Source organism: Vibrio sp. Vb339 (genome assembly GCF_902751245.1).
Taxonomy (GTDB): Bacteria; Pseudomonadota; Gammaproteobacteria; order Enterobacterales; family Vibrionaceae; genus Vibrio; species Vibrio coralliirubri.
Window position 1 is genome coordinate 172,607 of record NZ_CADDIS010000004.1, and the last position, 57,671, is coordinate 230,277.

The window sequence follows — 57,671 nt, forward strand, 5'->3', positions numbered from 1 at the left end:
AATAGCGCTGGAAGATCCGATGAATAACCCGGGCCACCTGCTGTCATTGCGGTCACAAGGTCGAAGCTCTTAATCGCAATGTGTGACGTGATGATCACCGCGCTGAAAACCACAGGGCGCAAGCAAGGCAGAATGATTTTGAGATAGATAGTGGGTAAGCTTGCCCCATCGATTTGCGCAGCTTTAATGATCGAAGAATCGATACCACGCAAACCCGCTAAGAACATCGCCATCACGAAGCCCGATGATTGCCAAAGTGCTGCGATGACCAAGGTATATACCGACATTTCGGAGTCGACTAGCCAATCAAATTTGAAGTCAGTAAATCCCCAGTCTTGCATCAACTTTTCAATGCCAAGACCTGGGTTAAGGATCCACTTCCACGCCGTACCTGTCACGATGAATGACAGCGCCATTGGGTAGAGATAGATAGTGCGAATCGCCCCTTCTTGACGGATATTCTGGTCAAGCAATACAGCTAAACCGACACCAAGCAAGATAGCAATCGCCATAAATAGAAAACCAAATACGCCGAGGTTGGTGATTGAAGTGATCCAGCGATCGTTGTCCATCAGCTTTTCATATTGGGTTAAACCAACGAAGTTGAAGCTCGGTAGAAATCGAGAGTTAGTGAACGACAACGCTGCCGTCCAAAAAATGTAGCCGTAGATACACACCACGGTCACTAACGCGGTCGGCGCTAGCACAATCTTAGGTAGCCAATGTTGCAACCTGTCAGCAAAACTCGGTTTCGGTGCAGGCTGGCTCCTTGTGGGTTTTGGAGTCGACTCAGTCAAAACATGCTCCATAACTTATCCTTATTGCACAATCGAGCCAATGGCTTACCTCTCGGCACCACATCAGCATCACGCATATCAGAATTGGGAGTGAAGAGTAGATAGGCTCCCTACGAGCCTACCCACCCTGGGGGTTCGATAAAGCAACACAACCCGTCACTCATGTGCGTTGTGTGTCACTTATCAAGTTAGATTAGATAGCCGCTTTCACTGCTTTTGCTAACTTAGCTGCCGCTTGTTTAGGATCGGCATCTTTCTCGTTGAAGAAGTTGGTTACCACGTCGTAAATTGCGCCTTGCGCGTAACTTGTCGTCGCTAGGCCGTGAGCCATACTCGGAACAAGGTCGCCAGATTCCGCACTCGCTTTGAAGGTTGCCATAGAGTCCAACGCACATTGGTCGAACTTAGACATATCCATATCGAGACGTACAGGGATAGAACCTTTGTTTAGGTTAAAGACTTCTTGGAAATCTTTAGTAAGAATGGTTTTTGCTAGGTCTTGTTGCGCTTTTTGGTTCTCTTTGTCACTTAGTTCAAAGAACGCAAAGCTATCGATGTTGAAAGTGAATTGGCCATCAGTACCCGGAGCCGGTGCACAGATGTAGTCTTTACCCGGTACTTTACCTGCTGCAGTAAACTCACCTTTCGCCCAGTCACCCATGATCTGCATCGCTGCTTCACCATTGATAACCATTGAAGTTGCGACGTTCCAATCACGACCCGGAGAGTTGCTGTCGATGTAGTCACGCATCTTTTTAAACTTGGTGAATACTTCCACCATTTTGTCGCCAGATAGAACGTCCATATCAAGATCAACGAACGCTTTGTTGTAGTCTTCACTGCCTAGTACATCAAGCGCAACCGCTTCGAAGACTGTCGCGTCTTGCCAAGGTTGACCACCGTGAGCCAGTGGAATGAAGCCAGCCGCTTTGATCTTATCTGCCGCCAAGAAGAACTCATCTAATGTGGTTGGAACCGTAACGCCTGATTTTTCTAAAACAACAGGATTCGCCCAAAGCCAGTTAACACGGTGAACGTTGACAGGAACCGCCACATATTCGCCGTCCCACTTCATCACTTTGGTCACAACCTCTGGCAGTAACTCATCCCACTGTTCTTGTTTTGCTGTTGCATCGAGAGACGTCAGAAAACCTAAACCACCCCACTCTTGAATATCATGACCTTTGATCTGCGCAGCAGATGGTGGGTTACCTGATACTGCTCGCGTTTTCAAAACGGTCATCGCACTTTCACCGCCGCCACCAGCAACAGCGAAATCTTTCCAAGTATGACCTTGTTCTTCAATCATCTCTTTCAGTACCGCAGCGGATTTTGCTTCACCACCGGCAGTCCACCAGTGAAGCACTTCCACTTCACCAGCTTGAGAAAATGTTGAAGCAGCAAGAAGAGATAGACTAAGTAGGGTTTTATTGATTTTCATTATTATCTTCCATGTTTAGCGGACTCGACGTCCGGTTCAATACAGAGTCTACTTATTCTGATTTGTAAGATTGAAACAAAAGGTAAGCCCAATGTAACAAAATTGTTACATTACACTTCTAGGCCTCTAGGGATATAGACTTTGGCTTCTAAGCCGCCTTGAGGGGAGTTACGAATAATGAGATCTCCGCCGTGTCCGTGTAGGATATTTCGGCAGATCCCGAGCCCTAAACCGTGCCCTTGGTCGTCGGTAGCAAGCCTAAAGTAAGGTTCAAACACCAACTCTAACTTGTCTTCAGGGATACCTTTTCCGTGGTCTTGAATCGTCACGATAACCCACACCGAATCACTGTTGATACCAACCTCAGCTGATGTTCCATATTTCACAGCGTTGTCGATAAGGTTGGTTAGCACACGTTTAATGGCTAATGGTTTGGCGACTAGCGGTTCAACCACAGTGGGCTCAAACTCAACCAAGGTTTGATGTTGGTTGTGCAATTCAATCACAGAGAGCATCATCTCATTGAGGTCGATAATAGCGTTGTTTTCGTGAAGGTCAGTATCTCTTACCGCTTGTAATGCACCTTTGACCATCATCTCCAGCTCATCCAAGTCTTTATTGAATTTGTCTTTCTTTACTTCACTCTCCAACAATTCAGCCCGCAATCTAAGACGTGTTATTGGTGTCTTTAAATCATGAGAAATAGCAGAGAAAAGGTGCTCACGGTCGGCAACATAACGGCGAATCCGCTGCTGCATGCGGTTGAATGCTCGGGTTGCGGTAACCAGTTCTGTCGCCCCCTCTTCGTTAAGTGGAGGCTGCTGAATATCCATGCTCATTTCGTTGGCTGCCCTTGCTAGCTTTTTAAGCGGGCGAACTTGGCGGCGAATCATTAAGTAGGTCAACACCAATAGAATCAGCGTTGAAGAGAGCAAGAAGATCACCTGTTCACGACCAAGAATGGTGTCATCAAGTTTTACATAGGGAGCTGGTAACAGTGCGGCAATATACACCCATTCGTGACTGGCTAGCTCTATCTGAACGACCAAAATAGGTGGATTAAGAGGTTCTAACGTTAAAGTATGATGTGCCCACGATCGAGGGAGATCGCTTAAATATATGTCATTTTTAAGCAAACGGAGATGTTCAGGGCGAGAGAAATCAACACGGACTGATTCCACTTTATTTAGCTTGCTACTCAAAACACTTTCTATCGCTTCAATCGAGGCGGTTTTTAAGCGGGTATCAGGGATCGGTTCGACAATCAAAGCCTCTTTATTGAAAGAAACAAAGAAGCGCGTACCGCCCATATTGCGGATCTGATCTAATACGATATGACGATATTTGACGGGTAGAGACTGAAAGAAAGTCACCGTCGAGGCAAACATATTGGCCATGCTTTCGGAGGCAGAACGAATCCCTTCCAACTCTTTGTGTTTGGATTCGCTATACCAAATAGACGTTGCGATACCCTGAGCAATCACCACGGCTAACAAGGTCAGTAGCAATGTTCTTGCGACCAAGGAATTGGGTTTTAATCGACTCATCCAGTTCATAGGAAGTACTTCATTGGCAAGGCGTTCATTAACAGCACTTAATTATCAGTGTTCATACTGAACAGGCACAGCGAGGATATAGCCATTGCCGCGCATGGTTTTGATGTAGTGAGGATACTTGCCACTGTCGCCCAATCGGCTTCTCAGGCGACTAAGCTGCACATCAATGCCTCGCTCAAAAGGCAACGCTTCACGGCCTCTGGTAGCGAAAGAGATGGTGTCACGGTCGAGAACTTGGTTAGGACGAGTTAAGAACAACATCAACAGAGAAAAATCACTGCCCGACAAATCCATCTCTTCTGAGTGTTCATTGTGGGAAATTCGATGCGCTAATGTATCAAGCGTCCAGTCCCCAAAAATAATCTGCTTTGGCAATGCATCACTTGGCTTGTCATCCACCACTTGAACGCGGCGCAACAACGCTTTGATACGAGCCATTAACTGACGAGGGCTAAACGGCTTGGCAATGTAATCATCAGCACCAATTTCTAAGCCGATAATCTGGTCGGTTTCATCCGATACGGCAGTAAGCATGATGATAGGCACATTCGATTGCTTACGGACGCGTTGACACAGGGTAAAACCATCGTCACCGGGTAGCATCACATCCAGCAGAATCAGATCTGGATAACCTTGGTTTTGCAGATGAGCTTCTAGTTCAATACCATCTCCCACAGAAGAGACATCGAAACCCGATTTTGTGAGGTACTCTTCCAGCAGCTCGCGGATTTCTTGATCATCATCCACCACGAGAATTCGAGTATTTGTTGGCATCGCCCAAACCTATTAAATTTACAACTTATTCACATAGTGTATAGGCTGGCCGATTGTTTGATTATTGACATGTTTGTAAAGTTAGAAGAACAAACAGATAAAGATCACAACTTAGTGACCTCTACCTGAATCTTTAGGGCTTAATCCGCTATTGGTTGGTTATGAAGAGCAGCTGATCTCCATGGCTTTACCCCACTCAGGAGGTAGAGCCGCAAGGTATTCATAATCCGGGTGTTCCGCATAAGGGTCAGCCAGTACCACCATCAAAGCGTCAATATCGCTGCTATCACCGCGCTCTGCTTTGTCGATAGCTAACTGAGCTAGGTAGTTTCTAAGGATGAATTTAGGGTTTACCTGCCTCATCTTTTCGCAGCGCTCGGCCACTGAGCTCTCTTCCAGTTCGCAACGTTGTAAGTAGTTATCTACCCACAGTTTTGCTGCCTCGCGGTCGATAACCAAATCAATCACTTCTTGTGGCGATAAGGTGTCTAGGTTCGATAGCGTTCTAAAGAACCTTGGGTAGTCGACTTTGTTTTGCGACATCAGCTCGAACATAGATTCAAACAAACGACTGTCGCCTTCTTGTTTCGAAAGTAGCCCTAACTTACGACGCATCATCTGACTAAAGTAACCGTTCATTTGCGGTTCGTACTGCTCTAAAGCCGCCTCTAAGTCGACCTTATCCACCAGCGGAGAAAGTGAGTGAGCCAGTGCAGACAGGTTCCATAAACCTATTCTCGGTTGCTGGTTGAATGCGTAGCGCCCTTGATAATCCGAGTGATTACAGATCAAGCGAGGATCGTACTCGTCAAGAAACGCGAACGGACCGTAATCGAAAGTTTGCCCGATGATCGACATGTTATCGGTGTTCATCACGCCATGAGCAAAACCATTCGCTTGCCACAACGCGACCATTTCCGCAGTGCGATCGACAATCTCATTAAACATGGCAGCGTAAGGCTTTTCTTCATCAAGGCATTCCGGGAAGTGCCATTCGATGACTTTATCAGCCAGTAATTTATGTTCTGCCAACTGATTGGTGTAAAACAGATGTTCAAAGTGACCAAATCGAATGTGGGATTCTGCAGCACGCACCAGTAATGCCCCCCACTCTTGCTTTTCACGATAAACTGGCGTGTCACTGGTCATCATAGCTAATGCACGTGTGGTTGGGATATTGAGCCCTGCCATCGCTTCGCTACATAAGTACTCACGAACCGTTGATCGAATAACAGCACGTCCATCGCCCATACGAGAATATGGCGTTTTACCTGCACCTTTGAGGTGTAAATCAAACGTTTCACCACTTTTCGCGACAACTTGAGTTAATAACAGCCCTCTTCCATCACCTAAATCCGGATTATAAGAACCAAACTGGTGGCCTGCGTATTTCATTGCTACAGGCGAAAACTGCTCAGGTTCAACATTGCCAGATAACGTTTCAAGCAATTCCTCGGAAGCATCATCAAATGACGGAAAGCCGAGTTCATCCGCAAGCTTATGGTTCCATGCGAGCCATTGAACATTGTTTAGCGGTGTAGGTTGAATTGGGGTATAGAACAGTCGAGGTAATGCAGTAAATCGATTGTTAAATGAAATAGAATCCCAGACAGACATGAGAGATACACTGTAGATAAAAGATAACTTAAGATTATCACAGTTTCGTAACAACTTCAGAAGTGCGATGGCGCTTGTTTATAGAGATAAGGTGACAAACCAGTCCACAGGAAGAAAGTGGCGACTAGGAGTAAATGACTAGGGGAAGCTTGCTAGAAGAAGATGACTAAGAAAAAGTTAAGTGGCTAGCCTGATGAGAAAAGCCACATTTATAAGAGAAAGAGTTCTGACTTTGAAGACTTTTTAACAAGTGATTTCATAATAAAAACTAAAACTATAGAGCCATTAAGCTGACTACATTAGAGCAAGAATACCCACTAGAGAAAGGGTAGAGAAAATCCAAGTACGACTGATTACGCCAAAGTTACTGTGTTGAATCATTTCTTGATGCTGCATATGTCTCTCCTTGAGAACGTGATGGTGTAACTACAATATATCGGCTTTTCGCCAAAAGCAGCAAGCATATTAATATTAACCTTTTATGACAGCATCAAGAATATTCTGTAATCATTCACTTCTCAGATAAAACAAAAAGTTATGCTCGACTGGTCGTCGAAAGCAGTGCACCAGCTCCAATAAAGACACCTCCAGTGACACGATTAAAGACCTTAGCTCGGCCTTTCGCAAACAACCAATTTGACGACTTCGCGCCCAAGTAGGCATACACCAGTAACCAAGACAATTCCATCACTGCGAAGGTCAAAGCAAACACGGTAAACTGGGGAACCAGAGCGATCGATGGGTCAATAAATTGAGGGAAAAGTGCGGTAAAAAACAGGATAGCTTTGGGGTTACTTGCGCCAACAATAAAGCCACTTAAGTAATGCTGCGCAGCGCTTTCTTTAACAGATTGAGCACCGCCTTGTTGATTCGATAGCTTGTCATAATCTTGTTGGCTAGAGCGCAGAGATTTCCAGCCGAGGAAGATTAGATAAGCCGCACCAGTCCATTTTATGACATTAAATACCACTTCAGACGAAGCAATAATTACCCCTAGCCCGGTAAACGATAAGGTTAGAATGCCAGTAATCGCAGTTAAGCTGCCCAACGCGGTAAATATCGATAATTTAAAGCCAGATTGCACACCTTTGGTCATGCACAATAAAGAACTTGGGCCTGGTGATGCCGTTAAGATCAGCACCGCTAATAAATAATAAATCCATGTATCAAAGCTCATCGTGAATCCTCCTTAACTCACTAAAACGACTAAATATTAAACACCAATATGTAATAAGCCCTCATATTAATCAACTAAATATTGCGCTGAAATTCTTCGATATAAACGCAAACATCTTTAATCTAGGCAATAAAAAACGCCATGCAGAAATGCATGGCGTTTAAATAAAAACGTTTCAAATCGAACGTCTTACTCAGTTTCAGGTTCTAAGCTTACAGTCCGATAACCGGATCATTCGCTTAATAGCTACAAACTAGTCTTTGTAGATAGAGAACTCATCAGCACAAGCAACAAGCTGCTCACGAGTGATCATGAATACACCATGACCACCGTTAGAGAATTCAATCCAAGTGAATGGAATCTCTGGGTACTGATCCATCATATGAACCATTGAGTTACCTACTTCACAGATAAGAATACCGTCGTCAGTTAGGTAGTCTGGTGCATTAGCTAAGATGCGACGAACCAATTTCAGACCGTCTGTACCCGCTGCTAGGCCAAGTTCTGGCTCGTGAGTGAACTCATCTGGTAGGCTGTTCATATCTTCTTCGTCCACGTAAGGTGGGTTCGATACGATCAGGTTGTATTTCTCTTTTGGCAAATCACGGAAAAGATCTGAACGGATTGGGAACACTTGTTGCTCCATGCCGTGATCTTGAACGTTCTGCTCTGCAACTTGCAATGCGTCTGTAGAGATATCAATCGCATCTACTTCAGCGTCTGGGAATGCGTGAGCACAAGCAATAGCGATACAACCACTACCCGTACACATATCCATGATGCGAGTTGGCTCTTCAGTTAACCAAGGTTGGAATTGAGCTTCGATCAACTCACCAATTGGCGAACGAGGCACAAGAACGCGTTCATCAACGAAGAACTCAAGACCACAGAACCAAGCTTTGTTGGTTAGGTAAGCCGTTGGTGTACGATCATTAATACGCTTGATTACGCGCTCAACAATACGCAGACGTTCGCTGCTCGTTAGACGAGAGTTCATCACATGCGAAGGAACATCAATCGGCAGATAAAGAGTAGGTAAGATAAGTTGTACTGCCTCATCCCACGCGTTATCAGTGCCGTGACCATAAAATAGGCCCGCTGCGTTAAAGCGGCTAACAGTCCAACGAATCACATCTTGAAGCGTGTGTAGTTCTGATACCGCTTCTTCTACAAAAATCTTATCCAAAATTGTCTCCGAAAAGCGCTACAATACTGCTAATTACGTTTCTAATTAGAATTCATAACCTGATGAGCAAAAAAGACACCGACTTCGATGACGATTTCGCCCTGTTCAACGATGCAGTAAAGGGCGTTAAAAAGTTGCAACAGGATACCATAGTCCAGCAGCCAAAAAGAAATGCCAAGCAAAAAGAAATTACTCGAACGGCAAGACAAGCCAGTGATAGCGAGTTTTATTTCTCGGATGAGTTCATTCCGCATCTTAGCGAAGACGGCCCAACACGTTATGCGCGTGATGATGTCTCTAAATATGAGGTCAAGCGCCTACGTCGTGGTGTCTACGTGCCTGACGTGTATCTCGATATGCATGGTATGACTCAACAAGAAGCTAAACGTGAGCTTGGCGCGATGATTGCGCACTGCGTGAAAGAGAGCGTGGCGTGTGCCTGTGTTCAACACGGTATCGGTAAACACATCCTTAAACAGAAGGTGCCTTTGTGGTTAGCACAGCACCCAGATGTGATGGCTTTCCACCAAGCGCCGTTAGAGTTTGGCGGCAATGGCGCGCTGTTAGTCTTGCTTTCGGTTCCTGAGAAATAATTCTGGTTTACTAATTCTCTCTCACCAAAAAACAACAAAGGGCATCCCAATCATATTGAGATGCCCTTTCTAATTGTCTGCAACTTTGTCATCAAACAGAGCTCAACGCGCTTATGGATTGATGTTCCAAAGCAACTCACCTTTTTGTGTCTCAAGGTTGAAGTCGATACACGCTAAGCCCGAAGTGGGAAACATAGGCGGCGCCATGCCTGTTGCAAACTCTGCCGTTAGGTAGCCCACTAGAGGTAAATGAGAAACAAATAAAATGGTCTCTAGTTTTTCTACTTCAGCCATTGCTAAGGTCAAATCAAACACATCGTCGGACATTCCATAAGGCGTAATATCATCACAGGTTTCTACTTTCTTTCCAGAAAACGCCTGAGAGATCTCTAACCACGTTTCTTGTGCCCTTAAATATGGGCTCACCAGCACTTTATCGAATTGACTAATCCCCTGCTCATTTGCAGCTTGTGCCACTGCAAGAGAAGCCATTTTCCCGCGCTTGGTCAACGCTCGTTCTGCATCCGAGTTCGCAAAATGTTCTGCTTCACCGTGGCGCATAATGAATATTTTCATGTTCAATCCTGTCTTCGTAACATGTCGAAAGTCGATATATCCCATATATCAGCGAAACGCTACTTAGGTTTGGCTCTCAATCCAGAGAAACCGCAGTCAATATAAATAATTATATCAAGTCACTTGCCAAAGAGTTCGACTTTCTTAACAATCTTGTTAAAAGAAAATAAATTACTGATAAAAATCGATAAAAGTGATTTAGAAATCGCCAAAAAGCACTTCATATCCCAAAATATGATCACAAGGTTTGCACGCCGAATCATCGGGTACATAATTTAAAAACCACCTTCTCTGGAGATGCTCCTGTGCACTTAAGCCCAAATGATGAACATCAATACCGCTACATAACCTTAAATAACGGGTTACGTGTACTGTTAGTTCAGGATCAAAATGCTCAAAAAGCAGCAGCCGCATTAGCCGTCAATGTGGGGCATTTTGATGACCCTACAGACCGAGAGGGTTTAGCTCACTACTTAGAGCATATGCTATTTTTAGGAACTGAAAAGTATCCAAAGGTCGGAGAGTTCCAAAGTTTTATCAGCCAGCATGGCGGAAGCAACAATGCTTGGACAGGAACAGAGCACACCTGCTTCTTTTTTGATGTTGAATTGAATGCCTTTGAAAACGCACTCGATCGCTTCAGCCAATTTTTCACTGCTCCCCTGTTCAACGAAGAAGCGTTAGACAAAGAACGCCAAGCCGTTGACTCCGAATACAAGATGAAACTCAACGACGACTCACGACGCTTGTATCAAGTTACCAAAGAACTGGTGAATCACAATCACCCATTCTCGAAGTTTTCTGTCGGTAATATCGATACGTTGGGTGACAGAAACGGCGAGACAATTCGACAAGAGATCTTGGCTTTCCACCAGCAACAATACTCTGCTGACTTGATGACACTGACACTGTCTGGCAATCAGTCGTTAGATGAGATGCAAAGCTGGGTTGAGGATCGCTTTAGCTCAATCACCAATCACAACCTACAAGGCAAGAAGGTTGAAGTACCGATTGTCGGCGAGTTAAGCACGGGCGTTCAAGTCCGTGTTGAGCCAATTAAAGAAGTACGTAAACTGATCTTAACCTTCCCGATGCCAAGCATGGACGAACACTACGGCGTTAAGCCATTGTCGTTCTTTGCCCACCTTTTAGGTTACGAAGGTGAAGGCAGTTTGATGATGCAACTCAAAGAGAAAGGCTGGATAACATCCCTCTCTGCAGGTGGTGGCGCTAGTGGCAGCAACTACCGTGATTTCACGGTTAGCTGCTCGTTGACCATTGAAGGTTTAACCAAAACCGATAACATCATCCAAGCGATATTTCAGTACATCAAGTTAGTCGAGCAACAAGGCATCCAGGAGTGGCGCTACCTAGAAAAACGTGCCGTTCTTGAGTCTGCTTTCCGCTTTCAAGAGCCAGCAAGACCGCTTGATGTCGTCAGCCACCTCGTTATCAACATGCAGCACTATCAAGAGCAAGACGTGGTGTATGGCGATTACAAAATGTCGCATTTCGATGACGAATTACAGCGTTCTTTGCTGCCTTACTTAACCGTCGACAACATGCGAGCGACCATTGTTGCTCAGGGATTCGAGTATGACAGGGAAGCGAAGTGGTATTTTACGCCCTATTCGATCACACCTTTTAGCGCTGAACAAGTTCAATGCTTTACGTGCATTAACCCCGGTTGGCAGTTTGAACTCCCATGCAAAAACCCGTTTATTTGCTACGATCTAGACCCGACTGAACTCGAAGGTGACGCTAAGTTCCCACAACTGCTAGAAGAGCTCGATGGCTTTAAGCTATGGCATCTGCAAGACCATCAATTCCGAGTGCCAAAAGGTGTGGTGTATGTTGCTATCGATAGCCCGCACTCGGTCGCTAGCCCAAGAAATATCGTTAAAACACGCTTGTGCGTAGAAATGTTCTTAGACTCGCTGGAAAAAGATACGTATCAGGCTGAAATCGCCGGAATGGGCTACAACATGTACACCCATCAAGGCGGTGTAACACTCACTCTGTCTGGGTTTAGCGAGAAGCAACCACAGCTGCTCAATATGATTCTTGAACGTTTCCAAGCACGCGACTTTAGTCCAACACGCTTCGAAACCATCAAGCATCAACTGCTCAGAAACTGGAATAACGCGTCGCAAGATCGCCCTATTTCGCAGCTGTTTAATGCGATGACAGGGATACTTCAACCAAATAATCCGCCCTATTCTGTGTTAATTGAAGCGCTGGAAACGATAGAGGTCGATGAGCTCTCCTCTTTTGTTCAAGCAATATTGGCGGAACTTCATGTTGAGATGTTCGTGTATGGCGACTGGAAAAAAGCCGATGCACATAAGATGGCTGAAACGCTAAAAGATGCACTGCGTGTTCAAGATCAGGCTTACGAAGAGTCACTGCGTCCGCTCATTATGCTGGGTGAAAACGGCAGCTTCCAACGTGAAGTGGTGTGTAACCAAGATGATTCGGCCATCGTGGTTTACTACCAATGCCCAGATATTTCGCCTAAAAATATTGCGCTGTATTCACTGGCAAACCATTTGATGTCGGCCACTTTCTTCCATGAGATACGAACCAAGCAGCAGCTAGGTTACATGGTCGGTACCGGCAATATGCCGCTCAACCGACACCCTGGAATTGTGTTGTATGTGCAATCACCGAATGCAGCCCCTGCTGACTTGTTAGCCTCGATAGATGAGTTCCTCAATGCCTTTTACATGGTGCTGTTAGAGCTTAACGACTATCAATGGCACAGCAGTAAGCGCGGCCTATGGAATCAGATTTCGACACCAGATACGACTTTGCGAGGGCGTGCTCAGCGCTTATGGGTTGCGATAGGCAATAAGGATGTTGAGTTCAACCAAAGAGAGCGCGTATTAGAAGACCTTAAAGGGTTAACTCGCTCTGACATGATGCGTTTTGTGGTCAGTCAGCTAAAACCACGCACTGCAAATCGTCTGATTATGCATGCTCACGGTAATGCTCATAATGAGGAAGAGAAGCTATCGGCAGGTGTTGAAATTGGCTCTATTGATGAGTTTCAATTACGCCCGAAAGATACTGAGCTTGGCTGATAAAGCTAGAATGAAAATCATAAGGTTGATGTGAAAGCATCAACCTTTTTTATTGGATGCAGCCCAAAAGCAGATCTCCTATTACGCTCCTTCGTCGCTTTAGGAGATGACGGTAGTTTTGATTGACGTGTGTTTGCCCCCCCCCTTCTAGTCAACACAATAGATTAATTTTTATACCTCAATCGTCTTTCTCGAGAAGGAGGAACGACTGAATCAGGAATCTACCACACCAGGCCAACACTACCCGACAGAACACATCAGTCCCCCGTCATTCCCGAGAGGGAGGAACGACTGAGTCGGGAATTTCCTTCCATTTACATGTTTCCATAAAAATAAAGCCCGTATCAATTGCTTGATACGGGCTTCTTAATCAATGAATTAGAGAGTTACTTGTAGAAAGACTCACCCAAACCAGCGCGTGTCAGTAGACCATCACATGGCGCAAAACGATCACCGTACTTCTTAGCGAAGTCGTTCATCATCTCAACCAGTGACTTAATGCCGATTTGATCCATATAACGGAACGGACCACCTAGGAATGGCGGGAAACCGATACCGAAAATCGCACCGATATCACCATCACGAGGGCTGCGGATAATGCCGTCGTCTAGACAACGAACCGCTTCGTTTAGCATAGGTAACACACAGCGCATCGCGATATCGTTATCGCTCAACTTAGGATCTGGTTGCAGCTTAAGCAGCTTGTAAACTGACTTATCCACTTCCTTCTTCTTCCCTTTGTAAGTGTAGAAACCTTTACCACTCTTACGGCCTTTACGATTGTCATTCAAAAGAATATCGAACACATCAGGGCCTTGGAAACGATCGCCAAGCTCATTCACTAAAATCGGAATGATCTTCGCACCGATATCAACACCCACCTCATCTAATAAGGTGATAGGGCCAACCGGGAAACCGAAGTCCAGTAACGTGCTGTCGAGCTTTTCAATCGGCTCGTTCGCTAGCAGTAAATGCGCTGCTTCATTCATGTACGGAGCAAGAATACGGTTCACATAAAAACCAGCTGTGTCTTTGACAACAATCGGGGTTTTGCCTTGCTTCTTAGCTAACGCAACAACCGTCGAGATCGTCTCTTCTGACGTTGTTTCATGAGGAATAACTTCAACCAACGGCATTTTTTCTGCAGGGCTGAAGTAGTGAAGACCGACCACGTTTTCTGGTCTCTGCGCCTTCTCTGCAATCTTATGGATCGGCAGTGAAGAAGTATTCGTCGCGAAGATAGTCTCAGGCTTGGCATTGGCTTCAATGTCCGCAACCATTGACTGCTTAAGGTCGAGGTCTTCAAATACCGCTTCAATCACCACATCGGTGTGATTAAAGCTCGTAAAGTCGATACCACCAGAAAGCTGAAGCATCTTACTTTCAAGGCCCGCTCGGCTCAGAATGCGACGCTTACGCTGCTTATCGAACAACTTGAAGTTGTAGTTAAGCGCGTTCAGCACACCTTCATTGGATACGTCTTTGATACGAACTGGCACTTTCGCCTTAGCAACGCTGACATGGCTGATGCCTGCACCCATAAGACCGCCGCCCAGTACACCAACACGCTTAACCGCTTTTGGCTCTGCGTCTGCGCCGTGTTCTTTTTTCATTTCCGTAGTTGCAAAGAAAATCGAACGAAGGGCTTTAGACTCTGAAGTCATAACCAGTTCTGAGAAACGCTTCGCTTCATACTGAAGACCTTTATCAAAGCCGTTCTCAAGGCCGTAACGAATGACGTCTAGAATCGCATCTGCTGCTGGGTAATTGCCGCGTGTTTTCTGATTGGTCTTCTTAGAAGCTTGTTCAAAAATCACTTTACGACCAAGGCCGTTACGTGAAATCAGTTTTTCTTTGGTCGACGCTTGGCTTTTCGATGCTAGACGCTTACCTTTTTTACTGCCCATATTCTTTTCAACAAAGCTCTTAGCGACTTCAAGCAGGATAGTTTCAGGCACACAAGCATCCACGACACCGAGCGATTTCGCTTTCTTAGCGCGCAGTTGCTTGCCCGTTAGGATTAGGTCGAGAGATGGCAGCAAACCGATAAGGCGAGGTAGACGCTGTGTACCGCCAGAACCCGGCAATAAGCCTAGTTGTACTTCTGGCAGACCAAGACGAGTCTTATCTGAATCGGTACATACACGGTAATCACACGCCAGTGCGAGCTCTAAACCACCACCTAAACATGGGCCGTGAATCGCTGCGACTACTGGGTACGGCAGTTCAGACAGAGTTTGGAACATCTCCTGCCCTTGGCGAGCCAGAGACTGTGCTTCGTCAGCCGTTTTACACGCATCAAGCATTCTTACATCAGCACCAGCGATAAAGTTATCTGGCTTAAGAGAATGAACGATTAGGCCCTTAACTCGGCTCTGCTTTTCTTTGAGTTGCTCGAAGATGGCTTTCATTTCTTCAGCAAAAGCCGCTTTCAGCGTGTTCATTTTCTCGTTGGGCACATCAATCGCTAACCAAGCAATATCTAGCTCATCGATATTAAGAGAAAATGCTGTCACTTTCTTTTTGGTTGATTCAGTCGCAGAGGTTGAATTTGGTTGAGCGACGGTTTCTTTTTCTGTTGTTGCATCAAGAGTCGTAGACATTATTCTACCTCCAAGATCATTGCTGCACCTAAACCACCAGCTGCACACGCTGTGTTCAGTGCCAAGCCGCCACCGCGACGTTTCAGTTCACGTAATGTTTGAGTCATCATGCGTGCGCCAGTCGCTGCAAACGGGTGTCCGTAAGCAATCGAGCTACCCAACACGTTGAACTTCTCCATATCAATCTCACCGATCGCTTTATCGCGGCCAAGATTCTTCTGTGCAAACTCATCGCTTGCGAACATTTTCACGTTAGCCAAGACTTGGGCTGCGAATGCTTCGTGCATCTCGATCAGTGTTAAGTCTGACAACTCTAAACCGGTGTTCTTCAATACTTGAGAGGTCGCGTAAGTCGGGCCCATCAGCATATCTGTTTCAACACCAATCGCTGAGAACGCATAACCACGAATATAACCAAGCACTTCTAAGCCTAGTTCTTTCGCTTTACCTTCGCGCATCAACATCACTGCTGCACCGCCATCGGTAAGCGGCGTAGCATTGGCTGCCGTTACACTGCCGTACTTTCTATCAAAAGCAGGACGCAGCTTAGCGTAACCTTCAACCGTTGAGTCGTGGCGAATGTTGTTGTCTTCCGCTAGATACTTTTTGTAAGGCGACGGGAATGCAGTCATCACTTCGTCTTTAATCTTGCCTTCTTTCCATGCTTGAGAAGCCAAAGAGTGAGAACGGTGAGCGAGTGCATCTTGAGCTTCGCGAGTAATACCATGTGTCTTCGCCATCTGCTCAGCCGTTTGTCCCATGGATAAACCGGTCGAGTATTCAGCAACTGCAGGTGGTACTGGCATCAAATCTTTTACGGAAAGCGTTTTAAGAATCTTCAGTTTTTGACCCATAGTTTTCGTTTTGCTCAGCGCTAATAGATTTGCCGCTAACTTTTTCGATACACCGATAGGCAATACAGAAGAAGAGTCCGCACCGCCCGCAATACCGACATCAATCGTGCCAGCCATAATGCTTTCGGTCACGTTAACTGCCGCTTGGAAGCTGGTGGCACATGCTCGTGTCACACTGTAGGCATCGGTATTGATGTCCATGCCTGTGCCCAACACGATTTCACGCGCAATGTTCGGCGCTTCTGGCATTTGCACGACTTGGCCGAACACTACTTGTTCGATAAGCGCAGGATCAACATCTGTTCTTGCAAGCATTTCGCTCACAACCATTTTGCCTAGGTCAACCGCAGGCACTTGGCTAAATTCTGTGCTCTGACGAGCAAATGGGGTTCGTAATCCAGCGACAACGGCAACACGTTCTCCAGAACGCGTTTTGACTTCCTGTTTGCCCATGGTTTCTCCTTAAAGTTAAGAGGTCTGACCTGAAGCATTGTAAAGAAGTTGTTAATTAAATCAAACAAGCGTTTAAATAAACGTGATACGAGTATCTCACTGTTTGAAAATATAACTGCACATTCAGGCGAACCTTTTTGGGGGAAAGGTTGTCGTAAGAGACTAAACTATTGTAAGCCAAGACTGTTATCGCAGTGTAGAGAATGGTTTTCTTGAGGCAAAAAAAAACCACACAAAGCTGTGTGGTCGGAATGTATATAAAGCAATTAACTTAGCGCCAATTGAAATAATCAGTTTCCTGATTAGGAGAAAGTAAAGTCAGCCTTCAAAAGGAAGTGTCGTCTTGCTCAACATGCTAGCCACGAATGACTAACTAGACGACAAGGTGTACTATAACGGGTTCGAGGCCTTAAATTTTGAAGTAGATCAATTTTAATGTGATTTTACGATTTCCTGCCGATCGTTAGCTCTAAAAATATAAAAAACGAAGCACAACGTATAGAGGACAGCTATACGCAGAGCAATTATGGAGGCTCGTGTGTCAATAATAAAAATGTTTGGAAAGAAAACAGCCAAGCGTCCGGTCAACTCTGATATGGACAAACAAAGAAAATACGAAGCACTTGTGCGTGCCTATCATCGTGACCTGTTTCGCTACGCCTATTGGTTATGCAAAGACAAAAGCATTGCCGAAGACTTAGTTCAAGAAACTTGCCTTCGTGCATGGAAGTCACTCGATAGCCTTCAAGATGAAAAAGCCGCTAAATCTTGGCTGATTACCATCTTGAGACGCGAGAACGCTCGACGTTTTGAACGCAAACAGTTTGATCTGGTTGATATCGACGATCACGGTAACGATGCTAGTGTCAGTGATGACCCGCACCATCAACATCAGTGGTTGCAAGCCCAGATCATGAAACTTGAAATTGATTACCGTGAACCTCTCTTCTTGCAAGTGATTGGTGGTTTTAGTGGTGATGAGATTGCCGATATTCTCGATCTCAACAAAAACACGGTGATGACACGTTTATTCAGAGCTCGAAATCAGTTGAAAGAGCTGTTGGATACAGAAGAGGCAGAGAGGGGGCAACATAATGGATGATTTGGAATTTCGTCGTCGTGTATTGTCGGAACCTAAACAACGTACACAAGATATTGTTGATGCGACCGCGAATAGCGAAGCCAATAGTAACTTCTTAGACGATGTACTAGCGCTTGATAAGCAGATCCACTCAGCGATGAATGTGGATGTGCCAGACGATCTTGCTGATCGTATTCTGTTCAATCAGACCTCAAGCGAAGAAAGCAAAGTAGTAAGGCCTACGTTTGCGAGACGAGCAATGGCAATGGCTGCCTCGGTGGCGTTTGTTGCTGGTTTATTAGTTGGCCAAGTGAATTGGGGAAATGCATTCGTTTCACCTGCGCAAGCTAGTTTAGTTGATACGGCGATGAAGCATGTTGTTGATGAGAAGAGCTTTGTTAGTAACATCGATGAACAGGTCACATCGCAGCAGATCAATGCAAAAATGAATCCATTTGCTTTTCAGTTTGATGATGCTTTCCCTTACCACGTCTATTACCTAAACCACTGTGGCTTTGGTAAATCCAACGCGGTACATATGGTCTTCCAAGGCGCAAAAGGCAAAGTAACACTGTTTTTAACCGGAATTCCGACAGACAAACCTATCGACTTTGATGAAAAAGGCATGTCTGGCTCGGTAACACCCGTAGATGGCAGTAGCTTAATCCTTGTGGGTGAAAATGGTGAGGATGTTTCCAAAATCGCCGAAAAGCTGACAAAAATGATCAAACCAATGAGCTAATTCGCTCTTAAAGCCCCGTCACAAAAGGCCCAGCAATTATATTACTGATATTGCTGGGCTTTATTTATAAATAAACCAGAAAACCATTCACACCACCAATACCTCTAGAGTTAAAACTCTAAAAATCAGCATTTCGCACCATTTTCGTGCCAGATAGGCGTCATTTCCATAATTTTCCACTCAAAATTTCCAATGGTCGGATTTGTATATCGTATACTTGCGAATAGGATCAGCCACCATTGAGCAATTGCTCAAATTAATCGCCCTGTAGAGGCGGATATATAAAGGAATAAATGAATGACTACCAACAACACGCGTCTGTTTAAAAAGTCTCTTTTAGCAGTAACAATTACACTGGCGTCTTCGCAAGCGATGGCAGCAGGTTTCCAACTTAACGCACAATCAGCTACCGGCATCGGCCGTGCTTTCGCTGGTGATGCAGTAATCGCAGATAACGCGTCAGTAATGGCACGTAACCCTGCAGCAATGGCACTATTTGACAAAACTGAGCTATCTCTTGGTTTTGAAAGCATCACCTCGATGATTGATGTAAAAGATGCTGAGTACAAATCTTTGGGTACTCTAAATCAACCAGTATCAGTTGCTGATACAGATGATGTTGGTGATACATCGATTGCGCCAAACATCCACTTAATTGTACCAGTCAATGAAAAATTTGCTTGGGGTGTGAACGCTTACTCTAATTTTGGTACAAAAACAGAGTTTTCAGATGACTACGTTGGCACTGAATATGGTGGTTTAACAGACGTAATGAGCATCAACTTCGGTTTAGCTGGTTCATACCGCTTAAACGATCAATGGAGCTTCGGTGCTGGTTTAGATCTAATCTACGGTCAAGGCACAATGAAACGTACTGGTAGTCAAACACTTCCAGGTTTAGCTGGTGTAGATCTAGTAAACGTAGATGAAGCCGACGGTTGGGCTGTTGGCTTCAACGTTGGTACCGTTTACGAGTTAGATGAAAACAACCGCTTCGGTCTTTCTTACCGTTACAGCCCAGAGATCACAGCTAAAGACGACAAAGGCCAAGAAATTACACTGCCTCTACCGGATATGGCTGAATTTTCTGGCTACCACAAGATTGAAGACACAAAATTTGCGGTTCACTACTCTGTACAGTGGATCGGCTGGAGTGCATTTGATCAAATCGACTTTGAGAACCTACAAGGTTCACCACTTGGCTCTAGTTACCAAAAACAATACCAATGGCAAGATGGCTGGCACTACGCTATTGGTGGCACCTACTACCTAAACGACACTTGGACGTTACGTACTGGTTACATGTATGACACGAGTGCACAAGACGAGCTAACTTCAATCTCTGTTCCAGATTCAGACCGCCAATGGCTATCTGCTGGTTTCACTTACCACATTGATGACAAGTCTAACGTGGACTTCGGTTTCACATACCTACTTGGAGACGACGTAAAAGTTAATGAGTCAACAGTAGTTGCGGGACCAGGTGGCGCTCCGATCGAAGCTTCATCGATCAGTGCTACGACACATGCCGATGCAATCCTACTGGGTCTGCAGTACAGTCGCAGCTTCTAATATAAGTCCCCAAAGGGTCGCTTTACGCGACCCTTTTTTATTGCCTAAACCACTGACCTACATCAATTTAAGCTTACAGCTGTAGCCTGCAAGGGCAATATATGGCTACAAGTGTACGCTCAAACTTCGCAACACAGCCGAAACATTTAGATTATTTCTCTAATAATTAAACACATTTACTCATTAAATCCCTAAAACACTGTTTTATTCGAATTTCATTTTTAAAGTAATGACTCTAAAAGTAGAATCACGCCACTAAATACTTATGATTCAGCGAACATAATAATGAAAATGAATAAGACTCTTCTATCTGCTGCAGTGGCAGTTGGACTACTTTCGACTTCTACCGTGACTCACGCGGCAGGCTTTCAACTAGCAGAATACTCAGCAACAGGCCTAGGCCGCGCATACGCGGGTGAAGCAGCAATGGCTGACGGTGCAGACGCACAATGGCGTAACCCTGCTATGCTGACTTACCTAGAAGGCACACAAGTTTCTGTTGGTGGTATCTACGTTAACCCTAACATTGATGTTAAAGGTGAAGTAAACCACGCCCACCCTGCGATAGGTACAAGCCAAGCATCTTCAAACGATTTCGCAGATGACGCTATTATCCCGAACCTTTACATTTCTCACCGTTACAACGAGAAGTTTGCTATCGGTTTTGCATTTGGCACAAACTACGGCATGGAAACCAACCTAGGTGATGATTTCAATGCTTCTCACTTCGGCAATGAAGCAAGCGTAATCACTAAAGAAGCTAACCTAAACTTTGCTTATCAAGTAGTTGAGCAAGTAAGTGTTGGTGGTGGTATTCGCTATGTGATGGGTGAAGGTAGCTTTGGCGCGACAGCTCCTGCAAAGAATGCTGTTGGAGTAAATCCAAGTACTGGCGCACCAATCTCTGTCCCTGCAGGAACAACACTGAAATACATGGAAGGTGATGATACAGCATGGGGGTGGCAAGTAGGTACAGCATGGCAGATCAACGAGAACAACCGTATCGGTTTTGCCTATAAATCTGAGGTTGAACTCAAATTAGAAGGTCATGCTGAAGGTATGGGCTTTGGCATGATGACACCCGGTCAACGTGACAACGGGCATATGATGTTAGCACTTCCTGCAACAGCTGAACTTGCAAGCTTCCACCAGTTAACGGAAACATTGGCAGTTCATGCAAGCTTTAACTGGACTGACTGGAGTTCTTTCGAAAAACTACAAGCAGAATTAAACACATACGGCAGCCAAACAGTTAAAGTGGAAAATTGGGAAGATAACTACCGCCTTGCTTTAGGTGCAACTTACCAAGTTGACCCAAAACTGGCTCTACGTACTGGTGTGGCTTACGATACTTCGGCTGTTAGTAACAAAAACCGTACTATTACAATCCCAGAAACTGACCGCACTTGGTTAAGCATTGGTGCGGGTTACCAATGGTCTGAACAACTTTCATTAGACGCGGGCTTTACTTACATCATTGCTAAAGATGCTCCAATCACTGAGTCACGTGGTTATAAATCTGACGATGTTGCAGAAGCTGTTGGTGGCCAATTTGTTGGTACAACAACAGGTAATGTTTGGCTAGTGGGTATCCAAGCTAACTACCGCTTCTAATCTGTTTTACTTAATCTAAAGTAAACAAACATTAAAAAGGCTCGATGTTGCATCAACATCGAGCCTTTCTTTTATCGATTTTCTAAAACATGTTTCTAGTAATCTTCTAGATAACCATCGATGAAGTCTTCTTCTTCAAGGTCGACCTCTTCAGGTTCTATCTCGGCTTTGAAGTCACGACGTTGAATGTAAACATCACGCGTTAATGCATATGGATCAGGAGAGTTATCCAACAGCGCTTCTTGTGATACTAACTGAGCGCGTGTTTCCATGCCTTCAAATGCCCACTTGCCTAAGCTAGCCCAAAAATTCAAGAACGACAGAGGGACATACATACCATCAACGGTTTCAGTCACTTCTCGCGTTGTTAGTGGACCATAACCCGGCACCATGAAGTACGGACCATTCCCTACCCCGTAATGACCAATCGCATCAGAGAACGACTTATCATCGTATTTGGTGATCCCCGCTTCGCTGGCAATATCGATTAAGCCTAACAAACCAATCGTTGAGTTAATCCAAAAACGGTTGAAATGGTCGAGTGCTTTCTCGCCATTACCCATAATGAGGTTGTTCACCATGCTTGATGGTTCGTCTAAGTTGGCTAGGAAATTGGAGATACCAGAACGCACTGGCACAGGGGTGTAGTCAACATAAGCGAGGGAAACAGGACGAACTAAATAAGGATCTAGATATTCGTAGTTGATATCCCACATTGCTCGGTTGAAGCCTTCAAAAGGATCATTCGGGTGGGGCTCTTCGACGTATTCAGAGGTTTCGAGGTTATCATCATCAACACTTTCGTCCGGCGCACTTGAACACCCAACCGTTAAGCTTGCGATAAGAAGTAAACTCGAGAGTCTTAAAACACTGACAGACATATCACCTTTTCCATAAGGAATTCAAATAATAAAAAAGGCCAGCAATCGCTGGCCTCAATTGTTTGGCTAAGTCTATACCGTTTATCTGCAAATCGGAATAGCTAACACCTATGCAAAGTGATGATTAATATTGCTTATTGATATCAATGGTAACTGGAGCACCCAGTTCAACCACTTCACTTTCACCGTACCAATCACCTTCGCGAGTTGAAACGTTGCCATCTGTATCAAGCCTAGCTCTAACCATCAGAGTTTCAAGGCTAGACAGCTCTTGTCCTTCCAGCATGCTGTTGCCGTCATCAAGCACAACAGTACGAGGGAAAGTCCCTAGTGGGTAACGAGCCGCTGCGATAGGCATTGGAGAACCATCTGCTCTATGTACTGACACAATTAACACTGAGTTAGGGTCAGCATTCACGTCTGCAGATAGATCGAGCGTTACAGCAACAGTCTTACCTTGGTCGACACCCATAGTGTCGCCCATTTTCTTCTGAGCACTTTCAATACTGCGCGACAGCATTTCATAGCGACTGTCTTGTGGACCAATCATCTGCTGCATGATACTCCAGTACTTCACAGCACCCGGGTAGTCTTGACGCTCAAACGCGTCGAACGCTAGCAGTGAGAATACACGAAGGTCGACGTAATCGTTTTGAATCAAACGGCTCAAAATCAAACGAGCTTGGTTTTGATCAGCTTCATCAGGTGAAAGCATCAGAGCTTGTGCGAAACCTAACTGAACATCTTCATTCTTAGGTTCAAGTTTGTAAGCTCGTTCCATAGAATCTTTTGCTGTTTCAGCATCACGGTTAGCCAGTGCAATACGACCGAGTAGCAACCAACCTGTTGAATCTTTTGGTTGGTAATGCAGACGAGTACGAAGCGCTAGAGTCAAATCTTCCAGCTCATCATCCGTTAGTGCACCACCTTCCGAAGACATTAGCTTTTTAGATAACTCAGGAAGGTTCGAGCTCACTTCTTGCCAGTGTTGAACTTTGTCCAATGCGCCGAACTTAAAGTACATACCATAAGTCACAACGACGACAAGAATGATCGACGGTACCACTACACCAAGCGTAGAGATTTGAGTCTTCTTCATCTCTTCTTGTGCAGGAACATCATCAAGCAGAGACTGTTTCAAATCAGCGATCAGTTCTTGTTGGTTATCGACAAGACCTTCCTCTGCTTCTACTTCTAACTCTACGAGACGATCTTTATAGAATGCTTTGTTCAACTCGTCGCGAAGCATTTCGTCATTGTTTGCCTTCTTGTTAATAAAAGGCAGAACAATCAAGAAAATTGCCGCTAGCGAAAGGATAATGGTAGAAATCCAAAATAGAGTCATTACTTCTTATCTCCGTCGTTCTCTTCATTGAGTAACGCTTTTAAGCGAGCTTCTTTGTCTGCATCCCAGTCTTTATCTGACTCTACTGCTACTTTTGATTTTGACTTTCTGCTTCGTAAAATAATCAAACCAAATCCAAACACAACAACCGCAAACGGACCAATCCAAAGGATCGATGTAGCTAGTGTCAGTGGTGGATTGTAAGTCACAAAGTTGCCGTAGCGAGCAATCATATAATCAATGATATCTTGCTTCGATTTGCCGTCTTTTGTCATCTCGTACACTTTTTGGCGTAGGTCGACCGCTAGCTCAGCGTTCGAATCACCAATAGTGTTGTTCTGACATTTAGGGCAACGTAGCGTATTGCTCAACTCTTTAAACTGCTGTTCTTGATCCACGGTTTCAAATTCATGGAACTCGATGGGCGCAGCAGAAACTGTCGCTGAAATTGCGAACGTAGCGAATAGAGTAATCAGTGCCTTTCTAATCATTTTGATTCCTCCAACAACTCTTGATACATCGGCTCAAGCGTCGATGCCCAGTTGGTTGGGTTCACGTCACCAACATGGCGGTAGCGAACTACGCCGTTAGCATCGATTAGGAAGGTTTCAGGCGCGCCATACACGCCAAGGTCAAGACCTAGCATGCCATTGCCATCAAACAGGCTGATTAAGTAAGGGTTACCCAGCTCTTTTAACCAACCAACGGCTTTGTTGCGATCATCTTTGTAGTTAAGACCAATGATCTTAACGCCTTGATCCGCAAGCTTGTTCAGGTAAGAGTGCTCTGCATAACAAGTAGGACACCAAGTCGCCCACACGTTAAGAAGCAGTGGCTCACCTTTAAAGATCGCTTGATCATGAAATTTACCTGGTTGTTCTAAGTCTTCTAGACCGAACTCAGGAACAGGCTTACCAATCAATACTGATTCAAGCTTAGTCGGGTCATCACCCGACTGGTTGCGCATTAATTGCGTGGCAAAGATTCCAGCTAGAACCATAAACGCAATCAAAGGAATGAATAAAATCTTCTTGTTCATTCTAATTAAGCCTCCTGCTCTTCAGCCGACTTTTTGGTTGGCTTACGGAAACGGTAACGACGGTCACTGATTGCAATAGCACCACCAATCGACATGATCAAAGAACCTGCCCAGATCCAACGTACAAACGGTTTGTAGTAGATACGTACGGCCCAAGACTTGTTGTCGTCCAAACGCTCACCCATTGCGATGTATAGGTCACGTGTTACGCCACGGTCAATCGCCGCTTCTGTCATCATAGACTTAGCAGTAGTGTAGAAACGTTTTTCCGCGTGAAGCGTGTTGATGTATTTGCCTTCTTTAGTAATTTCAAAGTCAGCAATGTAACCATCGTAGTTTGGACCATCTTTGTCACGAACGCCCGTGAACAGGAAGCTGTACTCTTCAAGCTGGTAGCTTTCGCCAGGTGCCAGACGTACATCGCGTTCGATGCTGTAGTTTTGCACCATCGCGATACCAATCACTGTCACGGCTAAACCAATGTGACCACACATCATTGCCCAGTGGCTACGAGGTAACTTAGTTAGACCTTTCAGGAATGTATGACGGTGAGTCGCACGTTCATGCAACTCAAAGCCGTGCATGAAGATAATCCAGAACGCCATTACCCAACCAGCAAACGCAGTACCACTGAAGCGGTCGGCCAATAGAGCAACCATTAGCGCACTCAAGCCAAGTGAGAATGCACCTGAAATCAGCATTGGTTTAACAAGCTTAGACAGGTTGTCACGTTTCCAGCGGATCAGAGGACCGATACCAAGCAGGAACGAGAACGGGATCATTAACCAGAAGAACAACATGTCAAAGAATGGTGCACCAATAGATACCGAGCCCAAGCCTAACTGTTTGTGAACTAATGGCAGTAGCGTACCGACTAATACAACGACAAGCGCTGCAATCAATAAGATGTTGTTACCAAGCAGTGCGTTTTCACGAGAAACCAAATCGAAGTTACCGCGAACACGAACCGATGCGCCTTTAACAGCGAACAACAGCAGTGAACCACCGATAACAAAGACTAGGAAACCTAGAATAAACATACCACGAGCAGGATCCGACGCGAATGCGTGAACCGATACCAAGATGCCCGAACGAACTAAGAATGTACCTAGTAAGCTTAGCGAGAATGCAGAGATAGCCAGCAACACAGTCCAAGCTTTAAATGTGCCACGCTTTTCGGTTACCGCTAGTGAGTGCATTAGAGCAGTACCAGCCAACCAAGGCATGAATGAAGCGTTTTCTACTGGATCCCAGAACCACCAGCCACCCCAGCCAAGTTCGTAGTAAGCCCACCATGAACCTAGTGCGATACCTACCGTTAGGAACAACCAAGCTGCGATTGTCCAAGGACGCGACCAACGAGCCCATGCCGTATCAAGACGACCACTCATTAGAGAAGCGATTGCGAAAGAGAACGCAACAGAGAAACCTACATAACCCATGTAAAGCATTGGCGGGTGAATAATCAAACCCGGGTCTTGCAGTAGTGGGTTCAAGTCACGGCCATCTACAGGGAAGAAAGGCAATGTACGTAGGAACGGGTTAGACGTTACGATAATGAACAGCAAGAAGCCGACCGTAATCAAACCCATGATAGCCAGTACGCGAGCCACAGACTCTTGAGGCATACCACGGCTAAACGTCGCTACAGCAACCGTCCAACCCGCTTGGATAAGAACCCAAAGCAGTAATGAACCTTCGTGAGCGCCCCAAACCGCCGTAATTCGGTAGTACCAAGGCAGTTGGCTATTCGAGTTACTTGCTACGTATTGAATCGTAAAATCATTTGTGTAGAACGCGTAACACAAGATAAAGAACGAAATCGCTAAGAATCCGAACATACCCCACGACAACGGTCGTGCGCTGTTCATCAGTAATGTGTTATTTCGAGCGGCTCCATACAATGGGAGCACGCTTAGCAGCAATGCAAGTCCCAAGGACAGGATCATCGCAAAATGGCCGATCTCGGCTATCATTGAGCATTTCCTTCTTTTTGTTCAGTCGTGTATTGCAAAGGCTCATGGGTTTTCTTCATTGCTTCCGCAACTTCAGAAGGCATGTACTCTTCATCGTGCTTTGCCAACACCTCAAACGCTTCGATTGTCGTTGCATTTTTAAGAACACCCTGAGCAACAATACCTTGGCCTTCACGGAAAAGATCAGGAAGGATGCCATCGTATAGAATTGTTACTTTAGGGCCTACATCTTGCAAATCAAAACTTACACGTAGTGATTCATTGTCACGGCTTACAGAGCCGACTACGACCATGCCACCAATACGTAGGCGTTGACCAACTTCAGGTTTCTTACCATCTTTGCCGTTGACCAGCTCAGTTGGTGTGTAGAACAGATCCATGTTCTGGTTAAGTGCGTAAACCATCAATCCAACAGTCGCACTGATACCAAAAAAGATCGCTAAGACAATGCCCAGCCTCTTTTTACGTCTTGGGTTCATAGAGTGTTCTCCATATTTTTTGCTGCATCGATACGAGCTTGACGATCAATCTTAGCTTGTACTTCATTTAGTAATTGCTTACCACGACGAACGCTTACGACCAGTAAAATGATCATCGCGAGGAATGTGATTCCAAATGCACTCCAGACATACGAGGCATAACCTCCCATGGCAAAGAAATCACTCAAAGATTCAAAATACATAATTACCTACCCTACTACGCTTTTTCAGCCGCAAGCTTGCGAACCCATGGACGGTGACTTTCTTTACTGATGATTTCGTTGCGGAAACGAACCATAGTCACAGCACCAAAGAAAAAGGCGAAGCCGAAGATGTTAAGAAGAAGCGGCCATAACATGTCACTTGAAATAGAAGGCTTGTCGAACTTAGTGATCGTCGCGCCTTGGTGAAGTGTGTTCCACCACTCTACTGAAAAGTGAATGATAGGTAGGTTGATGACACCAACGATAGCCAAAATGCCAGCCGCTTTGGCTGCTGTTTTTTGGTCGTCAAAAGCGTGGTGTAGTGCAATCACACCCAAGTATAAGAATAGAAGAATCAGCTCTGAGGTTAAACGCGCATCCCAAACCCACCAAGCACCCCACATTGGTTTACCCCAAACAGCGCCGGTTAATAACGCAATGAAGGTAAACACAGCACCAATCGGTGCCATCGCCAGTGCGGCCATGTCTGATAGCCTTACCTGCCATACCAACCCGATAAAGGCAGCAATCGCCATAGACATGTAAACACCCATCGACCAGATTGCAGACGGCACATGGATGTAGATGATACGGAAGCTATCGCCTTGTTGGTAATCAGAAGGCGCAAATGCAAGCCCCCACACGGTACCGACGGATAGACACAATAGCGCTAGGATCGAAAACCATGGCAAAAGTTTACCAGCAAGCTGATAAGAGGTTTCTGCTTTGGCATAGGGATGGAGCCATTTCCACATGTTGTAATCTCACTCTTACTTCATATTGCTTACAGCTATTAAAGCTATAATTATAATAATTTTATTTGTCTTGCTTTCAGTTTTACTGACTCTATGAGTCCAATCGACACGTTTGGTTCACATTGGCTATACGATAACGGAACCCCAATCAGTTCACACTCACTCTAAGTGCGGCACTGATCGCAAAAGGCGTCATAGTCATCGCACCCATTAACATTGCCCCAAGCACCGCCAATTGGCCGTTGTACGCAACGCCCAAAGCCGCAGCGTCAATCGCTGACGTCGCGAAAATCAAAATGGGGATGTAAAGCGGCAAGATTAACAGGCTTAACAGGACTCCGCCCTTCTGTAACCCAACGGTTAACGCAACACCAATCGCACCAATAAAACTCAATGCGGGTGTTCCTACCAGCAAGGTCAACACAACTGAGAGCCATGTATCAAAATCTAAAGACAACAAAACAGCCAATAATGGGCTGATTAAAATCAATGGTAACCCGGTCAACAACCAGTGTGCTATGACCTTGGACAATACTACCAACTGCAACGGGATGGGCATCAGCATCATCTGCTCGAGGGCGCCATCTTGAAAATCGTCGCGGAAAAGACGCTCTAAAGAGAGCAGTGCAGATAGCAAAGCGGCCACCCAAACTATACCCGCAGCAATACGCGCAAGTAGGTTTGGCTCGGGGCCGATACTCAAAGGGAATAGAGTGATAACAATGATGAAGAACCACAAAGGGTTAAAGATATCTGCTTGACGTCGAAATGCGATAAGCAGTTCGCGTCGGATAATCGTGGTCATTGAAGAGATCATATTACTCACCCAACTTTATTTTTCTTAGTTTCGGGCTATCAGCAAACATATCTTGGTGTGTGGTTAATAACACAATGCCACCGTTGTCTGCATGCTGAGAAAAAAGAGATTCGAGAACTTTCACGCCCTGCTTATCAATCGCAGTCAGCGGCTCATCGAGAATCCACAACATTTGCTTGCTCAACCAAAGGCGAGCCAACGCAACTCGGCGCTGTTGGCCTGCTGAAAGTTGCCCCGCAGGTACGTCTTCTCTGCCCGCAAGCCCAACTTGAGCCAGCGCGTGGTAAAGCTCTTCTTTGCTAGTACCGCCACTGTGAATCGACTGATAAAAGCTCAGGTTCTCATAAGCACTAAGCTCGCGCTTTACACCTGTTTGGTGACCAAGAAAAAGTAAATTTTGATGATACACATCTCGACTCGATTCAATAGACTCACCGTCCCAGGAGATAGTACCGTCATCGCGATCGCCTAAGCCAGTAATAATCCTAAGGAGTGTCGTTTTCCCAGTACCGTTACGACCTTCAACCTGAACCAGTTCACCTGGTTTCAATTGAAAAGACAACGATTCAAACAGAACCCTGTCGTCACGAATAGCAGTTAAATTTGAGACTTCTAGCATAGGTAAATTTAGTCGAGTAATGAGAGCGCTATAGTAGCACACCAACATGGTGACAAAACAGGACTAGGCGTTTTCGATAGAACAAAGTCGGTAAGAAACTGTTACCACCGCATCACAATTTACACATTTTCATCAACAAACAAGATATTGTCGTAGATACAAGCACTTATAAACATCGTTCTATATAGATCGGACAGGCATAAAAAAAGAAGCCGAAGCTTCTTTTAAGAGGAATACGTAATAAACATCAATTGTTCAATACGAATTAAGCGCTCAATTTAACGACGTCGAGGCGGGTCTCTGCGATCGCGAGAGGCATCGGGTTGATCATCGTACGATGAAGGGTTACTTCTCAACGAAGGGATTTTTTCCTTACCCGCGAGCTTATTCTGTAGAGACATCATTAGCTCAGCTTCCGCTTTAGGTAATTCACACTCTTCGATCAGTTCGTTTATCCCGGCACCAAGCTGAACCATTTTTGTTGCACGTGTGTACAAACGTCCATCGGTGTCAGCATGTTCCAACTCAACAATGCGTTCATTCAAGTGCTTTATCAGATCTTGCTGTTCCGTCACTTTCTGGCCAAGGCCAACCACAACAGAGCGAACCTCAAGTAATTGCTTACTCGATTTTTGAAGCTCTTTGTCCAAGTTACGAACTTGCAAGCGTGACTGATCGAGCTGCTTTTGAATCGCACGTTTTACTTTGCCAATCAAAATCACGATGAATAACGTAAAAACCCCAACGCCTGATATCAGAGCAACAGGGCTTAAAGGAAGCGCTTCAAACATTACAGGTGAGCCATCTCATCCCATTCGTCTTCGCTTAGTAGTTTGTTTAGATCTACTAAGATAAGCAGCTTGCCATCTCGGTTACTTACACCTTGGATGAACTTAGCACTTTCATCAGTACCAACACTTGGCGTTGTGTCGATTTCAGAAGAACGTAGGTAAACCACTTCAGCAACGCTATCTACTAGAATACCAATAACTTGACGCTCAGATTCAATAACGATGATACGAGTGTTGTCTGTGATTTCACCTTGCATCAAACCAAAGCGAGAACGAGTGTCGATAACAGTAACAACGTTACCACGTAGGTTGATAATACCTAGAACGTAATCTGGAGCACCCGGTACTGGAGCAATTTCGCTGTAACGCAGTACTTCACGTACTTGCATTACGTTGATGCCGTAAGTTTCTTCTTCTAGTTGGAAAGTCACCCATTGAAGTACTTCATCATTCGTTTGCTCTTTTCTTACTTCAACTTCACTCATATGAGACATAGATAATCCTCTTGCCGTCGTTACCGACCACTATTATTAACTTGATGCGTTTATTAGCTTAATGCTTTTACATCTAGCCCTGCGTTTAGCATGGCGATTAATGCTTCAACATGAATCAAAGCACACATTTTTTCTTTTACCATACCAGCGAGCCATGGGCGTTTCCCTGCCATTTCTCGCCAACGTACTTTGTCTGTATTAAGTAGCTCGGTGCCTTTGAGCTCGGTGCCCGCAAGGCCCCACAAGCTCTCTCCAAGCATCACTATATATTGATAGTTTTCTTTGTATTCGTCACCTGATAGTTTCTCAGACATCACCCATTTTGCGGTGTCGACCACATCTAGCTGACTATCACGGTTGGTTTGTAAACCCAAATACCAAGCTGGCTTACCAATGATATGACTTAACTCTTCAAGGCGATGGATGCCGCCAAGCTCATCAAGTGGCACCGCAAAGGTCACGCCGTTTACATCAAAATACAAGACTTGAAAGTCTTCTGTGCGAACCGTACCTTCCCAAGAGGTAAACTGGTCAGCACCTCCGGCTTGAGTTTCGGGTTCAATCGCTGTCTCGACCTCAGGAACGTCAAGTTCCGACTCAACAGCCTTAACTTCTACTTGTTCCGTCGCTAACGGTTCAGCTTGTAACTCTTCAATTTTCTGCGATTCAATAGGTGATTCTGCAGCAATTGATAAATCGGGTTCTGGAAGATTCCAATCCTGAATCTCTGGCTCTTCGAACACTTGAACAGACTCAACCGCGGCATCAAACATTTGCATGTCAGCTTGCTGGGCGATTTTCTGGGTGTTCTGATCCATCAACTCATCAAGGTTCAGTTCATCAACAACATTGGTCGCCTCTAAACGACTCAGTAGTTTCTGAACATCTTCAAGGTTAGGAACCTCAAACTCAGCCGCGCGTATTTCTGCGTAGCTGGAGTGGTGACTCGAAAATTGGCGCTCTGGCTCTGGCTCTGGCTCTGGCTCTGGCTCTGGCTCTGGCTCTGGCTCTGGCTCTGGCTCTGGCTCTGGCTCTGGCTCTGGCTCTGGCTCTGGCTCTGGCTCTGGCTCTTCAGATTGTGATTCGTCGCTCGACTCGTCAACAAAAAAATCGTCAGATTCAAAGCTTTCATCACCTAACAGCGCAGTAAAATAATCATCCAGAGCTTGTTCACTGGAGAGACTTGGCTGCGCCAATGTTGATTCTTTATTCGCGCTCATTTATCGCCAACCTTTCGAGATAAATAAGCAACTGTTTATAAGCAAATACACCACGGCTACCCGATGCAAAATGAGAGGCTGGCAAGCGCTTTAGGCTCGCATCTCGAAACTTAGTATCTATCGGCACAGCAGATGTCCAAACTTGGTTTGGGTAATCATCTTTGAGCTGCGTTAATGTTTGCAGTGAGGCTTTGGTTCGCTTGTCGTACATTGTCGGGACAATCGTCACCTTAAACGGTGTTTTGCGAGACTTCTGCATGATGGTCAAAGTGCGAATCATACGCTCTAAGCCCTTCATCGCCAAAAATTCCGTCTGTACCGGAATCAATATACGATCGCTTGCCGCCAATGCATTGACCATCATCACACCCAGAATTGGCGGGCAATCAATCAATACATAGTCATAGTCGTCTTTCAAAGCGGCCAAAGCACGCTTCAAGATCAATCCCATGCCGCTTCGATTTCCCATTACACGGTCTAATGTCGCCAAAGACATGTGCGCAGGGATAATATCGATACCTTCGACTTCTGTTTGTAAAAGCAAAGGTCTTACCGTCTGCGCGTTAAACTCACGCAACTGAAACAGATCAAACAGGCTCGATTCCACCGTATCTGAGTCATAACCTAGATAGGTGGTCAGTGATGCATGTGGGTCAGTATCAACCAACAGAACACGGTGCCCCTTCAACGCAAGTAAACCTGCTAGAGTCACGGTCGTGGTCGTTTTACCAACACCACCTTTTTGGTTTGCAACACTCCAAACAATCATTTCGATTTACCTAAGCTAACCCAACTTCAACCAAGATCCTTTCCGCGATGCGGTCTAGAGGTAGGTCTTCAGTAGAAATGCCAGCTTTTGCTACAGCTTGAGGCATACCATATACAACACAACTATCTTCGTCTTGTGCCCAAATCGTCGAGCCCGCAGTTTTCAACATACGCGAACCTTCTCGGCCATCTGCGCCCATACCGGTCAGGATCATAGACAACACTTTGTCGCCGTAGATCTTCGCTGCAGAGCCAAATGTGACATCGACACAAGGCTTGTAGTTCATGCGGTCGCCGCCATCGATAATTCTTAGACGTGCAGACCCTGCGCGGCCATCAACCATCATCTGTTTACCACCTGGAGCAAGATACGCCACGCCAGGTTTTAACACATCACCGTCTTGCGCTTCGCGAACTTCAATCTTACACAAGGTGTTCAATCGGCTCGCAAAAGCAGCGGTGAATGTTGCAGGCATATGCTGAACTAACACAATCGGATGTGGATAGTTGGCAGGGATGCGAGTCAAAATCTTCTGTAGAGCAACAGGGCCGCCAGTCGACGTACCAATTGCTGTTAATTGATACTTCTTACCTGACGCTCTGAATTTCGCCGTTGATGCAACCGCAGGCTTCGCTGTCGAAGTCGAAGCTGCTGTTGAAATCGGTTGGCGCAATGGCGTAGATGTTGAAGTCGTTGCAGTAGCTCGCGGTGCAACAGGTGTACGACGCATGAATGCACGCTTAGCGGCAATCTGAATCACACGCTGTTGAAGCAATGCAACTGCATCGTCGCGGTTACGTGCAATGTCTTCAAACTTCTTAGGTAGGAAGTCGAGAGCACCTGCATCTAACGCATCTAACGTTGCTCTCGCTCCATCATGCGTTAACGATGAGAACATCAAAATAGGCGTTGGAGACGCGGCCATGATCTCACGAACGGCAGTGATGCCGTCCATGACAGGCATTTCAATGTCCATCGTGATTACGTCAGGTCTTAGCTGTTTCGCTTTTTCAACGGCTTCTTTACCGTTTACTGCAACATCAATGACTTCTAGGCGAGCCTCTGAGTTGATGATCTCGCTAACGCGACGACGAAAAAAACTCGAATCATCAACGACTAATACTTTAATCGCCATATTTATCCTTAAATTAAATTCTTGACGCAGCTGCGTACTGCTTCAACAAGTCCGGTACATCTAGAATCAATGCAATGTGTCCGTCACTTGTAATTGTCGCGCCTGCCATTCCTGGCGTGCCTTGCAGAAGCTTATCAAGCGGCTTGATCACGACTTCTTCTTGACCGATAAGCGTATCGACAACAAAACCAACACGTTGGCTACCAAGTTGTACGATAACAACATGGCCATGCCCTTTACGCAGTTCAACAATACCCGCTTTAGGTGCAAGCCAGTTTTGCAAGTAGAACAACGGAATAGACTTATCGCGAACGATGATCGTCAGCTGACCATCAACCACGTTTGTGCGGCTTAAATCTAGGTGGAAAATCTCGTTAACCGATGCCAATGGCAATGCAAATGGGTGACCCGCAACACCGACCATCAAGGTTGGTAGAATCGCTAGGGTTAGTGGAACCTTGATGGTGATCTTGGTGCCCTGTCCCATTTCTGAATCAATATCAATAGAGCCGTTCAGTGTGTTGATCGCTGTTTTCACAACGTCCATACCCACACCACGACCAGAGATATCCGAGATCTGCTCTTTGCTTGAGAAGCCAGGAGCAAAAATCAGGTTGAAACACTCTTTATTCGATAAACGAGACGCTGCATCTTCATCCATCAGGCCACGTTTAACCGCGATAGCACGAAGCTTATCAGGGTCCATACCGCCACCGTCATCAACGATAGCCAGTTCAATGTGGTCACCTTCTTGAGAGGCAGACAGAATCACTTTACCCGTTTGTGATTTACCCGCAGCAACACGGTCGTTTGGCATTTCAATACCATGATCGACAGAGTTTCTCACCAAGTGAATCAGGGGATCAGCAAGTGCTTCTACTAAGTTTTTATCAAGGTCCGTTTCTTCGCCACGCATTTCAAGAACGATGTCTTTCTTCAAGCTACGAGCAAGGTCACGGACAACTCGTGGGAAGCGACCAAATACTTTCTTGATCGGCTGCATACGAGTCTTCATTACCGCACCTTGAAGGTCTGCAGTAACAACATCTAAGTTAGAGACAGCTTTCGACATTTCTTCGTCGTTGCTGTTGAGGCCTAGGCTGACTAGTCGGTTACGCACCAATACCAGTTCACCCACCATGTTCATGATGGTGTCCAGTGTTGATGTATCAACACGAACTGTCGCTTCAGCTTGTTGCTTCTTAGCCGGCACTTTAACTTCAGCTTTTGCTGGAGCGCTCGGTTTTGGCTCAGCTTTAACGGCAACTGGCGCAGCAGGTTTAGGCGCAGCTTGAGGTGCTACTGCCTTAACTTCTGCTGGCTTAGTCGCGGCATCCAATTCTTCAATCGAAGGTCCATTACCTGAGCCATGTAGTTGGTCAAGTAACTTCTCGAACTCTTCGTCAGTCATCAGATCATCGCCTTCAGACATCGCCGAAACAGGTGCTGCTGGCGGTGGAGGAGGCGTTGAACTTGCCGCTGTCGGGCTCTTACCCGCACCGTGCAATTCATCTAATAACTTTTCAAATTCGTCATCAGTAATATCACCACTGTCAGCAACAGACTGAGGTGCAGCGGGTGCTGGCGGCGGTGTTGGTGCAGAAGGCGCTGTTGGTGAACCACCTTTACCGTGAAGCTCATCAAGCAAGCGTTCAAACTCATCTTCAGAGATATCATCGACTGAAGATGCATTGATGTTTGAGCTTTCAGCAGTAGGTTCCGGAGCAATAACAGGCTCAGGCGCTGCAACAACAGGTTCAGGGATAATAGGTGCAGGCGCTTCTACTGGTGCCACTTCATCCGCAGACTCTGGTTTACAGAGACGGTGAAGTTCATCCAATAAAGATTGGTCGGCTGGCACTAAAGGTTCCTGATCTTGCACGGCGCGAAACTGTACATTGACTGTATCTAGCGCCTGCAGCATGGTATCCATCAAACCTGATGTTACGCTGCGTTGGCCGTTTCGCAGAATGTCGAACACATTCTCAGCACCATGACAAGTATCCACCAGCTCAGTTAATGCTAGGAAACCAGCACCACCTTTTACTGTATGGAAACCACGGAAAATAGCATTTAATAGGTCTTTGTCGTCAGGGTTATTCTCAAGCTCTACCAGTTGTTCTGATAGGAGTTCAAGGATCTCTCCTGCTTCGACTAAAAAGTCCTGAAGAATATCTTCGTCTAAATCGTAGCTCATACGTTACCTTTAAAATCCAAGACTGGATAACAAATCGTCGACTTCATCTTGAGATGCGACAGCGTCTTCGCGCTCTTCTGGGTTCATAATTGGACCTTCAGGCGCAATCGATGCTTTCTTCTCTGACTCTGGAGTTGGCTCTTTTTGATTCGCACCGAATACCGTGAGAATCTCGACCAAACGTCCTTCCACCTCATTCACCAAGGTAATAACTTTGCTGATTATCTGCCCAGTTAAATCTTGGAAATCCTGAGCCATCAAGATTTCAGTCAATTGTCCGCGTAGTTCAGTACTATCGCCTTCTACTTGGACAAGCAATCCATCAATGCGGTGACATAAAGCTTTAAATTGTGCCAGCTCAATGCGGCCATGCATCAGTTCATTCCATTGAGGCCTTACTTGAAGTAAACACTCGTGTAGGTTGTCTGCGATTGGCATACAGCGATCGACAGCGTCCATCGTCTTATTTGCCGCAACTTCTGTTTTATCAATGACATACTGAAGGCGATCCCTTGCATCAGGGATTTCGTCATTTGCGATAACGCTGATGCGTTCATCGAAATTGAATTGAGTCAAAGAGTCGTGGAGGTCGCGTGTCAGACTTCCTATTTCTTGAAGCATTGGATTGTCTTGAAGACTAAAGTTATCTTCATAAATGCTTCTCACAAGAGAATCAGCATTTTGCTGCTCATCGTTCTCAAGCAGCTCTACTAATTTTTTTGCTTGTTCTAATGAAATCATCCTGAATTCGGCCTTACTCCGCATACTTTGTGCGCTTAGGCTATCGAGATAAACAGATAACTTATCAGTCAGTGTTTACCTAGAAGTGCCTAAATTTATTGATGCTTATAAGCGATCAAAAATCTTATCAAGTTTCTCTTTCAGCGTTGCAGCAGTGAAAGGCTTCACAATGTAACCATTAACACCCGCTTGCGCAGCTTCGATGATCTGCTCACGCTTCGCTTCAGCTGTGATCATAAGCACTGGAAGGTGCTTAAGTTCTGCGTCTGCGCGAATGTGTTTAAGCAGGTCAATCCCTTGCATGCCTGGCATGTTCCAGTCAGTTACCACGAAATCAAATTCGCCTTTTTTCAGCATAGGTAACGCGGTCAAGCCATCATCTGCTTCTTGAGTGTTGTTGAAACCTAAATCGCGAAGTAGGTTTTTAACAATTCGGCGCATCGTTGAAAAATCATCAACAATGAGAATTTTCATGTTTTTGTTCAAATTAGCCTCCACTGAATAGGATCAGTGTTGTTAGTCGTTCTGTGTCCAAGCACTTAACTTAGTGCGTAAACGCTGCATAGATTGGCTCAGTATTTGGCTGACACGAGATTCGCTGACACCTAACACTTCCCCAATCTCTTTTAAATTGAGTTCTTCGTCGTAATAAAGCGAAAGCACAAGGCCTTCCCTTTCCGGAAGTTGTTTTATCGAATCGATCAAAGCTTGGCGGAATGACTCATCAGCAACCCCTTGAAAAGGCGTATTATCTTGAGAGTCTTCATTCGGAGATATTACATCATCTGAGACGCCTAAATCTTCGATTCCAACCAGTCTTGAGCAATTAATGTCAGTTAAAGCACTGTGATATTGCTCTAAGCTGAGCCCCATGTGTTTTGCCACTTCGGCATCACTCGGGTCGCGGTTGAGGATACCCTCTAATTCCGCGATTGCACTGCTGATTTCTCGATTGTTTTTATGAACCGATCTCGGTACCCAATCTCCACGGCGAATGTCATCCAACATTGCCCCGCGAATTCGAATACCAGCATACGTCTCAAAGCTTGCGCCTTTGGTACCATCATAGTTTTGTTGCGCTTCAATCAAGCCGATCATGCCAGCTTGAATTAAGTCATCAACCAATACATTAGGCGGTAATCGCCCCAACAAGTGATGAGCGATACGTTTAACCAACACAGAGTACTTCTCAAAAAAAGCCTGTTGGCTATTGTGATTAGCGTGTTGGTCGTAAGTAAGCGCTTTATTCACCAAATGGTTCCTCTATAAATTCAGTACGATTCAGCAGCCTTTCAACAAAGAACTCCAAGTGCCCACTCGGTGTTTTTGGTATTGGCCAGGTCAATGCTTTGTTAGCCAAAGAGCTGATTGCCAATGCAGCTGGAGAGCGAGGAAACGCATCGACTACGATTTTCTGTCTCTTGACTGATTGACGTACTTTATCATCTAAAGGAATACATGCTACGAGTTCGAGGCTCACATTCAAGAAGCGCTCTGTGACCAAAGTCAACTTTGCAAATAATTCTCGGCCTTCGCGGTAGCTTCTGACCATATTTGCAACAACTTTGAATCGCTGAACTTGGTGTTCTCTGCTTAAAAGCTTAATCAAAGCATATGCATCCGTGATCGAGGTAGGTTCATCACATACCACGACAACCACGTCTTGTGCCGCTCTTGAGAAGCTGATCACCATGTCCGAAATACCAGCCGCGGTATCAACCAACAAGATGTCCATCTCGTCTTCAAGCGAACCGAATGCGCGAATCAAACCAGCATGCTGTGCGTGTGAAAGTTCAGTCATGCTTTGAGTGCCCGATGTCGCTGGAATAATTTTAATTCCGTGCGGCCCTTCGACAATCGCATCCTTAAGTTCACATTCGCCAGCCAACACATGCCCAAGGTTTCGTTTAGAACGAATACCTAGCATGATATCGACGTTCGCTAGCCCTAAATCGGCATCTAGCACCATGACTTTTTTGCCTTGGCGCGCCATGCAAATAGCCATACCTAACGTCACATTAGATTTACCAACACCTCCCTTACCACCGGTTACAGCGATAACTTTTGTGAGTGAAGGCTTGGTTAAGCGACGGAGGCCGCTAGCTTGATCATGTATCATATTTTCATTCATATTTATCCGCCGCCTAGAGCCCTTCAGAATCGCTATTCCAGTAATGAGGTTCATTCTCTGTAGATTTTTCTAATAACTCATTGGCCTTAGCAATCATGTACTTTGGCTGAGCTATAACGATATCTTCAGGAACTCGTTGACCATTTGCTATGTAAGCAACTGGTAATGCATTTTGTATTACGACACTGATGAATTCACCTAGACTTAGGGATTCATCCAGCTTAGTCATGATGCATCCCGACAACGGGATTCTTCTAAAGTGTTCAATTGTTTCTTGCAGCACTTTGCGTTGCGCGGTTGCAGGCAACACAAGGTAGCTATTGATAACGGAACCACTCTCTTGCATCAATGTGTCTAACTGCTCAGATAGGCGAACATCTCGTTGTCCCATGCCTGCAGTATCGACCAGAATCAGGCGACGATTACGTAACTGATATATTACATCGGCCAGTTCGCTAGAATCTTTAGCAACTCTTACAGGACAACCCATAATTCGACCGTAGATCGATAACTGCTCATGTGCACCTATACGATATGTGTCAGTTGTCACTAATGCGACGTTATCCGCGCCATATTCCATGGCAGCACGTGCAGCTAGCTTTGCAACAGTCGTTGTTTTACCCACGCCGGTTGGGCCAAGTAGAGCCACAATACCGCCGCGTTTTAAAATATCTTTTTGTGTAACGGAGATTTGGTCAGCAACCAGAGCTAACAGAGCCTTCCATGCACGTGCAGGTTTAGTATCTTCAGGAATGTAACACGCCATTTGATCGGCAAGCTCTGCAGATACACCCATACGCTCAAGGCGCTTAATAAGCATCGCTCTAAGCGGTTCACGACGCTCAACTTCTTGCCACATTAATCCGGAAACTTGATGTTCTAACAGACGACGAATTGAGGTCATCTCTTCGCGCATCGTTTCCATTTCGGTATCAGAACCTTTGGACTGAGTGTTCTCTCGACCACGGTCATAACGGGTAGGATCCAAGCGAGGTGCCGGGCGCTCAACTCTGCGGTCTTCAGCAATCAACTTAGACAAACCCGTTTCACGAGCAAACGCTGAATCAAGATTGCCGTGAGACTGTTGGTTACCGTGAGACTGCAAATTGCTTTGACTCTGAGGCTTATGACCCGTGCTTGATTGGCGATTCAACAATGCTGACAATGAATCTTCATTTTCAGCACGATACTGTGGCTCATCATCGGCGCCATGACTGTATTGCTTAAGCATATTCGCAAAGCGCTTGGTCATTGAGCGTCCACCTTCAGTATTCGACTGCAGGCTAACCTTGTCATCGTCTAGTTGACGTCGCCCTGCAGAAGCTGCAGGCGCGGCCATTTGCGTATATTGGCTTTGTGCAGGCTGCTGAGGTTTATTTAGTCTCGGGCTCGCTGTCGACGGGCTGGATTCGCCATCAATAGCGGCAACAATTTCCACGCCACCTGCGACCTTTTTGTTAGACATGATCACCGCTTCTGAACCAAGTTCTTCTTTAACTTGGAGCAGAGCCGTTCGCATATCTTTTGCAAAAAATCGTTTAATTTTCAATTCGATTGTCCGTTCTAATTAGGCGGCTTAATTACCAACAGCTTGTACTATACGTATCTGCTTTTCGTCCGGTATTTCTTGGTAAGACAAGACTCGCAAGCTTGGGATCGTGTTCTTCACGAACTTAGCCAGAGTCGAACGCAACACGCCAGAGGTCAATAGTACCGCGGGCTCACCTTTCAGCTCTTGCTCTTGTGTAGCGTGGCTGAGGGAGGTCTGTAAACGTTCGGCTAAACCAGGTTCAATACCAGCAGATTCTCCGCCGGATGCCTGCATGGTTTGATGCAAGATTTGTTCCAGCTCAGGAATCAAGGTTATCACTGGTAACTCGGGCTCTATACCATTGATTTCCTGAACAATTAATCGTTTCAATGAGATACGAACCGCCGCAGTAAGTATGTCAGGTTCTTGACTCTTACCTGAATACTCCGACAAAGTTTGGACTATGGTTCGAATGTCACGAATTGGAATCGCTTCATTCAGCAGGTTTTGTAGCACTTTCACAACCACACCCAACTGCAATTGATCCGGTACAAAACCTTCGACCAGTTTAGGTGTTGAGCGGCTGAGCATCTCAAGCAAGTTCTGAACTTCTTCGTGACCAATGAGCTGTGATGCGTTGTTGGTTAGCAGCTGGCTAAGGTGTGTCGCCAGTACCGTAGAAGAATCTACAACGGTATAACCTAGAGCTTGTGCGTGTTCACGCTGCTCTTCACGAATCCAAACCGCTTCAAGGCCAAAAGCAGGATCAATTGTCGGCTCGCCATCGATCATGCCATAGACTTGGCCCGGGTTAATCGCGAGTTCCATATCTGGCTTAATCTCAGCTTCACCCACAGCAACACCCATCAAGGTAATGCGGTAGCTGTTTGGTGTCAGTTCTAGGTTATCGCGAATGTGTACTGCTGGGATCAAGAAACCGAAGTCTTGAGACAGCTTCTTACGTACACCTTTAACACGCTCAAGCAATTCACCACCTTGGTCTCTATCAACCAAAGGAATTAAACGGTAACCCACTTCTAAACCAATAATATCGACAGGTTGAACATCATCCCAAGAGAGCTCCTTCTGAGAGCCTACTTCTCCATTCGCTTCAACTGTCGTCGGAAGGTTAGGTTCTTCCGCCTTCTTCTTGTTCTTTTTATCGATGTAATACGCCCCCGCTCCTGCAACGATGGCAAGGCTCAAGAACGAGAAATGTGGCATACCCGGAACAATACCCATGATGCCAAGGATGGCGGCGGTGATCATCAAGGCTTTTGGATTGTCGAACATCTGGAAGACAAGTTGCTCACCCATATCTTCATCAGTATTTTGGCGCGTTACCATCATCGCAGCTGCAATAGAAAGCAGTAGCGACGGGATTTGAGCAACCAGACCATCACCGATAGTCAGTAGCGTATAGATTTCGATTGCTTCACCAAAACCAAGGTCAAACTGAGCCATACCAATGCTCAAGCCACCAATGATGTTGATGAATAAGATTAAGATACCAGCGATCGCATCGCCTTTAACAAACTTAGAAGCACCGTCCATCGAACCGTAGAAGTCAGCTTCTTTAGTTACTTCAAAACGTCTCAGACGCGCCTGGTCTTGGTCGATCAAACCTGCGTTCAAGTCGGCATCGATTGCCATCTGTTTACCCGGTAAGGCGTCTAACGTGAAACGCGCGCTTACTTCCGAGATACGACCCGCACCTTTGGTTACAACCATGAAGTTGATGATCATAAGAATCAAGAACACCACTAGACCTACCGCATAGTTACCACCGATAACCACGTTACCGAAGGCTTCAATCACATTACCGGCCGCGTCGCCACCTTCGTGACCATGGAGCAATACCACACGTGTCGAAGCAACGTTCAAGGCTAATCGAAGTAGAGTCGCAATCAGCAGGACGGTCGGGAATGCAGCAAAATCTAAAGGCCTGCGGGTATAAACAGATACCAATAGCACAACCATAGACAGTGCAATGTTGAAGGTGAAGAACATATCCAACAAGAAAGCCGGAATGGGCAACACCACCATAGCAAGCGTTGCAAGTACCATAACAGGTGCACCAATCGCAGGCATGGCACGGTTAGGGATTTTAGGTAGCTTGTCCGCAAAAGGCAGGGAGAATTTCATAAATCTAGACAGTTTCGCTATGTTGTAGCTCTCTGAACAAGTGGATTAGGTCTTAGTCAGGGCTGTTTGCTATGGGCTTATAATGTTCAGGCTACTACAGCAAACACTGTACCAACATCTCACGTCAAATTATCGCCATCACCTCTATAAAAGGAAGATTAGCTAGCTCGCTATTATCAGGGTTCATCACGCAGAGCTCAAGCAATTGATCTAATGACGTAAATCAGGTGGGATCGGCATATTAGAATCTTGCAGTTTTGGTCGCTCACCACCTCGTTTTCGGTACTGTTTAAGCTGGAAAACATATGCAAGCACTTGTGCAACTGCCGTAAACAGACCGTCAGGAATTTGTTGTTCTAGCTCAGTGGTGTGATAAAGAGCCCTCGCCAATGGCGGCGCTGGAACGATATAGATGTCGTTTGCACGCGCAATCTCTCGGATCTTCATCGCCATATGGTCGACACCTTTAGCAACCACAATTGGTGCTTTGTCTTGATTCTGCTTGTAGCGCAGCGCCACTGAAAAGTGTTCCGGGTTGGTCACAATCACATCCGCTTGAGGGACATCAGCCATCATGCGACGCTGAGCCGCTTCCCTTTGAAGCATACGAATTCGGCCTTTCACTTCCGGCTTACCTTCAGTGTCTTTGAATTCGTCTTTGACTTCTTGTTTGGTCATCTTCAATTGATCGGCGTGTTGCCAGATCTGGAACGGGATATCAATCGCCACCACAATCAGCAGTGAGCAGCTGATCAACAGGATGAAATTGAGCAAGATATCCAAGGCATGAAAGATGTTCTGCGGATACACATCCATACTCAGCTGCATTAAATCATGCTGAGAGGCTTGAATCAGATAAATCGCCATCCCCGATACGAGAGCTACTTTCAAAATAGACTTGAGCAGCTCGACCCAGCTTTGCAGGCCAAACATACGCTTGATGCCACTCAGTGGGTTGAGCTTAGACGCCTTAGGCATTGCTGCTTGCATTGAGAAGTTAATCCCACCAACACCTGCCGCGCCGATGACGGCAGCAACAAACAAGGTTATCAGTATCAAAAACAGCGGGAACAGCAGGTTCACCAGTGCACCACCGGCAATTTCTAGGAGTTTGTTGGTGTCAAAGATTTCGTCGCGACTCAAAGAGAACAGGCGTTGCATCGCCTCGAACAAAGCCTTCGCCATCGATTCACCAAACCACATTAATGCAATCGCACCGACAATTAATACCGATGCTGACGCTAGCTCTTTTGACCTTGCAACCTGCCCTTTCTCTTTGGCCTGTTGCAAGCGTTTGGGCGTGGCGTCTTCTGTGCGTTCTTGACCGTCTGACTCTGCCATTTCAGTCTCCTAGCAATCTAACCGGATTAGACGACATATCTGTTGTTCGCCCTGCATCCAGAATAGCTCATAGTGACTATACAAGCCGCCAAGGATGTACCAACAAAGTAACAGACCCACGAGTAGCGCAAATGCAAAACCCAAAGAAAAGATGTTTAACTGAGGTGCCGCACGCGTCATTACACCAAAAGAAAGGTTAATCGTTAGCAGCGCGATAATGCCCGACAATGACATCGCCAATGCCGTTTTGAACATGATACCGAGCCACAACGCGAGCTCTCGAAAATCGACTGAGGTTAGAGAGCCACTGCCAATCGGCAAGGTCTTAAAACTAAACACCACCAGCTGCAGCATTTTCAAGTGACCATCGGTCGCCAAGAAGAACATGGTCGCTAGCAGCATGAAAAGCTGACCAAGTACCGGCGTGTTTTGCCCGTTAGCCGGGTCGACCATTGAAGCGAAGCCCAAGCTCGATTGCATGCCGAGGATCTGACCCAGCATAACAAAGGTTTGAATCATGAACTGGGTAACAAAGCCCATGGCCACGCCAATCACGATTTGCTCAAAGACAGTCAGGAAGCCTTGAAAGGACAGAAGTTCAATCTCTTTGGGAACGGCCGGAATCGCAGGCATCACCGCAAAAGTGATCGCCAAACCTAAATACAGACGAATACGCGGAGACACGAAGCGTGCCCCTGTTACCGTCATCACCATCAGCATCGCTGAGATGCGAGTGTATGGCCAAAAATAATTGGCTAACCACTCTAGTACAAGGCTCGTTGGGTATTCCATATCGGTCTAATAAAGGACTTGCGGTAAGCGTTCGATGAGCTCAAAAAAGAACTCCATCATCATCTGGGTCATCCAGTGTGCGAATAGCATCAACGCCAACAAAGTTACGATCAAACGCGGCAGGAAACTCAGTGTTTGTTCGTTGATTGAGGTCGCAGCTTGGAAAACAGCCACAACCAAACCGATCAGCAGGCTAGGAATAATGATGGCGCAAACCATGATTAATACCATCCAAAGGGCATCTCGGAACAACTCTACGAATATTTCAGGATTCATTATTCCCCCAGCTACAAGGCAAAACTGCCGGCGAGTGTGGAGAGTATCAAGTTCCAGCCATCAACAAGAACAAACAGCATCAACTTAAACGGTAGCGATACAATCATCGGTGACAACATCATCATACCCATGGCCATCAATACCGATGCCACCACCAAGTCGATGATTAGGAAAGGCAAGAACAGCATAAAGCCGATTTGGAAAGCCGTTTTTAATTCTGAGGTGATAAACGCTGGAATCAGAACCGCCATCGAAACATCTTCAGGGTTAGTCACTTCCGCACCAGAAATCTCAACAAAGGTTTCAAGATCTTTGATTCGAGTCTGTTTAAGCATGAAAGATTTAATCGGTTCTTGGGCAACATCAAATGCCTGTCGTGCCGATATCTGTTCATTAAGATAAGGCTGAACTGCTTGTTCGTTAACTTGATTAATCACTGGCGACATTATGAAGAAGGTCAAGAATATCGCGATACCAATAATGACTTGGTTAGACGGTGTTTGTTGTAGACCCATCGCCTGACGCAAGATAGACATCACAACCACAATACGAGTGAACGACGTCATCAAAATCACCATCGCCGGCAAGAAGCCAAGCATGGTCATTAACGCAAGAATTTGCAGGTTTATCGAGTAGTCTTCACCACCATTGGCATTGGTTGTCATGGTAAAGGCAGGTATACCGCCACCATTGCCAGTTAAGCTGCCCGTGGTCATGGTTGTCGATTTGGCTTGGTCTTGTTCCATCGTGCTGATAGTCACCGACTCTGAGCCAGCGGTATTCGCAGGAATGACGGTACCGTCTTCAGCTTGTGCAAATACCGACACACTGAATACGATTGAGCATAGGAGAATAAGCTGAACCAACAGCACTTTCACCGCTCGGAAAGCTCCGACTTGGTGAAAGTAAGAGGAGTTCAAAAGTCCGTTACTTGTTTGCATCTTTTTTTATTAGCTGGGAAAGCTGACTTGAAAATGTACTTTTTTCCAGCATCTCCTGAGTAAGAGGTTTATCAAGCTTAGAGATCAGCTGAATCGATTGTGTGGTAATCCCTACCAAGAACTGTTCATCACCCGCTTGCACAATAGCGATACGCTCTTTAGTACCAACAGGGATTTGCCTAACAATCGCCAAACCTTGTTGATTCGACATCGCAGGTACTTGCATTCGCTTGAGTAGCCAAGCAATAAATAAAATGAAGGCTATAACGAAAATTAGCGACCCAAAGGTGGTCGCTAAATCGAGAGAAGGCGGTGTTGCTGCAAAGGCAATGGAAGGAGCCGTCAATAGCCCTACTCCCAAGATTCCTCGTAACAAACCTGTCATTCCGAGAAAAGAGCCCGCCAGTCTTTGAGACAAAAAGCTCATTAACGTAGCTTCTTAATTCGTTCTGTTTGGCTAATAACGTCAGTCAAACGAATACCAAATTTGTCGTTTACTACAACCACTTCACCGTGAGCAATCAGAGTACCGTTAACCATCACATCCAGTGACTCACCAGCAATTCGATCAAGCTCAACAACCGAGCCTTGGTTCAATTGAAGTAAGTTACGGATACTGATCTGAGAGCGGCCAACTTCCATCGAAATAGTCACTGGAATATCCATAATGGTATCCAGCTTACGACGCTCATCTTCAGAAATCGGAGACGATGAATCAGTTAGCTCATCAAGTGGTGCCGCAAGCACATCATCAACATCAATTGACGGCGCTGAAGGATCTTCACCAAGTGCTGCAGCCCATTCGTCTGCTAGCTTTTGATCTTCACTAGGTTCCATTACCAATTCCTATACTTTTATCTATTTTTCTATTCGTCATCATCGCTGTTTTCGAGTTCAGACATTAAGTCTTTACCTAGAAAAGCGAGATCAGTTTTAACCACATGTGGTCTTTGAATTTTTTCCGAAATCTGTACTGCAAGCTTCTCACCAGAACGTCCCATTTTCACACGATAAGTCGGCAGTTCTTCGACAAACATGGTTGCGTGCTCAGGCATGTTCATTGGGATAACGTCACCAGGGCGCAGTTCCATCAGGTCACGAAGGGAGATGTCTTGCTCTAGCAAGTTCACACGGAAGTTAACGGGCACGTCCATGATTTCATCACGCAGTGCGGTACTCCAACGAACATCGGTTTCCATCTTGTCTGATTGAACACCCGCATCAAGCAGTTCACGGATCGGCTCAACCATGGAATATGGCATGACAACGTGGAAGTCACCACCACCGCCATCCACTTCAATGTGGAACGAACTCACAACAATCACTTCGGTTGGGCTCACAATGTTCGCCATACTTGGGTTCACTTCAGAATCCAAGTATTCAAACTCAACCCCCATCACTGGCGACCAAGCTTCTTTGTAATCTTCAAAAACAATTTTCAGCAGTAACTGAATGATTCGTCTTTCAGTAGGCGTGAATTCACGACCTTCAATCTTGGCGTGGAAACGACCATCACCGCCAAAAAAGTTCTCTACGAGAATGAAAACCAGACGAGCTTCCATGGTGATGAGTGCCGTACCTTTAAGTGGACGGAAACGAACCATGTTTAAACTGGTGGGTACATACAATGTGTTTTGGTACTCACCAAACTTCATCATTTGTACGCCGTTGATCGACACTTCAGCCGTTTTACGTAACATATTAAATAAGCTGATACGCATATGACGTGCGAAGCGCTCGTTAATAAGTTCAAGGGTCGGCATTCGACCACGGACGATTCGATCTTGAGATGAGAAGTCGAAATTGACCGCATTGTCATTTTCGGTTTCTAAGACATCTTCAACTTCTTCAACATCATCAACGCCATGTAACAGCGCATCAATTTCGTCTTGGCTTAATAAATCGGTCACAAATTACCTATTGAATTACGAAGTCAGTGAATAACACTTTTTCAATCACAGGCTGGCCAACAGCTTGAACCAGGCTTGCTTTAATATCTTCTGTTGCCTTGTCACGCAGTTCAACTCGTCCGGTTGGTGAGCGCAATTGATCGACCGTTGCCGAAGCAAACGTGGCCAGTAGCGTACTTTCTACGAGTGGAGAGTGGTAACGAGCTAGGTCTTCATTCTTACTGCCACGTACCATGAGCTGTGCTTTTATCTGAACTAGGCGATCTTTTTTGTCACCTGTCACATTAAACAAGAAGGGCTGAGGAATATTAACATACATAACAGGCTCTACCGCGACCACAGCTGTTGCTGGCTGAGACTGAGATTCAGAGGCGCTATCGTCAGAACCTAAGAAAAAGTACAGCGCACCACCTATACCAAGCAGTAACACGACTACGGCAATAATGATTATAAGAAGCTTGCTCTTCCCTTTAGGTGCATCTTGTTCTTCTGCCATACTTTACTCTAACTTCCTGTTCTTTCGATTAACTGATGGTTCTTTTTATTAATTGGTTTTTTCTATTAACCAAGCGTTCTTAGCCTGATATTAGGCATAATAACTAATTCCATCACGCTTTGATGCGACATTCAATTCAAGATTGCTGCCACTATCAAGGTTTTCATCACCTTGCGTATCATTTGTGCGGTTAGCGCCGGATTGTTGCTCACCATTGTTGTATCTATCTTGTCCCTGACCGGAGTTCTGTTGTTGAACAGACGAATCGGCAAGCTGCAGACCTTGCTGAGCAAGCATCTCCCTCAAGCGAGGTAAGGTTTGTTCAATCACATCTCTCGCTTGCTGATTACTCACGGTAAAATGCACGTTTGCCACGTCATTATTCATGGTCATGCGGATTTTCATTTGGCCCAGTTCTGGTGGGTCGAGACGAATGTCCAAGTTCTTAAGGTTCTTAGACATCATCATTTGTACTTTTTCAGCCACTTGCTCATTAGCTAGCTCTTTGGTGAGCTGTAAAGGCGCTTGTTGAGCAGCTTGAATTTCAGCTCGCGTAGGTGCTGAACCCACCGTTGCCGTACCTTGTGCACCAGCCGCAGAAGCGATCTGCTGAGCAAAGGTTGAATCTTTAGAATCTTCTTTAGCACCCACTTTACCCAAACCAGACAGTGCTGCTGCACCAGCGCCCGCTTTAAGAAGCGTATCAGCCGAGCCTGCTTTTGTGGCAGCTGGCGTTGCATTCATCGCCATACCTTGCGCGGTTAAAGCTGGATCCAACGTTGCTTGCTGCTGAGGTGAAGCAACATTAGCTTGTTGAGCTGCGGCCTGTTGGGCTGCATGCGCGTTATTGGCGTGCAGCATTGCCGCCTTTTCCGTAAGAGCATTGTTTGCTGATTGAGAAGCGGCCTGCGCTGACACTTGTTGTGCCGCCGTGGCTACCGCTGCTGTTGATGCTGCCGCAGCTAAGGCTTTAGTTTCGCTTGAATCCGTATTATCCCAATCAATAGCAGCGGGTTCACCGGACACACTGTTCGCAGCCGGAGCTTGACTTAGCAAAGCCGTCACTTGTTGTTGAACGTTAGCAAGCTGTTGATTCAACAGGTCTAGGTTAGAGGTCGCTTTAGCCAAAGCGGCTTGCTCATCAACCGTCAACTTAGCGCCACTTTGTTGCTTCTGAAGCAAGCTATCGACAACAGACTGCTCTGATTCGATTTGTCCATTCAATTGGTTTAGCGCTTTGGTATGGGCATCTACTTGCTTTGCCAGTTCAATATCCGCGGCTGACAATGCTTGACTCTGATCGACAGCAACCGCACTAGCTGCATTCTTTTGGCTCAGCTCTCGACTCATACTGGCTTCAATTTGTTCTGGAGTGACGCCTTTATCCATCAACTGTCGAATTTCAGCATCAGTAAGCTGAGAAACACCCTTACCTCCGGTAAGTACAGCGATTTCAGAATCGACTTCAAGGCTCTTCTCTTGATTTGCAACCTTAGCTTGTTGTGTCGCCTTATCCGTAACGGAAGCTCCTACAACAGAAGCACCGGTGATATTACCTTGGTCTACCTGACCTTGCTGAGGCAAGCCCTTGCCGTTTGGCGCTTGATTTAGAGTTTTGTTTGCCTCATCCAATTGACCAAGCAATTTATTGCCTTCACTCATCGCTGCATTGGCTTGCGATGCCTGCGTAGCACCATCTACAGCTGATGAACCCTGAGTTTGGGGTTGAGCAATATGTTCTTTAGATTCGTTAGTTGTAGCCTGCGCATCTTTACCATCTACCTTATCTGCGACAGTCTTATCAGCGACAGTGCTATCAGTGCCCGAATTGGCTTTGAGCTGAGCCTCAGATCCAGACGCAACCTCTGCTGATGTTTTATCAGCAGCTTTCTCGTCTTCTACTTCTGAAGCTGCTTGCTTGCTTTGCGCTTCGCTCACTTCGTCAGTAGCCTTTGATTCAGCTGAATCACCTTTGTTCGTTTCGGCTGACGCTTCACCTTCGGTAGAGGCCTGTTTAGTATCAGGTTTCGCGGTGCTTTCTGTGTCTTTTACTGCGGCTTTACTGCCACTTTCTTCAAAGCCAAGCGCTTCTTTAAAGGACTCAAAGAAACCTTTAGAGTCGCCGGTTTCTTCTACCTTGGAAGAGGCAGAACCGGTGTCCAACAACGATGACGTTTTGTTGGTCGCTGAATTTGAGGAAAGACTAACATTCATATATACAAGCTCTATCTACTAGCTTTGCTGCCATGAATCAGGCAACAAAAAGAAAGTCGGATGCTTTTCATGCCTTTGGTGGGCATAACGCGCAATTTTATATAAAACGGAGCAAGAAACATGCCTATAAGTTCGGTTCTCACAATATCGAGAACAGCGCTTACGTCATTCGTGGCTTAGGATCACATCTTCTTTCGGCTGTATAACAGAGTCGAGAACTCATCCATTTGCTTTTGTTCTCTTTGATCTTGCAGCTTTGCTTTCTCTTTCTGCTTTTTCTCCATCAACCACTCGTAGGATTTACGTTTTTTTCGTAACTCCATCCAGTAGTTTTGGCAGTTGTCGACTTGATTTTTAAAGTGGTGCTCGGCTTCTCTCTGCTTGGATAATGTTTCATCCAACTGAGTTAAGAAGCGGTTCAAGTGACCATATTGGCTCGCCGTTAAGCCTGCCTTGCCGCGGTCAACGAGCTGCTGACAGTAATCCAGTCGATACTTTTCAATCTGCGCAACTTGTTCATAGTATCCTTGCAGCTCAGAGTTCGCTTTGTTGAGCGCGAGTACGGCTTGGTTCTCTTGATCTTTAGCTTGATCGAGCAAAAATTCTAATGCGTTATCCATGACTAACCTTATTCACTCGTCAGCCACCCAATACATGCTTCAACATGTTGACGCACATATCGTATGGAACGGTCTCTTTCATCTTCTGCTGCAAGTACTCATCCAGTTTTGGCTTCAACGTGAAGGCACTGTCGATTGCTGGATCCGTTCCTGGCTTGTAAGCACCAATCGAAACCAAATCTTGGTTTTTACGACAGATAGACAGCACTTGCCTTACCGCTTTCGACATCAAGACATGTTCTTCAGTGGTGATTTGCGGCATAACACGGCTGACGGATTTCTCAACATCAATCGCTGGGTAGTGACCCGCATCGGCCATCTCACGAGATAACACAACGTGACCATCGAGAATCGCTCGCGACGCATCCGCAATCGGATCTTGTAAGTCATCGCCTTCGGTTAACACGGTAAAGAAAGCTGTGATAGAACCTTGTTCATCATTGCCGTTACCTGCTCGTTCCACCAGCGCAGGAAGCTTAGCGAAGACTGATGGCGGATAACCTTTGGTTGCTGGCGGCTCACCCACAGACAGAGCAATTTCACGCTGCGCTTGAGCAAAACGGGTCAATGAATCCATGAGCAGCAGAACATCTAAGCCTTGGTCGCGGAAATACTCGGCGACAGCCAGCGCGGTTTGACAGCCTTTTAAGCGCATCAATGGTGATGAGTCGGCAGGAGCGGCAACAACAACCGAACGCTTACGGCCATCTTCACCAAGAATTTCTTCAATAAACTCTTTTACTTCTCGTCCACGCTCACCAATTAGACCTACAACCACCACTTGCGCGGTTGTGCCTCGAGTCATCATCCCCAGCGTGACCGACTTACCAACACCAGAGCCAGCAAACAGACCGATACGTTGCCCTTTACCAACGGTTAGCAAACCATTAATCGCTTTCAAGCCAACATCGAGTGGCTCAGAAATCGGTTTACGAGCTAACGGGTTGATTGGTTCAGCATTAAATGAAGCGCGTTGCTCGGTATAGATTGGACCTAACCCGTCGAGTGGATTACCAACGCCGTCGATCACTCGACCAAGCAGTTCCATTCCAACAGGGATACCACTTTCAGTAGTCATTGGTGTGACACGAGCGCCAGGTAAGATCCCGGTGATTTGTTCACTCGGCATCAAAAATAGGTTATCGCCAGAGAAACCGACGACTTCGGCTTCCATCTGACCAGACATGGTTTCCACTAAACACAAACTGCCGATTGGCGCTTTACAGCCGGTCGCTTCAAGCGTTAAGCCAACAACACGTACTAACTTACCTGAGGCAATCGGTCGCGATTTTAGTCCTTCGACTTTGTATTGACTGAGACGATTCGCTAACTCAAGCATTACTCATGACCCTGGTGACGGTTTGCGCCACAGAAGTTTTGAATGACGTTTTTCACGCGATCTTCCATGCGGTAGTTAACGCTCGACTCACCAGCTTCAATTTGTACATCACCACGGTTGAGTGCTGGCTCTGCGACCAACGTCCAATTACGGCAATCCAACTCAGTTTCACCATACGCAGAGCGAATGATCGCGACATCTTCTGGGTTAAGCTTCAAAGTGATTGCGTGACCAGAGATCGGCAACGACTCTACCGATTCTTTAACGGTATCTAATATGATTTGTGGATTGGTTTGCACTTCAACATGAACCACTTCTTTGACCATAGTAAGCACCATGTCGACCAATTGTTTCTCCACCTGAGCGTTCATCAGCTCTAATGGTTGAGCGAACTGGTTTGCCAGCCCCATGAAGACGGCCACTTGCTGTTGAATGTATTCTTGGCCCGCGGTTACGCCTTCAAGCTTGCCGGCTTCGTTGCCTTCTTCGTGACCTGCGGCAAAACCTTCTTCTTTGCCTTTTTCATAGCCTTGCTTAAAGCCCGCCTCTTGGCCTTGATGCAGCCCTTCCTGATAAGCGCCTTGTTTAATCAGCTCGATTTGCTCTTCAGTCAGAACCAGCTCTTCATCTTCAATGGCTTCTTCAACCGTTGGCATCCAACTAGGGTCGTAGTTAAAAGCGGTTTCTTTGGCTTGTTTGCTCACGTCAGAGGTGTAGTCAGGCAGCCCCCATTTCTGAGGTTGGGCAACCGTATTATCTTCTTCAGGGCGAAGGAAGCCGCGTTTTCTATCACCTGACATATCAGTACCTATCTATGAGTGAGCTTAACTGTATTGTGAATTCAAGCAGTTAAACTGAGTTAATCTGTGGTTCGAGATTGGATAAAGAAAAGCCCCAACAGTGTGGGGCTTTTGAGGTTTCTGTATTAAAGGAACTCGTCGGCGCCACCAGACAGCATAATCTCACCACTGTCTGCCATCTTCCTCGCAATACCCAAAATCTCTTTCTGAGCGGCTTCGACGTCAGAGACTTTGACTGGCGGCATCGCCTCAATATCGTCTCTCATCATATCGGCAGCACGTTTAGACATGTTCTTGAAGATCTTTTCACGTAGACCTTCATCGGCACCTTTAAGTGCTTTCTGTAGAATGTCTTGTGGAACATCACGTAGTAGTCGTTGAACACCTTGGTCATCAACTTCAATAAGGTTTTCAAAGACAAACATCAGATCTTGGATCTGTGTTGCCATGTCTTCGTCTTGGTCACGGATTTGGTCCATCAAGACGCCTTCCACGTTGTTATCCATGTAGTTCATAATCTCAGCCGCGGCTTTCAGGCCACCAATTTTAGCAGCTTGAGCACCCGCTTGACCCGCGAACTGTTTCTCCATGATTTCGTTCAGTTCAGCAAGTGCTGACGGTTGAACTTCTTCAAGGTTGGCAATACGCATCATCAGATCCAAACGAACGCGCTCTGGGAACTGAGACAAGATCTCAGCCGATTGATCGGCATCGAGGTACGACAACACAATAGTTTGAATCTGAGGGTGTTCGTTGATGATAATGCTCGCCACCTGACGAGGATCCATCCACTTGAGCGAATCCAAACCTTTCGAACCCGTGCCGAGAAGGATTTGGTCAACAAGGTTATTCGCTTTGTCTTCACCCAGAGCAGCAACTAACGCATTACGCATGAAGTCTTCGCTGCCCATACCAATGTTGGTGTACTTCTGAATATCATCCAAGAAAGCACGGTGCACAGCGCCTACTTTCTCTTGGGATAGGTCTGTAGCTCGCGCCATCGCACTACCCACACGCTGAACCTGCTTTGGCTCTAGGTGACGAATTATACCAGCAGCGTCTTCTTCATTTAAACTGAGCAACAAGATCGCAGCGCGTTCATCGCCTGAGATAGAGCCGATATCCACGCTAGAGACATCAAGCACTTCACCGCCTTCAGTTTGTTGTGGAACGATTTCGTTAGCCATCTACCATCCAATTCTTAACTACTTGAGCTGCTAGCTCTGGTTCATTCGCTACAAGTGCACGTACTGCTTTCAGCACGTCCTCGTCTTTATGAAGGTTTGGTAAGTCGATACTTGAACCAAATTCAAACAGCTCACCACCTTCAATATCACCACCAATTAAGCTGGTTTCGCCGTCGGCACCAATTGGCATGCCATCAGGGCCGTACATCTGTTCATCGTTGTCTGCGGCTGGGTTAAGCAGTTTCTTCATTGCAGGGCGAACAAGTACTAACACCACCACAATGATAACCAAGGCACTTGCAAACCAACGAACCCAATCATTGAAGTTTGGATGCTCCCAGATTGGCACATCAGCAACAACATCTGTTACTTGAGGTGCAAACTGCATGCTTAATACATTTAACAAATCACCACGAGTTTCATCAAAGCCCACCGTACCGATCAGAACTTGGCGAATCGCATTGATCTCACTCGCCGGGATCGGAGTATGAACCACTTCACCCGTATCTGGGTTCAAGGATTGACGGTCTTTGATCGCAACAGAAACCGTCTGGCGGTTAACCGTGCCGCTCTGCTTACGTTCATGGCTGATGGTGGTGTCTAGCTCAAAGTTTCGGGTCGCTTCTTTGTGAACAGAGCCTTGGCCTGTCATCGCGCCGTCTTTCATCTGAGCAACGTCTTGTGGAATTGAGGCATCAGCAGGAGGCTGGTTACTCAACGCACCCGGAATACCTGCCACAGTATTGCCGTTGTTGTAATCTTCTAAGGTGTATTCACTTCGAGTCGCCGGTGTATTCGGATCAAAACGTTTTCTGGTTTGCTCCACAGCACTGAAATCGAGCTGAATATCAACCTGAGCGGTGTAGTTACCAAACCCAAGAATAGGAATCAGGATAGAGTCAATTTTTTCACGCAGCGCTTGTTCTTGATTGCGCTCTAACTCGTGTTCTTTACGACGCGCCGCTGACATAGGGTCTTGAGAGCCTGAGCTCAACAATCGGCCATGCTGATCGGTCACCGTAATACGTGAGGTTTTCATTCCCGGAACAGCACTTGCCACCATATCCACAACAGAATCGACTTCTTGCTGCTTGAGGTTAGTACCTGTTTTTAGAGTTAGGAATACAGAAGCAGAGGCTTCTTGGTTATGACGCACGAAAACGCTTTGCTTCGGCAAGGCTAACAAAACCTGCGCTTTACGCACCTGTTTCATCTGCTCAATGGCTTTGGCAAGTTGTCTTTCACGACTTAATTTAAGGCGTTCTTGTTCTAAACGTTGTGATACTCCAAAACCCATGTCTTGCATGAGGATGTCATCACCTGCGTTTCGCTCTTGGTTCAAACCTGCTCGTACCATATTAAGCTTTAATGAGTTGTACTCACTTGCCGGTACTGAGATGGTATTGCCTTCAAGCGTGTACTGGATCTTTTGCAGATCCAAGTAATCAAGAACGGGAATCAATTCTTCTGTTTCGTAAGCCCCTAATGGACGCATTTCTGGCTCTTTCACCCAGAAAAACAGCATCACAATCAGCGCTACACAGATAGAGATAGAAAGAACTAAGACGACCTGACGAAGTAAATCGAGATCACCGACAGCCATATCGAACTTCGATGAACTGCGTTCACCTAGATCGGGATTTTGCCCTTCTCCGTCTAGCTCAGAGCCTGCAATAAGTGCATGGTCGTTGCTATCGCTTACGGTTAAATCTGTTGTTTGACTATTATCTGCCACTATTTAATTACCCAACTTATACCGGCATATTCATCAGCTCTTTGTACGATTCGACCAATTTATTTCTAATTTGGATCGTCGCCTCAAAAGCCACACTAGATTTATTACGAGCAATCATTACGTCCGATAGGGATACGCTTTGGTCGCCACTATCAAAACGAGCTTGGAGATCACCTGAGGTCTTTTGTAATGAGTTCACATTATTGATGGCATTGGTCAGCATGTTGCCAAAATCTGCACCGACCGCTTGCCCCGTTGCTGCGGGACGCGCGCTGGCAGCTTCGACCATCATTGCCTGCATTTCGCCTTGTAAACCATCTATTCTCATCTACTACCTCAGGAGTCAAAATTATGACCATCTATTTAGCTATATTATTGACAGAGCAATTAGCGTGCCACACATTAAATTGACTAGATATCGTATTACACTAGTCAGAAAGCTGACACTACTAATCTATCCTCAGTTTGGGATATCTATTCCAGCATCGCGCATTTTAGCCAACTTGTAACGCAGTGTACGAGGGCTAATGCCCAGTTTTTCAGCCATATCTTTGCGTCGGCCATTACATGCAATCAGGGTTTCAAGAATGATCGCATACTCTTGATCTCTAAGCTCATTACCTAACCCTTCGCTGCTAGCCGCGATTTTATTGATTGGGTTTGCTTCGGCAATAGGCTTGATTTCTGGCGCAGCAACATCACTGCCTTCGACGATTTGTTGTAGGCTGCTTGCGTCTTGCCAATCGACACCTTCAAGAAGGATATGCTCACCAGAGATGTTCTCTTGTTCGCTCAATATTAACGCACGCTGTACCACATTATCTAATTCGCGAACATTGCCCGGCCACGGATAATTGACGAGTTTACTGATCGCTTGCGCTGACATAACCGGTACAGGCATACCAAGTTTGGTGCAATGACGCTCAACTAAGTGCTTGGCTAAAGGCTCAATATCACCTTTTCGCTCACACAGTGGTGGCCAAGAAATTGGGAATACATTCAAGCGGTAGTATAAATCCTCACGGAAATTCCC

54 protein-coding genes (2 of these 54 running past the window's edge) are annotated in these 57,671 nt (G+C 45.9%); 6 read left to right on the plus strand and 48 right to left on the minus strand.

Annotated elements, in window-relative coordinates; translation table 11 throughout:
* From HRQ85_RS18720 to prmB, 7 genes are all read right to left on the minus strand, one after another.
* Positions 1–809: the 5' portion of a carbohydrate ABC transporter permease gene (locus tag HRQ85_RS18720; RefSeq protein WP_009848503.1), read on the minus strand. Its footprint begins 130 nt before the window's first position; only the first 809 of its 939 coding nucleotides appear in the window; it begins with the start codon at positions 807–809; the stop codon falls past the left edge of the window.
* Positions 810–990: 181 nt separating this feature from the next.
* Positions 991–2,238, minus strand: coding sequence for an ABC transporter substrate-binding protein (locus tag HRQ85_RS18725; protein ID WP_172380344.1), 1,248 nt, complete (start codon positions 2,236–2,238; stop codon positions 991–993).
* A 110-nt stretch (positions 2,239–2,348) separates the two neighbouring features.
* Positions 2,349–3,794: an ATP-binding protein gene (locus HRQ85_RS18730; RefSeq protein WP_172380345.1), complete on the minus strand. Its 1,446-nt coding sequence runs from the start codon at positions 3,792–3,794 to the stop codon at positions 2,349–2,351.
* Between the two features lie 45 nt (positions 3,795–3,839).
* The gene (locus HRQ85_RS18735) at positions 3,840–4,568 is read right to left on the minus strand and encodes a response regulator (RefSeq protein WP_172380346.1); all 729 of its coding nucleotides are present in this window, start codon (positions 4,566–4,568) and stop codon (positions 3,840–3,842) included.
* A gap of 159 nt (positions 4,569–4,727) precedes the next feature.
* On the minus strand, positions 4,728–6,185 hold the full coding sequence (locus HRQ85_RS18740) for a protein adenylyltransferase SelO (protein ID WP_172380347.1): 1,458 nt from the start codon (positions 6,183–6,185) through the stop codon (positions 4,728–4,730).
* A 535-nt stretch (positions 6,186–6,720) separates the two neighbouring features.
* Positions 6,721–7,362 carry a LysE family translocator gene (locus HRQ85_RS18745; RefSeq protein WP_050052731.1) on the minus strand — a complete coding sequence of 214 codons (642 nt, stop codon included), beginning with the start codon at positions 7,360–7,362 and terminating at the stop codon, positions 6,721–6,723.
* 253 nt (positions 7,363–7,615) lie between these two features.
* Positions 7,616–8,548 carry a 50S ribosomal protein L3 N(5)-glutamine methyltransferase gene (prmB, locus tag HRQ85_RS18750; protein WP_017060640.1) on the minus strand — a complete coding sequence of 311 codons (933 nt, stop codon included), beginning with the start codon at positions 8,546–8,548 and terminating at the stop codon, positions 7,616–7,618.
* A gap of 62 nt (positions 8,549–8,610) precedes the next feature.
* On the opposite strand from prmB, the gene smrB reads away from it, so the two are divergent.
* A complete protein-coding gene (gene smrB, locus HRQ85_RS18755) occupies positions 8,611–9,141 on the plus strand; it encodes an endonuclease SmrB (RefSeq protein WP_017064096.1) in 531 nt (176 codons plus the stop codon).
* Between the two features lie 111 nt (positions 9,142–9,252).
* Here the strand turns inward: smrB and sixA are convergent, their stop codons facing one another.
* Entirely contained in the window at positions 9,253–9,717 is a 465-nt protein-coding gene (sixA, locus tag HRQ85_RS18760; protein WP_017064097.1) for a phosphohistidine phosphatase SixA, read from the minus strand.
* 305 nt (positions 9,718–10,022) lie between these two features.
* Here sixA and HRQ85_RS18765 point away from each other — a divergent pair, with 305 nt between their 5' ends.
* Positions 10,023–12,800, plus strand: a complete 2,778-nt coding sequence (locus HRQ85_RS18765) for an insulinase family protein (protein WP_172380348.1) — start codon at positions 10,023–10,025, stop codon at positions 12,798–12,800.
* Between the two features lie 386 nt (positions 12,801–13,186).
* Here the strand turns inward: HRQ85_RS18765 and fadJ are convergent, their stop codons facing one another.
* Both fadJ and fadI read right to left on the minus strand, forming a co-directional pair.
* Positions 13,187–15,403, minus strand: a complete 2,217-nt coding sequence (gene fadJ / locus HRQ85_RS18770) for a fatty acid oxidation complex subunit alpha FadJ (protein ID WP_172380349.1) — start codon at positions 15,401–15,403, stop codon at positions 13,187–13,189.
* Positions 15,403–16,710, minus strand: a complete 1,308-nt coding sequence (gene fadI, locus HRQ85_RS18775; protein WP_172380350.1) for an acetyl-CoA C-acyltransferase FadI — start codon at positions 16,708–16,710, stop codon at positions 15,403–15,405. Before fadI ends, fadJ begins: the two co-directional genes overlap by 1 nt.
* 553 nt (positions 16,711–17,263) lie before the next feature.
* On the opposite strand from fadI, the gene HRQ85_RS18780 reads away from it, so the two are divergent.
* The 4 genes from HRQ85_RS18780 (at position 17,264) to HRQ85_RS18795 (ending at position 21,719) form a co-directional block, all read left to right on the plus strand.
* Positions 17,264–17,812 carry a sigma-70 family RNA polymerase sigma factor gene (locus HRQ85_RS18780; protein ID WP_017060646.1) on the plus strand — a complete coding sequence of 183 codons (549 nt, stop codon included), beginning with the start codon at positions 17,264–17,266 and terminating at the stop codon, positions 17,810–17,812.
* Positions 17,805–18,533, plus strand: a complete 729-nt coding sequence (locus HRQ85_RS18785; protein WP_060983667.1) for a DUF3379 domain-containing protein — start codon at positions 17,805–17,807, stop codon at positions 18,531–18,533. Before HRQ85_RS18780 ends, HRQ85_RS18785 begins: the two co-directional genes overlap by 8 nt.
* Before the next feature lie 297 nt (positions 18,534–18,830).
* A complete protein-coding gene (locus tag HRQ85_RS18790) occupies positions 18,831–20,105 on the plus strand; it encodes an outer membrane protein transport protein (protein WP_059021183.1) in 1,275 nt (424 codons plus the stop codon).
* A 285-nt stretch (positions 20,106–20,390) separates the two neighbouring features.
* Entirely contained in the window at positions 20,391–21,719 is a 1,329-nt protein-coding gene (locus tag HRQ85_RS18795; RefSeq protein ID WP_172380351.1) for an outer membrane protein transport protein, read from the plus strand.
* 95 nt (positions 21,720–21,814) lie between these two features.
* On the opposite strand, the gene HRQ85_RS18800 is transcribed toward HRQ85_RS18795, so the two are convergent.
* From HRQ85_RS18800 to HRQ85_RS18985, 38 genes are all read right to left on the minus strand, one after another.
* Complete coding sequence (locus HRQ85_RS18800; protein ID WP_172380352.1) at positions 21,815–22,600, minus strand: MlaA family lipoprotein; 786 nt, start codon at positions 22,598–22,600, stop codon at positions 21,815–21,817.
* Positions 22,601–22,724: 124 nt separating this feature from the next.
* Positions 22,725–23,945, minus strand: a complete 1,221-nt coding sequence (ccmI, locus tag HRQ85_RS18805) for a c-type cytochrome biogenesis protein CcmI (protein ID WP_050621064.1) — start codon at positions 23,943–23,945, stop codon at positions 22,725–22,727.
* On the minus strand, positions 23,945–24,436 hold the full coding sequence (locus HRQ85_RS18810) for a cytochrome c-type biogenesis protein (RefSeq protein ID WP_172380353.1): 492 nt from the start codon (positions 24,434–24,436) through the stop codon (positions 23,945–23,947). The genes ccmI and HRQ85_RS18810 overlap by 1 nt, the downstream gene beginning before the upstream one ends.
* A complete protein-coding gene (locus HRQ85_RS18815) occupies positions 24,433–24,984 on the minus strand; it encodes a DsbE family thiol:disulfide interchange protein (protein WP_017060653.1) in 552 nt (183 codons plus the stop codon). The genes HRQ85_RS18810 and HRQ85_RS18815 overlap by 4 nt, the downstream gene beginning before the upstream one ends.
* Before the next feature lie 5 nt (positions 24,985–24,989).
* Entirely contained in the window at positions 24,990–26,960 is a 1,971-nt protein-coding gene (locus HRQ85_RS18820; protein WP_017060654.1) for a heme lyase CcmF/NrfE family subunit, read from the minus strand.
* Complete coding sequence (gene ccmE, locus HRQ85_RS18825; RefSeq protein WP_017064106.1) at positions 26,957–27,439, minus strand: cytochrome c maturation protein CcmE; 483 nt, start codon at positions 27,437–27,439, stop codon at positions 26,957–26,959. Before ccmE ends, HRQ85_RS18820 begins: the two co-directional genes overlap by 4 nt.
* Positions 27,436–27,642 (minus strand): heme exporter protein CcmD, encoded by a 207-nt coding sequence (gene ccmD / locus HRQ85_RS18830; RefSeq protein WP_009848525.1) that lies wholly within the window; start codon positions 27,640–27,642, stop codon positions 27,436–27,438. The genes ccmE and ccmD overlap by 4 nt, the downstream gene beginning before the upstream one ends.
* A 14-nt stretch (positions 27,643–27,656) precedes the next feature.
* The gene (locus HRQ85_RS18835; RefSeq protein ID WP_017064107.1) at positions 27,657–28,397 is read right to left on the minus strand and encodes a heme ABC transporter permease; all 741 of its coding nucleotides are present in this window, start codon (positions 28,395–28,397) and stop codon (positions 27,657–27,659) included.
* A gap of 148 nt (positions 28,398–28,545) precedes the next feature.
* Positions 28,546–29,214 (minus strand): heme exporter protein CcmB, encoded by a 669-nt coding sequence (gene ccmB, locus HRQ85_RS18840; RefSeq protein ID WP_017060658.1) that lies wholly within the window; start codon positions 29,212–29,214, stop codon positions 28,546–28,548.
* Between the two features lies 1 nt (position 29,215).
* Positions 29,216–29,833 carry a cytochrome c biogenesis heme-transporting ATPase CcmA gene (ccmA, locus tag HRQ85_RS18845; protein WP_048607846.1) on the minus strand — a complete coding sequence of 206 codons (618 nt, stop codon included), beginning with the start codon at positions 29,831–29,833 and terminating at the stop codon, positions 29,216–29,218.
* A gap of 278 nt (positions 29,834–30,111) precedes the next feature.
* Positions 30,112–30,624 (minus strand): DUF2802 domain-containing protein, encoded by a 513-nt coding sequence (locus HRQ85_RS18850; RefSeq protein ID WP_172380354.1) that lies wholly within the window; start codon positions 30,622–30,624, stop codon positions 30,112–30,114.
* Positions 30,624–31,118: a chemotaxis protein CheW gene (locus tag HRQ85_RS18855; RefSeq protein WP_017064109.1), complete on the minus strand. Its 495-nt coding sequence runs from the start codon at positions 31,116–31,118 to the stop codon at positions 30,624–30,626. Before HRQ85_RS18855 ends, HRQ85_RS18850 begins: the two co-directional genes overlap by 1 nt.
* 53 nt (positions 31,119–31,171) lie before the next feature.
* Entirely contained in the window at positions 31,172–32,338 is a 1,167-nt protein-coding gene (locus tag HRQ85_RS18860) for a chemotaxis protein CheW (RefSeq protein WP_172380355.1), read from the minus strand.
* Complete coding sequence (locus HRQ85_RS18865; RefSeq protein ID WP_017064111.1) at positions 32,325–33,107, minus strand: ParA family protein; 783 nt, start codon at positions 33,105–33,107, stop codon at positions 32,325–32,327. Before HRQ85_RS18865 ends, HRQ85_RS18860 begins: the two co-directional genes overlap by 14 nt.
* Before the next feature lie 10 nt (positions 33,108–33,117).
* Positions 33,118–34,242 carry a protein-glutamate methylesterase/protein-glutamine glutaminase gene (locus tag HRQ85_RS18870; protein WP_172380356.1) on the minus strand — a complete coding sequence of 375 codons (1,125 nt, stop codon included), beginning with the start codon at positions 34,240–34,242 and terminating at the stop codon, positions 33,118–33,120.
* A 13-nt stretch (positions 34,243–34,255) separates the two neighbouring features.
* Positions 34,256–36,439 carry a chemotaxis protein CheA gene (locus HRQ85_RS18875; RefSeq protein ID WP_172380357.1) on the minus strand — a complete coding sequence of 728 codons (2,184 nt, stop codon included), beginning with the start codon at positions 36,437–36,439 and terminating at the stop codon, positions 34,256–34,258.
* Between the two features lie 9 nt (positions 36,440–36,448).
* A complete protein-coding gene (locus tag HRQ85_RS18880; RefSeq protein ID WP_017064113.1) occupies positions 36,449–37,180 on the minus strand; it encodes a protein phosphatase CheZ in 732 nt (243 codons plus the stop codon).
* Between the two features lie 105 nt (positions 37,181–37,285).
* Positions 37,286–37,654, minus strand: a complete 369-nt coding sequence (gene cheY / locus HRQ85_RS18885) for a chemotaxis response regulator CheY (protein ID WP_016767062.1) — start codon at positions 37,652–37,654, stop codon at positions 37,286–37,288.
* A gap of 42 nt (positions 37,655–37,696) precedes the next feature.
* The gene (locus tag HRQ85_RS18890; RefSeq protein WP_017060667.1) at positions 37,697–38,431 is read right to left on the minus strand and encodes an RNA polymerase sigma factor FliA; all 735 of its coding nucleotides are present in this window, start codon (positions 38,429–38,431) and stop codon (positions 37,697–37,699) included.
* On the minus strand, positions 38,424–39,311 hold the full coding sequence (locus HRQ85_RS18895; protein WP_017060668.1) for a MinD/ParA family protein: 888 nt from the start codon (positions 39,309–39,311) through the stop codon (positions 38,424–38,426). Before HRQ85_RS18895 ends, HRQ85_RS18890 begins: the two co-directional genes overlap by 8 nt.
* Positions 39,312–39,324: 13 nt before the next feature.
* Complete coding sequence (gene flhF / locus HRQ85_RS18900) at positions 39,325–40,860, minus strand: flagellar biosynthesis protein FlhF (protein WP_172380358.1); 1,536 nt, start codon at positions 40,858–40,860, stop codon at positions 39,325–39,327.
* Positions 40,861–40,887: 27 nt separating this feature from the next.
* Positions 40,888–42,987 (minus strand): flagellar biosynthesis protein FlhA, encoded by a 2,100-nt coding sequence (gene flhA, locus HRQ85_RS18905; protein ID WP_172380359.1) that lies wholly within the window; start codon positions 42,985–42,987, stop codon positions 40,888–40,890.
* Between the two features lie 210 nt (positions 42,988–43,197).
* Positions 43,198–44,328, minus strand: coding sequence for a flagellar biosynthesis protein FlhB (flhB, locus tag HRQ85_RS18910; RefSeq protein ID WP_017060671.1), 1,131 nt, complete (start codon positions 44,326–44,328; stop codon positions 43,198–43,200).
* Between the two features lie 9 nt (positions 44,329–44,337).
* The gene (fliR, locus tag HRQ85_RS18915) at positions 44,338–45,120 is read right to left on the minus strand and encodes a flagellar biosynthetic protein FliR (RefSeq protein ID WP_017060672.1); all 783 of its coding nucleotides are present in this window, start codon (positions 45,118–45,120) and stop codon (positions 44,338–44,340) included.
* Between the two features lie 6 nt (positions 45,121–45,126).
* Positions 45,127–45,396: a flagellar biosynthesis protein FliQ gene (fliQ, locus tag HRQ85_RS18920; RefSeq protein WP_029235191.1), complete on the minus strand. Its 270-nt coding sequence runs from the start codon at positions 45,394–45,396 to the stop codon at positions 45,127–45,129.
* An 11-nt stretch (positions 45,397–45,407) separates the two neighbouring features.
* Entirely contained in the window at positions 45,408–46,337 is a 930-nt protein-coding gene (fliP, locus tag HRQ85_RS18925) for a flagellar type III secretion system pore protein FliP (RefSeq protein WP_081231278.1), read from the minus strand.
* Entirely contained in the window at positions 46,324–46,764 is a 441-nt protein-coding gene (fliO, locus tag HRQ85_RS18930; RefSeq protein ID WP_017060675.1) for a flagellar biosynthetic protein FliO, read from the minus strand. Before fliO ends, fliP begins: the two co-directional genes overlap by 14 nt.
* Positions 46,764–47,174, minus strand: coding sequence for a flagellar motor switch protein FliN (gene fliN, locus HRQ85_RS18935; RefSeq protein ID WP_004739851.1), 411 nt, complete (start codon positions 47,172–47,174; stop codon positions 46,764–46,766). Before fliN ends, fliO begins: the two co-directional genes overlap by 1 nt.
* 29 nt (positions 47,175–47,203) lie before the next feature.
* Complete coding sequence (gene fliM / locus HRQ85_RS18940) at positions 47,204–48,247, minus strand: flagellar motor switch protein FliM (protein ID WP_017631770.1); 1,044 nt, start codon at positions 48,245–48,247, stop codon at positions 47,204–47,206.
* A gap of 7 nt (positions 48,248–48,254) precedes the next feature.
* Positions 48,255–48,743 (minus strand): flagellar basal body-associated protein FliL, encoded by a 489-nt coding sequence (fliL, locus tag HRQ85_RS18945; protein ID WP_172380360.1) that lies wholly within the window; start codon positions 48,741–48,743, stop codon positions 48,255–48,257.
* Positions 48,744–48,833: 90 nt separating this feature from the next.
* Complete coding sequence (locus HRQ85_RS18950) at positions 48,834–50,957, minus strand: flagellar hook-length control protein FliK (RefSeq protein ID WP_172380361.1); 2,124 nt, start codon at positions 50,955–50,957, stop codon at positions 48,834–48,836.
* Positions 50,958–51,139: 182 nt separating this feature from the next.
* Positions 51,140–51,577 (minus strand): flagellar export protein FliJ, encoded by a 438-nt coding sequence (gene fliJ, locus HRQ85_RS18955; protein ID WP_017631772.1) that lies wholly within the window; start codon positions 51,575–51,577, stop codon positions 51,140–51,142.
* A 19-nt stretch (positions 51,578–51,596) separates the two neighbouring features.
* Positions 51,597–52,916, minus strand: a complete 1,320-nt coding sequence (fliI, locus tag HRQ85_RS18960; RefSeq protein WP_017060680.1) for a flagellar protein export ATPase FliI — start codon at positions 52,914–52,916, stop codon at positions 51,597–51,599.
* Entirely contained in the window at positions 52,916–53,716 is an 801-nt protein-coding gene (fliH, locus tag HRQ85_RS18965) for a flagellar assembly protein FliH (protein ID WP_017060681.1), read from the minus strand. The genes fliI and fliH overlap by 1 nt, the downstream gene beginning before the upstream one ends.
* Before the next feature lie 125 nt (positions 53,717–53,841).
* Positions 53,842–54,903, minus strand: a complete 1,062-nt coding sequence (fliG, locus tag HRQ85_RS18970; protein WP_017060682.1) for a flagellar motor switch protein FliG — start codon at positions 54,901–54,903, stop codon at positions 53,842–53,844.
* The gene (gene fliF / locus HRQ85_RS18975) at positions 54,896–56,638 is read right to left on the minus strand and encodes a flagellar basal-body MS-ring/collar protein FliF (RefSeq protein WP_017064120.1); all 1,743 of its coding nucleotides are present in this window, start codon (positions 56,636–56,638) and stop codon (positions 54,896–54,898) included. Before fliF ends, fliG begins: the two co-directional genes overlap by 8 nt.
* A 16-nt stretch (positions 56,639–56,654) precedes the next feature.
* Positions 56,655–56,966 carry a flagellar hook-basal body complex protein FliE gene (gene fliE / locus HRQ85_RS18980; protein ID WP_017060684.1) on the minus strand — a complete coding sequence of 104 codons (312 nt, stop codon included), beginning with the start codon at positions 56,964–56,966 and terminating at the stop codon, positions 56,655–56,657.
* Positions 56,967–57,098: 132 nt separating this feature from the next.
* On the minus strand, positions 57,099–57,671 hold the final stretch of the coding sequence (locus HRQ85_RS18985) for a sigma-54-dependent transcriptional regulator (protein ID WP_017060685.1). 837 nt of this gene lie beyond the right edge of the window; the window shows 573 of its 1,410 coding nt (coding positions 838–1,410); its start codon lies beyond the right edge, outside the window — the gene reads right to left on this strand; the stop codon is at positions 57,099–57,101.

Bases quoted from the DNA above. Each gene is read 5' to 3' on its own strand.
- HRQ85_RS18870 (WP_172380356.1), bottom strand. From the start codon at position 34,242: ATGGCGATTAAAGTATTAGTCGTTGATGATTCGAGTTTTTTTCGTCGT.
- HRQ85_RS18810 (WP_172380353.1), bottom strand. From the start codon at position 24,436: ATGATTAGAAAGGCACTGATTACTCTATTCGCTACGTTCGCAATTTCA.
- HRQ85_RS18815 (WP_017060653.1), bottom strand. From the start codon at position 24,984: ATGAACAAGAAGATTTTATTCATTCCTTTGATTGCGTTTATGGTTCTA.
- HRQ85_RS18795 (WP_172380351.1), top strand. From the start codon at position 20,391: ATGAAAATGAATAAGACTCTTCTATCTGCTGCAGTGGCAGTTGGACTA.
- fliH (WP_017060681.1), bottom strand. From the start codon at position 53,716: ATGTCAGGTGATAGAAAACGCGGCTTCCTTCGCCCTGAAGAAGATAAT.
- HRQ85_RS18950 (WP_172380361.1), bottom strand. From the start codon at position 50,957: ATGAATGTTAGTCTTTCCTCAAATTCAGCGACCAACAAAACGTCATCG.
- HRQ85_RS18785 (WP_060983667.1), top strand. From the start codon at position 17,805: ATGGATGATTTGGAATTTCGTCGTCGTGTATTGTCGGAACCTAAACAA.
- HRQ85_RS18865 (WP_017064111.1), bottom strand. From the start codon at position 33,107: ATGATTGTTTGGAGTGTTGCAAACCAAAAAGGTGGTGTTGGTAAAACG.
- cheY (WP_016767062.1), bottom strand. From the start codon at position 37,654: ATGAAAATTCTCATTGTTGATGATTTTTCAACGATGCGCCGAATTGTT.
- fliG (WP_017060682.1), bottom strand. From the start codon at position 54,903: ATGGCTAACGAAATCGTTCCACAACAAACTGAAGGCGGTGAAGTGCTT.
- ccmE (WP_017064106.1), bottom strand. From the start codon at position 27,439: ATGAACCCAAGACGTAAAAAGAGGCTGGGCATTGTCTTAGCGATCTTT.
- HRQ85_RS18855 (WP_017064109.1), bottom strand. From the start codon at position 31,118: ATGTCTCATATGAGTGAAGTTGAAGTAAGAAAAGAGCAAACGAATGAT.
- HRQ85_RS18780 (WP_017060646.1), top strand. From the start codon at position 17,264: ATGTTTGGAAAGAAAACAGCCAAGCGTCCGGTCAACTCTGATATGGAC.
- fliL (WP_172380360.1), bottom strand. From the start codon at position 48,743: ATGGCAGAAGAACAAGATGCACCTAAAGGGAAGAGCAAGCTTCTTATA.
- HRQ85_RS18860 (WP_172380355.1), bottom strand. From the start codon at position 32,338: ATGAGCGCGAATAAAGAATCAACATTGGCGCAGCCAAGTCTCTCCAGT.
- fliQ (WP_029235191.1), bottom strand. From the start codon at position 45,396: ATGAATCCTGAAATATTCGTAGAGTTGTTCCGAGATGCCCTTTGGATG.
- HRQ85_RS18875 (WP_172380357.1), bottom strand. From the start codon at position 36,439: ATGAGCTACGATTTAGACGAAGATATTCTTCAGGACTTTTTAGTCGAA.
- sixA (WP_017064097.1), bottom strand. From the start codon at position 9,717: ATGAAAATATTCATTATGCGCCACGGTGAAGCAGAACATTTTGCGAAC.
- HRQ85_RS18800 (WP_172380352.1), bottom strand. From the start codon at position 22,600: ATGTCTGTCAGTGTTTTAAGACTCTCGAGTTTACTTCTTATCGCAAGC.
- fliJ (WP_017631772.1), bottom strand. From the start codon at position 51,577: ATGGATAACGCATTAGAATTTTTGCTCGATCAAGCTAAAGATCAAGAG.
- HRQ85_RS18740 (WP_172380347.1), bottom strand. From the start codon at position 6,185: ATGTCTGTCTGGGATTCTATTTCATTTAACAATCGATTTACTGCATTA.
- fadI (WP_172380350.1), bottom strand. From the start codon at position 16,710: ATGGGCAAACAGGAAGTCAAAACGCGTTCTGGAGAACGTGTTGCCGTT.
- fliP (WP_081231278.1), bottom strand. From the start codon at position 46,337: ATGCAAACAAGTAACGGACTTTTGAACTCCTCTTACTTTCACCAAGTC.
- HRQ85_RS18895 (WP_017060668.1), bottom strand. From the start codon at position 39,311: ATGAATGAAAATATGATACATGATCAAGCTAGCGGCCTCCGTCGCTTA.
- fliR (WP_017060672.1), bottom strand. From the start codon at position 45,120: ATGGAATACCCAACGAGCCTTGTACTAGAGTGGTTAGCCAATTATTTT.
- HRQ85_RS18790 (WP_059021183.1), top strand. From the start codon at position 18,831: ATGACTACCAACAACACGCGTCTGTTTAAAAAGTCTCTTTTAGCAGTA.
- HRQ85_RS18725 (WP_172380344.1), bottom strand. From the start codon at position 2,238: ATGAAAATCAATAAAACCCTACTTAGTCTATCTCTTCTTGCTGCTTCA.
- HRQ85_RS18835 (WP_017064107.1), bottom strand. From the start codon at position 28,397: ATGTGGAAATGGCTCCATCCCTATGCCAAAGCAGAAACCTCTTATCAG.
- ccmD (WP_009848525.1), bottom strand. From the start codon at position 27,642: ATGTATTTTGAATCTTTGAGTGATTTCTTTGCCATGGGAGGTTATGCC.
- fliO (WP_017060675.1), bottom strand. From the start codon at position 46,764: ATGAGCTTTTTGTCTCAAAGACTGGCGGGCTCTTTTCTCGGAATGACA.
- fadJ (WP_172380349.1), bottom strand. From the start codon at position 15,403: ATGTCTACGACTCTTGATGCAACAACAGAAAAAGAAACCGTCGCTCAA.
- ccmI (WP_050621064.1), bottom strand. From the start codon at position 23,945: ATGACTCTATTTTGGATTTCTACCATTATCCTTTCGCTAGCGGCAATT.
- flhB (WP_017060671.1), bottom strand. From the start codon at position 44,328: ATGGCAGAGTCAGACGGTCAAGAACGCACAGAAGACGCCACGCCCAAA.
- ccmB (WP_017060658.1), bottom strand. From the start codon at position 29,214: ATGATCTCTTCAATGACCACGATTATCCGACGCGAACTGCTTATCGCA.
- HRQ85_RS18880 (WP_017064113.1), bottom strand. From the start codon at position 37,180: ATGATTTCATTAGAACAAGCAAAAAAATTAGTAGAGCTGCTTGAGAAC.
- HRQ85_RS18850 (WP_172380354.1), bottom strand. From the start codon at position 30,624: ATGTTTGAAGCGCTTCCTTTAAGCCCTGTTGCTCTGATATCAGGCGTT.
- flhA (WP_172380359.1), bottom strand. From the start codon at position 42,987: ATGAAATTCTCCCTGCCTTTTGCGGACAAGCTACCTAAAATCCCTAAC.
- ccmA (WP_048607846.1), bottom strand. From the start codon at position 29,833: ATGCTAGAAGTCTCAAATTTAACTGCTATTCGTGACGACAGGGTTCTG.
- HRQ85_RS18745 (WP_050052731.1), bottom strand. From the start codon at position 7,362: ATGAGCTTTGATACATGGATTTATTATTTATTAGCGGTGCTGATCTTA.
- fliE (WP_017060684.1), bottom strand. From the start codon at position 56,966: ATGAGAATAGATGGTTTACAAGGCGAAATGCAGGCAATGATGGTCGAA.
- smrB (WP_017064096.1), top strand. From the start codon at position 8,611: ATGAGCAAAAAAGACACCGACTTCGATGACGATTTCGCCCTGTTCAAC.
- HRQ85_RS18735 (WP_172380346.1), bottom strand. From the start codon at position 4,568: ATGCCAACAAATACTCGAATTCTCGTGGTGGATGATGATCAAGAAATC.
- HRQ85_RS18820 (WP_017060654.1), bottom strand. From the start codon at position 26,960: ATGATAGCCGAGATCGGCCATTTTGCGATGATCCTGTCCTTGGGACTT.
- fliI (WP_017060680.1), bottom strand. From the start codon at position 52,916: ATGCTTGAGTTAGCGAATCGTCTCAGTCAATACAAAGTCGAAGGACTA.
- HRQ85_RS18730 (WP_172380345.1), bottom strand. From the start codon at position 3,794: ATGAACTGGATGAGTCGATTAAAACCCAATTCCTTGGTCGCAAGAACA.
- fliN (WP_004739851.1), bottom strand. From the start codon at position 47,174: ATGGAACCTAGTGAAGATCAAAAGCTAGCAGACGAATGGGCTGCAGCA.